Annotated in this window: 43 protein-coding genes and 3 pseudogenes (2 of these 46 only partly in view); 19 read left to right on the top strand and 27 right to left on the bottom strand. The window is 68.0% G+C overall.

Features of this window, described 5'->3' with window-relative positions; genetic code table 11:
- On the top strand, positions 1–584 hold the 3' end of the coding sequence (locus ASF53_RS15520) for a porin (RefSeq protein WP_056200060.1). 919 nt of this gene lie to the left of the window's left edge; 584 of the gene's 1503 nt are visible here — the last part of the coding sequence; its start codon lies beyond the left edge, outside the window; it ends in the stop codon at positions 582–584.
- 43 nt (positions 585–627) lie between these two features.
- Here the strand turns inward: ASF53_RS15520 and ASF53_RS26325 are convergent, their stop codons facing one another.
- Entirely contained in the window at positions 628–777 is a 150-nt protein-coding gene (locus ASF53_RS26325; protein WP_200943246.1) for a hypothetical protein, read from the bottom strand.
- 674 nt (positions 778–1451) lie between these two features.
- Between ASF53_RS26325 and rplJ the strand changes: the two genes are divergently transcribed.
- The 4 genes from rplJ (at position 1452) to rpoC (ending at position 11193) form a co-directional block, all read left to right on the top strand.
- Positions 1452–1970, top strand: a complete 519-nt coding sequence (gene rplJ / locus ASF53_RS15515; protein WP_003597538.1) for a 50S ribosomal protein L10 — start codon at positions 1452–1454, stop codon at positions 1968–1970.
- A 57-nt stretch (positions 1971–2027) separates the two neighbouring features.
- Positions 2028–2405: a 50S ribosomal protein L7/L12 gene (gene rplL, locus ASF53_RS15510; RefSeq protein ID WP_056200058.1), complete on the top strand. Its 378-nt coding sequence runs from the start codon at positions 2028–2030 to the stop codon at positions 2403–2405.
- 261 nt (positions 2406–2666) lie between these two features.
- The gene (gene rpoB, locus ASF53_RS15505; protein WP_056200055.1) at positions 2667–6797 is read left to right on the top strand and encodes a DNA-directed RNA polymerase subunit beta; all 4131 of its coding nucleotides are present in this window, start codon (positions 2667–2669) and stop codon (positions 6795–6797) included.
- Positions 6798–6975: 178 nt separating this feature from the next.
- Positions 6976–11193 (top strand): DNA-directed RNA polymerase subunit beta', encoded by a 4218-nt coding sequence (gene rpoC, locus ASF53_RS15500; RefSeq protein ID WP_056200051.1) that lies wholly within the window; start codon positions 6976–6978, stop codon positions 11191–11193.
- 190 nt (positions 11194–11383) lie between these two features.
- Here the strand turns inward: rpoC and ASF53_RS15495 are convergent, their stop codons facing one another.
- On the bottom strand, positions 11384–12487 hold the full coding sequence (locus ASF53_RS15495) for a polyamine ABC transporter substrate-binding protein (RefSeq protein ID WP_056200048.1): 1104 nt from the start codon (positions 12485–12487) through the stop codon (positions 11384–11386).
- Positions 12484–12843: a RidA family protein gene (locus ASF53_RS15490; protein WP_056200045.1), complete on the bottom strand. Its 360-nt coding sequence runs from the start codon at positions 12841–12843 to the stop codon at positions 12484–12486. Before ASF53_RS15490 ends, ASF53_RS15495 begins: the two co-directional genes overlap by 4 nt.
- Before the next feature lie 249 nt (positions 12844–13092).
- Between ASF53_RS15490 and ASF53_RS15485 the strand changes: the two genes are divergently transcribed.
- Positions 13093–13359, top strand: a complete 267-nt coding sequence (locus tag ASF53_RS15485; protein WP_056200211.1) for a GlsB/YeaQ/YmgE family stress response membrane protein — start codon at positions 13093–13095, stop codon at positions 13357–13359.
- A 126-nt stretch (positions 13360–13485) separates the two neighbouring features.
- Here the strand turns inward: ASF53_RS15485 and ASF53_RS15480 are convergent, their stop codons facing one another.
- The 5 genes from ASF53_RS15480 to rpsO all read right to left on the bottom strand — a co-directional run bounded on the left by ASF53_RS15480 (position 13486) and on the right by rpsO (position 19838).
- Positions 13486–13710: a YgaP-like transmembrane domain gene (locus ASF53_RS15480; protein ID WP_301288765.1), complete on the bottom strand. Its 225-nt coding sequence runs from the start codon at positions 13708–13710 to the stop codon at positions 13486–13488.
- A 90-nt stretch (positions 13711–13800) separates the two neighbouring features.
- Complete coding sequence (locus tag ASF53_RS15475) at positions 13801–14442, bottom strand: glutathione S-transferase family protein (RefSeq protein ID WP_056200039.1); 642 nt, start codon at positions 14440–14442, stop codon at positions 13801–13803.
- Positions 14443–14534: 92 nt separating this feature from the next.
- A complete protein-coding gene (locus ASF53_RS15470; protein ID WP_056200036.1) occupies positions 14535–16802 on the bottom strand; it encodes a TonB-dependent receptor in 2268 nt (755 codons plus the stop codon).
- A 258-nt stretch (positions 16803–17060) separates the two neighbouring features.
- The gene (gene pnp, locus ASF53_RS15465) at positions 17061–19307 is read right to left on the bottom strand and encodes a polyribonucleotide nucleotidyltransferase (protein ID WP_056200032.1); all 2247 of its coding nucleotides are present in this window, start codon (positions 19305–19307) and stop codon (positions 17061–17063) included.
- A 261-nt stretch (positions 19308–19568) separates the two neighbouring features.
- The gene (gene rpsO, locus ASF53_RS15460; protein WP_003597553.1) at positions 19569–19838 is read right to left on the bottom strand and encodes a 30S ribosomal protein S15; all 270 of its coding nucleotides are present in this window, start codon (positions 19836–19838) and stop codon (positions 19569–19571) included.
- A 301-nt stretch (positions 19839–20139) separates the two neighbouring features.
- Here rpsO and ASF53_RS15455 point away from each other — a divergent pair, with 301 nt between their 5' ends.
- Complete coding sequence (locus ASF53_RS15455; protein ID WP_056200028.1) at positions 20140–21549, top strand: amino acid permease; 1410 nt, start codon at positions 20140–20142, stop codon at positions 21547–21549.
- Positions 21550–21669: 120 nt separating this feature from the next.
- On the opposite strand, the gene ASF53_RS26785 is transcribed toward ASF53_RS15455, so the two are convergent.
- The 8 genes and pseudogenes from ASF53_RS26785 to ASF53_RS26770 all read right to left on the bottom strand — a co-directional run.
- Positions 21670–21798: a hypothetical protein gene (locus tag ASF53_RS26785; RefSeq protein ID WP_286134463.1), complete on the bottom strand. Its 129-nt coding sequence runs from the start codon at positions 21796–21798 to the stop codon at positions 21670–21672.
- A 54-nt stretch (positions 21799–21852) separates the two neighbouring features.
- A complete protein-coding gene (xth, locus tag ASF53_RS15450) occupies positions 21853–22662 on the bottom strand; it encodes an exodeoxyribonuclease III (protein WP_056200024.1) in 810 nt (269 codons plus the stop codon).
- Positions 22663–23068: 406 nt separating this feature from the next.
- The gene (locus tag ASF53_RS15445; RefSeq protein WP_056200022.1) at positions 23069–23515 is read right to left on the bottom strand and encodes a BLUF domain-containing protein; all 447 of its coding nucleotides are present in this window, start codon (positions 23513–23515) and stop codon (positions 23069–23071) included.
- A 17-nt stretch (positions 23516–23532) separates the two neighbouring features.
- On the bottom strand, positions 23533–25212 hold the full coding sequence (locus ASF53_RS15440) for a putative bifunctional diguanylate cyclase/phosphodiesterase (RefSeq protein ID WP_056200019.1): 1680 nt from the start codon (positions 25210–25212) through the stop codon (positions 23533–23535).
- A 217-nt stretch (positions 25213–25429) separates the two neighbouring features.
- Positions 25430–26383 (bottom strand): LolA family protein, encoded by a 954-nt coding sequence (locus tag ASF53_RS15435; protein ID WP_056200016.1) that lies wholly within the window; start codon positions 26381–26383, stop codon positions 25430–25432.
- 161 nt (positions 26384–26544) lie between these two features.
- A pseudogene (locus tag ASF53_RS26780) lies at positions 26545–26991 on the bottom strand (DNA translocase FtsK); the annotation flags it as partial.
- Positions 26992–27074: 83 nt separating this feature from the next.
- A pseudogene (locus tag ASF53_RS26775) lies at positions 27075–27421 on the bottom strand (FtsK/SpoIIIE domain-containing protein); the annotation flags it as partial.
- A gap of 1 nt (position 27422) precedes the next feature.
- Positions 27423–30091: pseudogene (locus tag ASF53_RS26770) on the bottom strand (DNA translocase FtsK); the annotation flags it as partial.
- Positions 30092–30538: 447 nt separating this feature from the next.
- On the opposite strand from ASF53_RS26770, the gene ASF53_RS15420 reads away from it, so the two are divergent.
- The gene (locus ASF53_RS15420; protein ID WP_056200007.1) at positions 30539–32611 is read left to right on the top strand and encodes an NAD(+) synthase; all 2073 of its coding nucleotides are present in this window, start codon (positions 30539–30541) and stop codon (positions 32609–32611) included.
- 174 nt (positions 32612–32785) lie between these two features.
- Here the strand turns inward: ASF53_RS15420 and ASF53_RS15415 are convergent, their stop codons facing one another.
- Both ASF53_RS15415 and ASF53_RS15410 read right to left on the bottom strand, forming a co-directional pair.
- Positions 32786–33250 (bottom strand): response regulator, encoded by a 465-nt coding sequence (locus ASF53_RS15415; protein ID WP_056200004.1) that lies wholly within the window; start codon positions 33248–33250, stop codon positions 32786–32788.
- A 133-nt stretch (positions 33251–33383) separates the two neighbouring features.
- A complete protein-coding gene (locus tag ASF53_RS15410; protein ID WP_056200001.1) occupies positions 33384–34484 on the bottom strand; it encodes a histidine kinase dimerization/phosphoacceptor domain -containing protein in 1101 nt (366 codons plus the stop codon).
- A gap of 390 nt (positions 34485–34874) precedes the next feature.
- Between ASF53_RS15410 and ASF53_RS15405 the strand changes: the two genes are divergently transcribed.
- On the top strand, positions 34875–36341 hold the full coding sequence (locus ASF53_RS15405; protein WP_056199997.1) for an AmpG family muropeptide MFS transporter: 1467 nt from the start codon (positions 34875–34877) through the stop codon (positions 36339–36341).
- The gene (locus ASF53_RS15400) at positions 36338–37264 is read left to right on the top strand and encodes an EcsC family protein (protein WP_056199994.1); all 927 of its coding nucleotides are present in this window, start codon (positions 36338–36340) and stop codon (positions 37262–37264) included. Before ASF53_RS15405 ends, ASF53_RS15400 begins: the two co-directional genes overlap by 4 nt.
- Positions 37265–37456: 192 nt before the next feature.
- Here ASF53_RS15400 and ASF53_RS15395 read toward each other — a convergent pair whose 3' ends face one another.
- Positions 37457–38665 carry a hypothetical protein gene (locus ASF53_RS15395; protein WP_056199990.1) on the bottom strand — a complete coding sequence of 403 codons (1209 nt, stop codon included), beginning with the start codon at positions 38663–38665 and terminating at the stop codon, positions 37457–37459.
- A 79-nt stretch (positions 38666–38744) separates the two neighbouring features.
- Between ASF53_RS15395 and ASF53_RS15390 the strand changes: the two genes are divergently transcribed.
- The 4 genes from ASF53_RS15390 to ASF53_RS15375 all read left to right on the top strand — a co-directional run bounded on the left by ASF53_RS15390 (position 38745) and on the right by ASF53_RS15375 (position 42686).
- Positions 38745–39350, top strand: a complete 606-nt coding sequence (locus ASF53_RS15390) for an NnrU family protein (RefSeq protein ID WP_056199987.1) — start codon at positions 38745–38747, stop codon at positions 39348–39350.
- A gap of 97 nt (positions 39351–39447) precedes the next feature.
- The gene (locus tag ASF53_RS15385) at positions 39448–40158 is read left to right on the top strand and encodes a tetratricopeptide repeat protein (RefSeq protein ID WP_056199983.1); all 711 of its coding nucleotides are present in this window, start codon (positions 39448–39450) and stop codon (positions 40156–40158) included.
- A gap of 86 nt (positions 40159–40244) precedes the next feature.
- A complete protein-coding gene (gene der / locus ASF53_RS15380) occupies positions 40245–41585 on the top strand; it encodes a ribosome biogenesis GTPase Der (RefSeq protein ID WP_056199980.1) in 1341 nt (446 codons plus the stop codon).
- 198 nt (positions 41586–41783) lie between these two features.
- Complete coding sequence (locus tag ASF53_RS15375) at positions 41784–42686, top strand: sulfite exporter TauE/SafE family protein (protein WP_056199977.1); 903 nt, start codon at positions 41784–41786, stop codon at positions 42684–42686.
- Between the two features lie 108 nt (positions 42687–42794).
- On the opposite strand, the gene ASF53_RS15370 is transcribed toward ASF53_RS15375, so the two are convergent.
- Complete coding sequence (locus ASF53_RS15370; protein ID WP_056199975.1) at positions 42795–43919, bottom strand: carboxylate-amine ligase; 1125 nt, start codon at positions 43917–43919, stop codon at positions 42795–42797.
- 239 nt (positions 43920–44158) lie between these two features.
- On the opposite strand from ASF53_RS15370, the gene mutM reads away from it, so the two are divergent.
- The 5 genes from mutM to ASF53_RS15345 all read left to right on the top strand — a co-directional run bounded on the left by mutM (position 44159) and on the right by ASF53_RS15345 (position 48802).
- Positions 44159–45058: a bifunctional DNA-formamidopyrimidine glycosylase/DNA-(apurinic or apyrimidinic site) lyase gene (gene mutM, locus ASF53_RS15365; RefSeq protein WP_056199970.1), complete on the top strand. Its 900-nt coding sequence runs from the start codon at positions 44159–44161 to the stop codon at positions 45056–45058.
- Between the two features lie 221 nt (positions 45059–45279).
- A complete protein-coding gene (locus ASF53_RS15360) occupies positions 45280–45495 on the top strand; it encodes a hypothetical protein (RefSeq protein ID WP_056199967.1) in 216 nt (71 codons plus the stop codon).
- Between the two features lie 144 nt (positions 45496–45639).
- The gene (locus ASF53_RS15355) at positions 45640–46104 is read left to right on the top strand and encodes an Rrf2 family transcriptional regulator (protein ID WP_056199964.1); all 465 of its coding nucleotides are present in this window, start codon (positions 45640–45642) and stop codon (positions 46102–46104) included.
- Complete coding sequence (locus ASF53_RS15350) at positions 46094–47002, top strand: NAD(P)/FAD-dependent oxidoreductase (protein WP_056199961.1); 909 nt, start codon at positions 46094–46096, stop codon at positions 47000–47002. Before ASF53_RS15355 ends, ASF53_RS15350 begins: the two co-directional genes overlap by 11 nt.
- Positions 47003–47242: 240 nt before the next feature.
- Positions 47243–48802, top strand: a complete 1560-nt coding sequence (locus tag ASF53_RS15345) for a serine hydrolase (RefSeq protein WP_056199957.1) — start codon at positions 47243–47245, stop codon at positions 48800–48802.
- A gap of 474 nt (positions 48803–49276) precedes the next feature.
- Here ASF53_RS15345 and ASF53_RS25790 read toward each other — a convergent pair whose 3' ends face one another.
- From ASF53_RS25790 to uvrB, 7 genes are all read right to left on the bottom strand, one after another.
- Positions 49277–49822: a hypothetical protein gene (locus ASF53_RS25790; protein ID WP_156635562.1), complete on the bottom strand. Its 546-nt coding sequence runs from the start codon at positions 49820–49822 to the stop codon at positions 49277–49279.
- Positions 49819–50943, bottom strand: coding sequence for a hypothetical protein (locus ASF53_RS25785; protein ID WP_156635559.1), 1125 nt, complete (start codon positions 50941–50943; stop codon positions 49819–49821). The genes ASF53_RS25790 and ASF53_RS25785 overlap by 4 nt, the downstream gene beginning before the upstream one ends.
- Before the next feature lie 141 nt (positions 50944–51084).
- Entirely contained in the window at positions 51085–53418 is a 2334-nt protein-coding gene (locus ASF53_RS15340) for a PAS domain-containing protein (protein ID WP_056200209.1), read from the bottom strand.
- A gap of 117 nt (positions 53419–53535) precedes the next feature.
- Complete coding sequence (locus tag ASF53_RS15335) at positions 53536–54264, bottom strand: glutathione S-transferase (protein ID WP_056199954.1); 729 nt, start codon at positions 54262–54264, stop codon at positions 53536–53538.
- 20 nt (positions 54265–54284) lie between these two features.
- Positions 54285–54962 carry a YidB family protein gene (locus ASF53_RS15330; RefSeq protein WP_056199951.1) on the bottom strand — a complete coding sequence of 226 codons (678 nt, stop codon included), beginning with the start codon at positions 54960–54962 and terminating at the stop codon, positions 54285–54287.
- An 89-nt stretch (positions 54963–55051) separates the two neighbouring features.
- Positions 55052–55378, bottom strand: a complete 327-nt coding sequence (locus ASF53_RS15325; RefSeq protein ID WP_056199947.1) for a hypothetical protein — start codon at positions 55376–55378, stop codon at positions 55052–55054.
- Positions 55379–55494: 116 nt separating this feature from the next.
- On the bottom strand, positions 55495–57671 hold the 3' portion of the coding sequence (gene uvrB, locus ASF53_RS15320; RefSeq protein WP_056199943.1) for an excinuclease ABC subunit UvrB. Its footprint extends 586 nt past the window's final position; only the last 2177 of its 2763 coding nucleotides appear in the window; its start codon lies beyond the right edge, outside the window; its stop codon occupies positions 55495–55497.

Here is a 57671-nt window from a genome sequence, read left to right as displayed (position 1 = left end):
CCATCAACCGGGTCGAGGGCAACAAGGACCTCATGACGGTCATGATGGCGACCTGGCCGTTCGAACTCGACGGCCTCGGCGACATCTTCAAGGGACAGGTGCTGGAGGTCGGCGGTTCGGCCTACCGCAACCGCTTCCGGCCCGAGGGCGCCGGCGCCGCCCTCGGCAACGGCTACGACGACGAGCGCGTCGGCCTCCACGCGATCCTGTACCCGCAGCCCTTCGGCCTCCAGGCGGAGTGGAACTGGGGCCGCGGCCCGGAATTCGATCCCATCGCCCGGGCGATCCAGACCAAGCCACTCCAGGGCGGCTACGTGCAGGCGATGTACAAGGTCGACCATTCCCTGGTCGGTCCGTTCATGCCCTATGCCCGCTGGCAGACCTACGACGGCGGCTGGAAGGTCGGCACGAACGCACCGCGGCTCGACACGGACGAGTTCGAGCTCGGTATCGAGTTCCAGCCGATCAAGTCGGTCGAGTTGACGCTCGCCTACGCCAATATGCGGCGCCGCGAGGCCAATGTCGGCCGCTTCGGCCGGGCCAACGGCGACCTGTTCCGCGGTCAGCTCCAGATCAACTACTGATCCGGAGCCGGTTCCGAGCGCGCCGTCGCGGGCGGTCCGAGGCTCAGGCCTCCGACCGCTTCGACAGGAGCGCGGCGCGGCTTGCGCCCTTGCCGCCCTCGGCGTCCGGATTGCGCAACTCGCGCATTCCGGGCAGGTGGCCGTCCACGAGGAACACGAACACCACCAGCGCCAACAACACTTTCGAGGCCATCGCCCGAGAGATCCCCTGCTCTTGTGCGCTGCGGTGTAGAGCCGCCGCGCCGGGGCCGGGGATGCGCTAGCACACATGGAGCCCGCGCCGCGGCGGATGCGGCGGGGGCAGAGTCAACGATCGGTTAAGGCGGGGGCGTGCCTCCGGCCGGGGTCAGGGCCGGCCCGCTCGCGCTCGGGCCCCTGCCTGCGACCTTGCCTGCGACGGAAAAGTCGCATTGCGGGACTTGGCAGGCCGCTTGCACGCCGCTATAGACCGCGCTCCACGATTTCAACCATTGAAAGGGATCGGCCAATCGGTCGGTTTCCATTCGAGATGCCGTTCGGGCAACCGGACGGTGATGGCCGGAATGGTCTTGGAGCTCCCGCTCCGAGCGCCGTTTCCGGCTATGTCCTGTCCGAGACTGCAGGCGCCGGGCGACCGGCTTAATCGGCGACAGCCTGCACAGACGGGGAAGACCGAATTTTTCTACGTCTTCCTCCGGGGCCGTCAGGCACCGGCGGGAGGCCTCGGTTTGAACCAATCTCACCCGCGAGGGGCCCCTGCGGCGCTTCAAAGGGACAGGGCCGTGAGACGTCGTCCGCGACGGGTCCGGCTTCTACGCCGAGATCCGTTCCGGGCGGCAAGTGCAACCGGCGGGCCTGTCTCAGGTTCCGCCAACCGGAGAGAGCACAGTGGACCGGACAGCTAAAGCTGATCTCGTCTCGACGCTCAACGGCGTGTTCAATGCGAACGCCGTGGTCGTCGTGGCCCACTACAAAGGCCTCACGGTCGCCGACATGCAGAAGCTGCGCTCGCAGATGAAGCAGGCCGGCGCCACCGTGAAGGTCGCCAAGAACCGGCTCGCCAGCATCGCTCTCGATGGCACGGACGTCGCCTCCATCAAGCCCCTCCTGAAGGGCCCGACCCTGCTCGCTTATTCCAGCGATCCGGTTGCGGCCGCCAAGGTTGCGGTGGACTTCGCCAAGACGAACGACAAGCTCGTGATTCTCGGTGGCGCCATGGGAACGACTGCCCTGAACCCGGACGGCGTGAAGGCGCTCGCCTCGCTCCCGTCCCTCGACGAACTGCGCGCCAAGCTCGTGGGCCTCATCCAGGCTCCCGCGACCAAGGTCGCCCAAGTCGTCAACGCGCCGGCGGCCAAGCTCGCCCGCGTGTTCGGGGCCTATGCCAAGAAGGACGAGGCGGCCTGAGCCGTTTCTCCCCCATAAACCGACCCGTTCAAACCGATACACCAAAGGAACACGCACATGGCTGATCTCGCCAAGATCGTCGAGGACCTCTCCTCGCTGACCGTTCTCGAGGCCGCCGAGCTCGCCAAGCTCCTCGAAGAGAAGTGGGGCGTCTCGGCTGCTGCCGCCGTCGCCGTCGCCGCTGGCCCGGCTGCCGGTGCTGGCGCTGCCGCCGTTGAAGAGCAGACCGAGTTCACGGTCGTTCTCGCCGGCGCCGGCGACAAGAAGATCGAGGTCATCAAGGAGGTCCGCGCGATCACCGGCCTCGGCCTCAAGGAAGCCAAGGATCTCGTCGAGGGCGCGCCCAAGCCCGTCAAGGAAGGCGCGACGAAGGACGAGGCCGAGAAGCTCAAGGCCCAGCTCGAGAAGGCCGGCGCCAAGGTCGAGCTCAAGTAATCCGTCGATGGGCCGATACCGGCCCATCGCATCCGGCGCACGCTCCTCGGAGCTGCGCCGGCCAGACGCCCGCGGGCTCCGGCTCGCGGGCTAACGCTGCTTCGGGCGGCCGTCGTTCCTGAAGGCAGGAATCGGCGGCGAACGGAGACAAATTCGGTTCGGGTGGGCTGATCGTCCGGCGGGACGGCCCTTCGGGCCCGGTGATGGGAGGCGGTCCGCCTTCCCCGGGCACCCTACGCTGAGGTGGTGGAGCGAGGTCTCATGGCCAATACGCTGGTCGGTCGCAAGCGCATTCGCAAGTTCTTCGGTAAGATCCGGGAAGTCGCCGAGATGCCGAACCTCATTGAGGTTCAAAAGGCGTCCTACGACCAGTTCCTGATGGTGGACGAGCCTGAGGGCGGGCGTGCCGACGAAGGCCTGCAGAGCGTCTTCAAGTCGGTCTTCCCGATCTCCGACTTCGCCTCGACGGCGCTGCTCGAGTTCGTGCGCTACACCTTCGAACAGCCGAAATACGACGTCGACGAGTGCCGTCAGCGCGGCATCACCTTCGCGGCTCCGCTCAAGGTGACGCTGCGCCTCATCGTGTTCGATGTGGACCCGGATACCGGCGCCAAGTCGGTCAAGGACATCAAGGAGCAGGATGTCTACATGGGCGACATGCCGCTCATGACGGATAACGGCACCTTCATCGTCAACGGCACCGAGCGCGTCATCGTCTCGCAGATGCACCGCTCGCCGGGCGTGTTCTTCGACCACGACAAGGGCAAGACGCACTCGTCCGGCAAGTTGCTGTTTGCCGCCCGCATCATCCCCTACCGGGGCTCCTGGCTCGACGTCGAATTCGACGCCAAGGACATCGTGCACGTGCGCATCGACCGCAAGCGCAAGCTGCCGGTCACCTCGCTGCTGTTCGCGCTCGGCCTCGACGGCGAAGAGATCCTTTCGACCTTCTACAACCGCGTCGCCTACCAGCGTGACGGGGCGGATTGGCGCGTGCCGTTCGACGCCGAGCGCCTCAAGGGCTTCAAGGCCTCGGTCGATCTCATCGACGCCGATTCCGGCGAGGTCGTGCTGGAGGCGGGCAAGAAGCTCAACGCCCGCAACGCGCGTCTGATCGGCGAGAAGGGCACCAAGTTCCTCCGCGCCGCGGACGAGGATCTGATCGGCCAGTACATCGCCGAAGACCTCGTCAACATGAAGACAGGCGAGATCTGGGCCGAGGCCGGCGACGAGATTTCCGAGAAGCTCCTCAAGAGCCTTGACGATGTCGGCGTCACCGAGTTGCCCGTGCTCGACATCGACCACGTCAATGTCGGCCCCTACATCCGCAACACGCTGGCGGTGGACAAAAACTCGGCCCGCGAGGGTGCGCTGTTCGACATCTACCGGGTCATGCGTCCCGGCGAGCCGCCGACGCTCGACACCGCCGAGGCGATGTTCCACTCGCTGTTCTTCGATTCCGAGCGCTACGACCTCTCGGCGGTCGGCCGCGTGAAGATGAACATGCGCCTGGACCTCGACGCCGCCGACACGGTGCGGACCCTGCGCCGCGAGGACATGCTCGCGGTCGTCAAGGCGCTGGTCGACCTGCGCGACGGCAAGGGCGAGATCGACGACATCGACCACCTCGGCAACCGCCGCGTCCGCTCGGTCGGCGAGCTGATGGAGAACCAGTACCGTCTGGGCCTCCTGCGGATGGAGCGCGCCATCAAGGAGCGCATGTCCTCGGTCGATATCGACACGGTGATGCCGCAGGATCTCATCAACGCGAAGCCCGCGGCAGCCGCGGTGCGCGAGTTCTTCGGCTCGTCGCAGCTCTCGCAGTTCATGGACCAGACCAACCCGCTCTCGGAAGTGACGCATAAGCGCCGCCTCTCGGCGCTTGGCCCGGGCGGTCTGACCCGCGAGCGCGCCGGCTTCGAGGTGCGCGACGTGCACCCGACCCATTACGGCCGCATCTGCCCGATCGAGACGCCCGAAGGCCCGAATATCGGCCTCATCAACTCGCTGGCGACCTTCGCCCGCGTGAACAAATACGGCTTCATCGAGACGCCGTTCCGCCGGGTGAAGGACGGCGTGGTGACCGACGAAGTCGCCTACCTCTCCGCCATGGAAGAGGCGAAGTACTACGTCGCCCAGGCCAATGCCGGCATGGACGAGGGCCGCAAGCTGACGGACGACCTCGTGGTCTGCCGCCGCGCGGGTGAGGTCATCGTGGTCGCCCCCGACCGCGTCGATCTCATGGACGTCTCGCCGAAGCAGCTCGTCTCGGTCGCCGCGGCGCTGATCCCGTTCCTCGAGAACGACGACGCCAACCGCGCGCTGATGGGCTCGAACATGCAGCGCCAGGCGGTGCCGCTGGTTCGCGCCGACGCGCCTTTCGTCGGCACCGGCATGGAAGCCGTGGTCGCCCGCGACTCCGGCGCCGCCATCGCCGCCCGCCGCTCCGGCATCGTCGATCAGGTGGACGCCACCCGTATCGTCATCCGCGCGACGGAAGAGACCGACCCGACCAAGCCCGGCGTCGACATCTACCGCCTGCAGAAGTTCCAGCGCTCCAACCAGTCGACCTGCATCACGCAGAAGCCGCTGGTGCGCGTCGGCGAGCCGGTGAAGAAGGGCGAGATCATCGCCGACGGTCCCTCGACCGAGTTCGGTGAGCTCGCGCTCGGCCGCAACGTGCTCGTCGCGTTCATGCCGTGGAACGGCTACAACTTCGAGGACTCGATCCTGCTCTCCGAGCGGATCGTGAAGGATGACGTGTTCACCTCGATCCACATCGAGGAATTCGAGGTGATGGCCCGCGACACCAAGCTGGGTCCGGAGGAAATCACCCGCGACATCCCGAACGTCTCGGAAGAGGCGCTCAAGAACCTCGACGAAGCCGGCATCGTCTATATCGGCGCCGAGGTGCATGCCGGCGACATCCTCGTCGGCAAGATCACGCCGAAGGGCGAGAGCCCGATGACGCCGGAGGAGAAGCTCCTGCGCGCCATCTTCGGTGAGAAGGCCTCGGACGTGCGCGACACCTCGCTCCGGGTTCCCCCGGGCGTGACCGGCACGATCGTCGAGGTGCGGGTGTTCAACCGCCACGGCGTCGACAAGGACGAGCGCGCCCAGGCGATCGAGCGCGAGGAGATCGAGCGTCTCGCCAAGGACCGCGACGACGAACAGACCATCCTCGACCGCAACACCTATGCCCGCTTGGCCGAGGTGCTGATCGGTCAGTCGCCGATCGCTGGTCCGAAGGGCTTCCGCAAGGACACCACGCTGACCCGCGAGATCATCAGCGAGTATCCCCGCTCGCAATGGTGGCAGTTCGCCGTCGTCGACGACCGTATGATGACGGAAATCGAGGCGATGCAGAAGCAGTACGACGAGTCGAAGAAGCGCCTCGAGCAGCGCTTCCTCGACAAGGTCGAGAAGCTGCAGCGCGGCGACGAGCTTCCGCCCGGCGTCATGAAGATGGTCAAGGTCTTCGTGGCGGTGAAGCGCAAGATCCAGCCCGGCGACAAGATGGCCGGCCGCCACGGCAACAAGGGTGTCGTGTCGCGCATCGTGCCGATCGAGGACATGCCGTTCCTCGAAGACGGCACGCATGCCGACATCGTGCTCAACCCGCTCGGCGTGCCCTCGCGCATGAATGTCGGCCAGATCCTGGAAACCCATCTGGGCTGGGCGGCTGCGGGCTTGGGTCGCAAGGTCTCCAAGGCGGTCGATGCCTATCTGAAGAACCAGGACATCGCGCCGCTGCGGGCTGAGATGGAAGCGATCTACTCGCCGTCCGAAATCGAGGGGCTGTCCGACGAGGCTCTGGCCGAGGCGGGCAACAACGTGCGCCGCGGCGTGCCGATGGCCACCCCGGTGTTCAACGGCGCCAAGGAAGCCGACATCGAGACGATGCTGGAGATGGCCGGGCTCGACCGCTCGGCGCAGTCGACCCTCTACGACGGTCGCACCGGCGAGCCCTTCGACCGCAAGGTCACCATGGGCTACATCTACATGCTGAAGCTGCACCACCTCGTGGACGACAAGATCCACGCGCGTTCGATCGGCCCGTACTCGCTCGTCACCCAGCAGCCGCTGGGCGGTAAGGCGCAGTTCGGCGGTCAGCGCTTCGGTGAGATGGAGGTCTGGGCGCTGGAGGCCTACGGCGCGGCCTACACGCTGCAGGAGATGCTCACGGTGAAGTCGGACGACGTGGCCGGCCGCACCAAGGTCTACGAGGCGATCGTCCGCGGCGACGACACGTTCGAGGCCGGCATCCCCGAATCCTTCAACGTGCTCGTCAAGGAGATGCGCTCGCTCGGACTCAACGTCGAGCTCACCTCCTCCAAGCAGCAGCAGGCGGCCAACGACCAGATCGAGCCGCCGGCCGACGCCGCCGAGTAACGACAGCCATCACCTCCCGCGGCGGGGCCTTTTCCGAGGCTCCGCCGCGGTCGAGCAGGAAGGGGCGGGGCCTTCCCAAGCATGACGACGGCCAGCGGCGCTCCGGACGAGCGCGGCGCCATGAGGATCAAGCCGTGACTGCCCAGGCGCGGGGCAGCCGGCGAGCAAGGAGCGGATCATGAACCAAGAGGTCATGAACCTTTTCAATCAGCAGGCCCAGCCGCAGAGCTTCGACCAGATCAAGATCTCGATCTCGTCGCCCGAGAAAATTCTGTCCTGGTCCTACGGCGAGATCAAGAAGCCCGAGACGATCAACTACCGTACCTTCAAGCCCGAGCGCGACGGCCTGTTCTGCGCGCGCATCTTCGGGCCAATCAAGGATTACGAGTGCTTGTGCGGCAAGTACAAGCGCATGAAGTACAAGGGCGTCATCTGCGAGAAGTGCGGCGTCGAAGTCACCCTCGCGCGCGTCCGTCGCGACCGCATGGGCCATATCGAGCTGGCCGCGCCCGTCGCCCATATCTGGTTCCTGAAGTCGCTGCCGAGCCGCATCGGCCTGCTGCTCGACATGGCGCTCAAGGACCTTGAGCGGATCCTGTATTTCGAGTCCTACGTCGTCATCGAGCCGGGCCTCACCCCTCTCAAGGAGCGTCAGCTCCTGTCGGAGGAAGAGTACCTGCGCGCGCAGGAGGAGTACGGCGAGGATTCGTTCACGGCGATGATCGGCGCCGAGGCCATCCGGCGCATCCTGATGGAACTCGACCTCGAGGGCATCGCGACGTCGCTCAAGGAGGAGATCGCCACGACGACCTCCGAGTTGAAGCCCAAGAAGCTGATGAAGCGCCTCAAGATCATCGAGGCGTTCCAGCTCTCCGGCAACAAGCCCGAGTGGATGATCCTGACGGTCGTGCCCGTCATCCCGCCGGACCTGCGCCCGCTGGTTCCGCTGGACGGCGGCCGCTTCGCCACGTCCGACCTCAACGACCTCTACCGCCGCGTCATCAACCGCAACAACCGCCTCAAGCGGCTGATCGAGCTGCGCGCGCCGGACATCATCATCCGCAACGAGAAGCGCATGCTTCAGGAAGCGGTCGATGCGCTGTTCGACAACGGTCGCCGCGGCCGCGTCATCACGGGTGCCAACAAGCGCCCGTTGAAGTCGCTCGCCGACATGCTGAAGGGCAAGCAGGGCCGCTTCCGCCAGAACCTGCTCGGCAAGCGCGTCGATTACTCCGGCCGTTCGGTCATCGTGGTCGGCCCCGAGCTGAAGCTGCACCAGTGCGGCCTGCCGAAGAAGATGGCGCTCGAGCTGTTCAAGCCGTTCATCTACGCGCGTCTCGACGCCAAGGGGTTCTCCGCCACCGTCAAGCAGGCGAAGAAGCTCGTCGAGAAGGAGAAGCCCGAGGTTTGGGATATCCTTGATGAGGTCATCCGCGAGCATCCCGTCATGCTCAACCGCGCGCCGACGCTGCACCGCCTCGGCATCCAGGCGTTCGAGCCGAAGCTGATCGAGGGCAAGGCGATCCAGCTTCACCCGCTGGTCTGCGCCGCGTTCAACGCCGACTTCGACGGCGACCAGATGGCCGTGCACGTCCCCCTGAGCCTCGAGGCTCAGTTGGAAGCGCGCGTCCTGATGATGTCGACCAACAACATCCTGCACCCGGCCAACGGTCAGCCGATCATCGTGCCGTCGCAGGACATCGTGCTGGGCCTCTACTACCTCTCGATCGTGGCCGACGGCTCGGTCGGCGAGCACAAGCCCGACGACAAGAACAACCCGATGCAGGGCGTGTTCGGCGATATCGGTCAGCTCGAGCACGCGCTCGCGGCCAAGTCCGTGTCGCTGCACTCGAAGATCAAGTGGCGCTGGCGCGGCCTCGGCCCCGACGGCGAGCCCGTGTCCCGGATCTACGACACCACGCCAGGCCGCGTGATCCTGTCCGGCGTGCTGCCGATGCACCCGAAGGTGCCCTTCGACGTCGTCAACAAGCTGATGACGAAGAAGGAGATCTCCGCGATGATCGACACCGTCTACCGCCACTGCGGTCAGAAGGAGTCGGTGATCTTCTGCGACCGCATCATGGCGCTCGGCTTCAGCCACGCGTTCAAGGCCGGCATCTCGTTCGGCAAGGACGACATGGTCGTGCCGGAGAACAAGTGGTCGATCGTCGAGGACACCCGCACGCTCGTGAAGGATTACGAGCAGCAGTACAACGACGGCCTGATCACTCAGGGCGAGAAGTACAACAAGGTCGTCGATGCCTGGGCCAAGTGCTCGGATAAGCTCGCCGCCGAGATGATGGGCCGGATCTCCGCCGTCCAGAAGGACGAGAACGGGGCCGACAAGCAGGTCAACTCGATCTACATGATGAGCCACTCGGGCGCCCGTGGTTCGCCCGCGCAGATGAAGCAGCTCGCGGCGATGCGCGGCCTCATGGCCAAGCCGTCGGGTGAGATCATCGAGACGCCGATCATCTCGAACTTCAAGGAAGGCCTCGACGTTCTCGAGTACTTCAACTCCACCCACGGCGCCCGTAAGGGCCTCGCGGACACGGCGTTGAAGACCGCGAACTCGGGCTACCTGACCCGTCGTCTCGTCGACGTGGCGCAGGACGCGGTCATCCGCGAGGTCGATTGCGGCACGACCAACGGCATCAAGATGCGCGCCATCATCGATGCCGGCCAGGTCGTCGCCCCGCTCTCCATCCGTATCCTGGGCCGCGCCACGGCCGAGGATCTGGTGGCGCAGGACGGCACCGTCATCGTCAAGACGAACGAGACGATCGAGGAGCGTCACCTGCCGGCGATCAACGCCGCCGGCATCCAGGAGGTGAAGATCCGCTCGGTGCTGGTCTGCCAGACCAAGAGCGGCGTCTGCGCCACCTGCTACGGGCGCGATCTGGCCCGCGGCACGCCCGTCAACATGGGCGAGGCCGTCGGCGTCATCGCGGCGCAGTCGATCGGCGAGCCGGGCACCCAGCTCACCATGCGTACCTTCCACATCGGCGGTGCGGCGCAGATCGCGGATTCGTCCTTCGTCGAGTCGAGCTTCGAGGGCACGATCAAGATCCGCAACCGGTCGCTGGCCAAGAACTCCGACGGTGACCTCATCGCCACCGGCCGTTCGGTCGCGGTGGTGATCGTCGGGCCGGACGGCGCCGAGCGGGCGGTCCACCGTCTGCAATACGGTGCGCGTGTGCGCGTCGACGAAGGCGACACGATCAAGCGCGGGCAGCGGATCGCCGAATGGGATCCCTACACCCGTCCAATCGTCGCCGAAGTGGACGGCATCGTCGGCTACGAGGATCTCTATGATGGCCAGTCCATCACCGAGACCACCGACGAATCGACCGGTATCGCCAAGCGCGTCGTCATCGATTGGCGCGGATCGTCCCGCACCTCCGACCTGAAGCCGGCCATGCTCGTGCTGGATCAGGACGGCAAGCCGGTGAAGCTGGCCCGTGGTTCGGACGCCCGCTACTACCTGCCGGTCGATGCCATCATTGGTCTCGATCCGGGCGCCAAGGTGCGCGCCGGCGACGTGCTCGCCCGTGTCTCGACGGACTCGGCCAAGACCCGCGACATCACCGGCGGTCTGCCGCGGGTGGCGGAGCTGTTCGAGGCGCGTCGTCCGAAGGATGCGGCGATCATCGCCGAGAAGTCGGGCTCGATCGCCTTCGGCCGCGACTACAAGAACAAGCGTCGTCTGACGCTGACGCCGCACGACGGCTCCGACGCCGTCGAGTATCTGATCCCGAAGGGCAAGCACATCCACTTGCAGGACGGGGACGTGGTGGAACTCGGCGACTACATCGTCGACGGCAACCCGGCGCCGCACGACATCCTGGCGATCAAGGGCGTGGAGGAGCTTGCTGCCTACCTCGTCAACGAGATCCAGGAGGTCTACCGACTCCAGGGCGTGTCGATCAACGACAAGCACATCGAGGTGATCGTCCGGCAGATGCTGCAGAAGGTGGAAATCACCGACGGCGGCGACTCCGACATCCTCACGGGCGATCAGATCGACCGGACCGAACTGGCCGACTTCAACGAGAAGCTCCTCGCCGAGGGCAAGAAGCCGATCCAGGGCGTGCCCGTCCTGCTCGGCATCACCAAGGCGTCGCTGCAGACGAAGTCGTTCATCTCGGCGGCCTCGTTCCAGGAGACCACCCGCGTCCTCACCGAGGCGGCGGTCAACGGCAAGGTCGATACCTTGGACGGCCTGAAGGAGAACGTCATCGTCGGCTCGCTCATCCCGGCCGGCACCGGTTCGCTCGCGGCGGATATCCGCTCCATCGCGCGCCGCCGTGACAACCTGATCCTTCAGCAGCGCTCCGCCGAGAACGCGGCCAACGCCGCCGAACTCAGCGAGCTGCCCCCGGCCGCGGCCGAGTAATCGGCCGCTCTTTTCCGGAACCCGACATGAGAAAGGCCCCGGCTCGCAAGAGCCGGGGCCTTTCTCGTTTGGCCGGGGCGCTGCCCCGGCACCCCCGCCAAAGGGATGATCCCTTTGGGATCCCGAACTTAAGGCTCCGAGCAATACGGTCTCCGCCTGATCGAAGCGGGGACCGTATCGCTCAGCCCGCTCAGCGGCCGGTGCGCACCCGCGTCCAGGCCCGGGTGACGAAGCGCTGGGTCGAGTCGTTCCAGGCGGTGTTGACCGAGAGCCGCTGCATCGTCGTCTCGTCGGGGTAGATGCCGGGATTGTTGAGCAATTCCGGCTTCACGAGCTTGCGCGCGGCGAGGTTGCCGTTGGCGAAGGAGACGAAGTTGGTGTTGGCCGCCGCCACTTCGGGGCGCATCATGTAGTCGATGAAGGCGTGCGCCTCGGCCGGGTGGGCGGCATCCTTCGGGATCGCGAAGGCATCGAACCACATCAGCGCGCCTTCCTTTGGGATGAAGTAGGCGACTTCGATGCCGTTCTTCGATTCCTCGGCGCGCTTCTTGGCCTGCATCACGTCGCCGGAATAGCCGACCGCGAGGCAGACATCGCCGTTGGCGAGGCCGTTGACGTATTCCGAGGAGTGGAACTTCCGCACCGCGCCGCGGACCTTGTAGAGCGCGTCGGTCACGGTGGTGATGTCGTCCCAGCGCTTCGAATCCGACTTGAAGCCGTAGAAGGGCAGGATCGAGGGAATCAGATCTTCGGAAGAATCGAGGAGCATTACCCCGCAATCCTTCAGCTTCGTGATCGAGCCGGGATTGAGCACGAGGCTCCAGCTATTGAGGGGGGCGTTGGCGCCGAGCCGCTCGCGCACGGCGGTCACGTTCACGCCGATGCCGGTGGTGCCCCACATGTAATCGACGGCGAAGGCATTGCCCGGATCATAGGCCTGGAGCCGGTTGCTGATTTCGGGCCAGGCGTGTTTGAGGTTCGGGATCTTCGCCTTGTCGAGCGGCAGGAACACGCCGGCCTTGATCAGGCGCTGAAGGAAGGGGCCGGAGGGGACGACGATGTCGTAGCCGGACTTGCCGGCCAGGAGCTTCGTCTCAAGGATCTCGTTGTTGTCGTAGGTGTCGTAGACGACCTTGATGCCCGTCTCCTTGGTGAAGTCGTCGAGCACCTTCGGGTCGATGTAGTCGGACCAGTTGTAGATGTTGACGACCCGCTCCTCGGCCCGCACCCCGCCGGCCGCCGAGAGGAGGAGGGGGAGGGCGGCGAGCCCTCCCAGCAGGAGCCGCCGGATCACGATTTGCCCCGGACAGCCGTGACCACGATCTCGACGAGGTATTCCGGCCCGGCGAGCCGTGCCTCGACGGTGGCGCGGGCGGGCGGGTTCCCCTTGTCGACCCAGGCGTCCCAGGCGGCGTTCATCTCGGCAAAGCTCCCCATATCGGCGAGATAGACGGTCGCCGAGAGGATGCGGGCCTTGTCGCTGCCCGTCGCCATCAGCAGCCGGTCGATCTGTTCGAGGATCTGCTGCGTCTGCGCGGTGACGCCGGTGCCGACCACGTCGGCGGCCACCTGACCCGCCAGGAACACGAGGTCGCCATGGGCGACCGCCTGGGACATGCGCGGGCCGGTCTCGTAGCGTTCGATGCTCATTGTAGGGTCGCCGGTCTCGATCGGTGAAGGAAGCGCCCCCTTCTGCCGCCCGGAGCGGTTCCCCGTAAAGGGGGCCGAGCCGTTCGCCGGGCGTCGGCGGAGGGGCCGATCGCCCAGACCCGGATTTTTTGGGCAGAGCCGCCTTTCGCAAGGCAACCGGCGCCGTCGCTCGCGCGTTTGTCATCCGAATACGGCCAAGTCTTCCGGCCGGACCTTCAGATCGACGACGACTTTCGGGATTGGGACCACATGGAAATTCTCTGGACCATCATCATCGGCTTCGTGGCCGGCGTCATCGCCAAGCTGATCATGCCCGGTAACAAGGAGCCGTCCGGCTTCATCCTGACGACGATCCTCGGCATCGTCGGCGCCTTCGTCGCGACCTTCATCGGTCAGGCGATCGGCTGGTACGGCCCCAACGAGGGGGCCCGCTTCATCGGCTCGATCGTCGGCGCCTGCGTCGTCCTCGGGATCTACGGCTTCATCGCCGGCCGGACCAGCAGCCGCTCGCTCTGACGAGACGGCAGGCCTCCTAAGACGAAAGAAGGGGCGCTCCGCGAGGGGCGCCCCTTTTTCTTTGGGCTCGGCCCCTCGGCGATCATCCGGGATCACCGAGGGGTCCGGTTCCTTTTCGAGAGACGATCAGGCGGTGAGGTCGCGTCCCCCGCCCGCCACCGCCTTGACGGCGCAGTGACCGGTGGCGCCGCGCACGGCGAGGCCGACGCCCACCACCAGCGCCGCGAGGCTCAGGAACTTGTTTGGTCGGGGCTGGGCCGCCGCGGCGGCGATGCCGAGCCCCAGCGCGACGGAGACCGCGCGCTCGGTCATGCTCAGGTTCGGTTCGCCGGAGAAAATGTCCTCGATCATCTCGTTCACGGAAATGGCTCCTTCTCGCCGCCCCTTGCGGCTTCGCGGGGCGAACGCGGGGCGGGCGGGGCCGTTCCGCCCCGCCCCGCCTCACGGCGCTTTCTGCGCCTCGGCGAGAAGCCCGTCGTCGATTTCGCGGGCGCGCAAAGACGCCGCGCGGGCCAGATGGCGCCCGGCATAGGCTTCGAAGGCAGGGCGCTTCGGGATCGTGCCGAACTGCATGCCCCAGCCAAGATGCGCGGCGACGTAGAGGTCGGCAGCGCTGAACCGGCCGCCCGCCACGAACTCCACTCCCGAGACGGCGCCTTCCAGCGTGTCGAGGGCCGTCTCCAGGCTGCCGTAGCCGACCATGCCCTGCATCCGCGGGTCGTCGGGGATGCTCACCTTGAGCACGCCGTTCGTCACCGCCGCCTCGAGCGGGCCGGCGCAGAAGAACAGCCAGCGGTAATAGGGGCCGCGGTCGCGGTGATCCGGCGCAGGGGCAAGCCCGGCCTGCGGGAAGGCATCGGCGAGATAAGCGAGGATCGCGGCGACTTCCGTCACCACCGTCGCGCCGTGGCGCAGGGCAGGGACCTTCCCCATCGGATTGATCGCCCGGTAGGCCGGCGCCTTCATGGAGGTGCCGTAGCCGAGGATCTCGGTTTGGTAGGGGGCGCCGACCTCTTCCAGCATCCAGCGGACGATCCGGCCGCGGGACATCGGGTTGGTGTAGAAAACGAGATCGTCGGACATAGGGGCTCCGGGGCGAGGCACCCGCGCGGCGGGCGTCGCCCCGGTGTTAGGGGAGGGCGCGCGGGCGAGGAAGCCTCGGGCGCCCCCGCAGGTCAGAACCGCGCGATGAGCTGGAAGCGCACGGTGCGGGGCGCGCCGGGCAGGATGTTGTTGTTGTTGTGCGCGGAGATGACGTAGCGCCGGTCGAACAGGTTCTCGATGTTGATCTGAGCGCGCATGCTCTCGCTGAACGCGTAGAACACCCCGGCATCGAAGCGCGAGAAGCTCGGCAGGCGCACCGCGTTGTCCGACGATGCGAAGCTGGCGTCCTGGTAGAGGTAGCCGACGCCGACGGAGAATCGATCGCCGATGTCGAATTTGTTCCACAGGCTGAAGGTGTTGAGCGGAACGCCGCCGACGAGGTTGCCGGCCTGGATCACGTCGCCGTCGTCATCGATATCGGCGACGATGCGCGGCTCGGTATAGGCGTAGCCGCCGGAGATCTGCCACCAATCGGTCGCGTAACCGGCGATGCCGATCTCGGCGCCCCGAGTGTTCGTCTTGCCCGGGCCGGCGGAGAAGCCCGCTTCGGTGGATGAGGGGATCGGCTGGTTGTCGCGATCGAGGTTGAACAGCGCGGCGGTGAGGATCAAGGCCGGCGTGATCTCGTATTTCATGCCGATTTCCGTGTTCTCGAACCGCTCGGGTGCGGACAAAGCGGTCGTCGGGTCCAGCACGCGGAACTGATCGCCCGCGCTTGGCAGGAACGACACCGAATAGCTGCTGTAGAAGGCGAGATTCGGCAGCGGTTTCACGACGACGCCGACCCGTGGCGAGACGAGATTGTCGATGCGGCTGTTCGGTTGGGCGGGGAGGCCGGTCGCGGCGTCGAGACGGCGGTCGCGCGATTGAAAGTCGAAGCGGTCGAAGCGCGCGCCGACGATGAACTGCAGATGCTCGTCGATCTCGATCTGGTCCTGGGCGAAGGCGGAGAACACGCCGAGGCGATAGGTGTTGTTTCGACCGGAGGCGAGATTCCGCAGCGTGGCACCCTCGGTCGTGGTCGGCGCGAAGGGATTGACGACGAGGTTGCGGGTGCCGGTCGAGTTCCAGATGAAGTCGCGCCGGAAGTCGATCCCCTCCTGAAAACCGAGTTCCAGGCCGGCCACGACGGTATGGGCGAGGGGGCCGGTGTTGAACTTGTAGGTGAAGTCCGTCTGGTTGAAATAGTTCGTGCGGTCGGTCTGGCTGCCGTAGCCGCGCATCACGAACGAGGTCTCGTCGGCACTGACCGGACTGTTGGGGTAGGCGTTCTGATGGTACTTCGCGTAGTCGGCGATCCGCGTCTGGCTGCGCATCACGACGCCGCTCTCGAAGACGTGGTCCAACTGTGCGGTGCCGATATGGGCATCGACGGAGCCGTTCGAGATGAAGGGCGCGCCGAACAGCGTGCTGGTGTTCTCGCGATAGCGCCAGGGGCGCCCGAACTGCGAGGGAATGCCGCGGTCCGCGATGCGGTTGTCGGAGAAGAACTCGTAGGAGAGGCGCAGCGTCGTCTGCGGCCCGAGCAGGAAGGTCATCGTCGGGTTCACGCCGTAGCGGCGGACGTCGATGAAGTCGCGGTAGGTGCCGGTATCCTCGAACACGCCGTTGAGGCGGAAGAAGGCGGTGTCGGAGACGCGGTCGCCGAGATCGAGCGCCATGCGCTTGTTCGCGAACTGGCCGCCCTGCACCAGAACCTCGCGGATCGGCACGCCGTCGGCTTCCTTGAGCACGCGGTTGACCACGCCGCCGCCGCCGCCGCGGCCGAAGATCATCGCGTTGGGGCCTTTCAACACCTCAATGCGCTGGGTGTTGTAGAGGTCGCGGAAGTAGCGCGCGTCGTCGCGGATGCCGTTGACGAAGAAGTCGGCCGTCGTGCGCTGGCCGCGGATCAGAATCTCGTCGCGGTGGCCCTCGCCCTGGGCGATGGCGACGCCGGGGACGTAGCGCAACGCCTCGCCGATGCTCTGGACGTTCTGGTCGCGGATCTGCGCTTCCGTCACCACCGAGATCGCCTGCGGCGTGTCGATCAGCGGCGTGTCGGTCTTGGTCGAGGAGCGCAGGCGCTTGGCGAGGTAGCCGACCTGCGAGCCTGAGCTGTCGACGACGAGGCCGCGCCCGACCCCGGAACCGGCGACGCTGATCATGTCGAGGGTGACGCCGCCGACCGCGGGGGACGCGGCGAGCGGATGGACCGCCTGAGCGGTCGGCAGGCCGGTGTTGATCTCCGTGATCTGCGCCTGGGCCGGGTGGATGAAAGCCGCAGCGATGCTTGTACAGGCAACGGAGCCAAGCAGCATCGGCCGCAGCAGAAGGCGGCCCTGGCGAGCGTTTCTCATAAACTTCCCCCTTATTTTATTAGAATAGACGGGGAAGTCTTGGTCGTAATCCGTCTCAGCTTAGAGAAGTTTGAATTATTCCAGATTGCCCGATTTCATATGGAAACTAGGCAATCGATACTGTGCTTTTGCGCAATGCGGACGAGGCGTTTTCGGCGCCGCCGCGTCTCGTTCGCGGTGTCCGAGCCATAAGCAAAGAGCGCGGCCCCCGGAGGGACCGCGCTCTTCAAACGTCCGATAGGGCGTGTGGGACGGGGCTTACTCGCCCGACGATTCCCGGCGGCGCTCGCCACGGTCGCGGCGGGGGCCGCGATCGCCACGGTCGCCCCGATCACCGCGGTCGCTGCGCTCTTCGCGCTCCGGCTCGCCGCGCTCAGCCCGCTCGGCCTTGAGCTTCTCGGTGAGGTCCTCGCCGCTCTCCTGATCGACGACCTTCATCGAGAGGCGGATCTTGCCGCGCTCGTCGGCACCGAGGAACTTCACCTTGACCTTCTGGCCCTCCTTCACGACGTCGCCGACCTTGGCGACGCGCTGGGCGGCCAGCTCCGAGATGTGAACGAGGCCGTCCTTGGCGCCGAAGAAGTTCACGAAGGCGCCGAACTCCATGATCTTGACGATCGTGCCGTCGTAGATCGTGCCGGCCTCGGGCTCGGCGACGATGGAGCGGATCCAGTTATAGGCCGCCTTGATCGCCTTGCCGTCGGAGGAGGCGATCTTGACGATGCCGGTATCCTCGATGTTGATCTTGGCGCCGGTCTTCTCGACGATCTCGCGGATGATCTTGCCGCCGGTGCCGATCACGTCACGGATCTTGTCGGTGGGGATCTGCATCGTCTCGATGCGCGGCGCGTACTCGCCGAGCTCGGGACGGGCCGCGGTCAGGGCCTTGGACATCTCACCCAGGATGTGGGCGCGGCCGTCCTTGGCCTGGGCGAGGGCGATCTTCATGATCTCCTCGGTGATGCCGGCGATCTTGATGTCCATCTGGAGGGAGGTGATGCCCTCCTCCGAGCCGGCCACCTTGAAGTCCATGTCGCCGAGGTGATCCTCGTCGCCGAGGATGTCGGACAGCACGGCGAAGCGCTCACCCTCAAGGATGAGGCCCATGGCGATGCCGGCGACCGGACGGCGCAGGGGCACGCCCGCATCCATCAGCGACAGCGAGCCGCCGCAGACCGAGGCCATCGAGGAGGAGCCGTTCGACTCGGTGATCTCGGAGACCACGCGGATCGTGTACGGGAACTCGTGGGCCGGCGGCAGAACGGGCCGGATCGCGCGCCAGGCGAGCTTGCCGTGGCCGATCTCGCGGCGGCCGGGCGAACCCATACGGCCGGTCTCGCCGACGGAATAGGGAGGGAAGTTGTAGTGGAGCAGGAAGCGCTCCTTGTAGGTCCCCTCCAGCGCGTCGATGAACTGCTCGTCCTCGCCGGTGCCGAGCGTGGCCACGACCAGCGCCTGGGTCTCGCCGCGGGTGAACAGCGACGAACCGTGGGCGCGGGGCAGCACGCCGACTTCGGAGACGATCGAGCGGACCGTCTTCACGTCACGGCCGTCGATGCGGCTTCCGGTGTCGAGGATGTTCCAGCGGACCACCTTCGACTGCGCTTCCTTGAAGGCCGCCTTGACCTTCTCCGGCGCGAACTTCTGCTCGCCCTCGGCCGGGCAGAGCGCGGCGACCACCTTCGCCTTCACGGCGTCGACGGCGGCGTAGCGCTCCTGCTTGACCGTCTTCTTGTAGGCCTCGCGCAGCTCGGTCTCGGCGACCGCGAGAACGGCGGCCTCGACGTCGGCGTTCTCCGGCGGGGTGAAATCGCGCGGCTCCTTGGCGGCTTTCTCGGCCAGACGGATGATCGCCTCGATCACCGGCTGGAAGTGCTTGTGGCCGAACATCACGGCCCCGAGCATCACGTCCTCGGAGAGTTCCTTGGCCTCGGACTCGACCATCAGCACCGCGTCCTGCGTGCCGGCGACGACGAGGTCGAGGGTCGATTCGGCGACTTCCGTCACTAGCGGGTTCAGCTTGTAGCCGCCGTTGAGGTAGCCGACGCGGGCTGCGCCGATCGGGCCCATGAAGGGCACGCCCGACAGGGTGAGGGCGGCCGAGGCCGCGACCATCGCGACGATGTCGGGATCGTTCTCGAGATCGTGGGAGAGAACGGTGACGACGACCTGGGTGTCGTTGCGCCAGCCCTCGACGAAGAGCGGACGGATCGGGCGGTCGATCAGGCGGGAGACCAGCGTCTCCTTCTCGGAGGGACGGCCTTCGCGCTTGAAGTAGCCGCCGGGGATGCGGCCGGCGGCGTAGGCGCGCTCCTGGTAGTTCACGGTGAGCGGCAGGAAGTCGATGCCGGCCTTGGGCTCCTTGCCCGCGACCACGGTGGCCAGCACGGTGGTCTCGCCGTAGGTGGCGACCACGGAGCCGTCCGCCTGGCGGGCGGTCTTGCCGGTCTCGAGAACGAGCTTGCGGTCGCCCCAGATCAGCTCTTCACGTTGTACGTCGAACATATGTCTCTCGCCTTCAAACATGCGGTGGGCTGAGCCCGGCGCCGCCAGAGGCAAGACGGCGAGACGCTTCGTTTTGAGAGAAGCGTCTCGCGATCCTGCCCTGGCGCCCTGCGCCTTCAAGCCGCCCGGATCGGACCGGCCGGGCCCCATGCCCGAGCGGTCCTTCTTGGTGTGCCGCACTCTCTGACGCCGAACCGGGGTCCAGTTCGTGAGAAGCGCGGCTTCGTGAAAACGCGGCCCCGAAGGACCGCGCGGTTGGCCTTAGCGACGGATGCCGAGGCGCTCGATGAGGGTGCGGTAGCGCGCCTCTTCCTTGCGCTTCAGGTAGTCGAGCAGCGAGCGGCGCTGCGAGACCAGCTTCAGGAGGCCGCGGCGGGAATGGTTGTCCTTGCCGTGGGTCTTGAAGTGGGCGGTCAGGTTGGTGATCCGCTCGGTGAGGATGGCGATCTGGACCTCCGGCGAGCCGGTGTCCTTGTTGCCCTTGGCGTAGTCCTTGATGAGCGCGGTCTTGCGCTCTGCCGTAATCGACATCGCAGGCCTTTCAGATGGAGGTTTGGTCGGAAGATGCCGCCCATGGAAGGGCAAGGGCACCTTTGAAAAACTCGCGGTCGGGCCGGTGCCGGGATGTCGTCCAGCACGGTCAGCCGCAAGCGGCACAAGCCCCGCCCGGTAACCGGGTCGAGGCGGCGCGGACCATACACGAAATCGCGGGATGTGCCAGAGGCGCCATCCGCCGGGGCGAAATCCGCCGCATACTGCGCCCCGATCCCACCCCGCATCCGGCCCGGCTTTCGCTTCGCCGGATGCCTTCCGGTCAGGTACGCGAGACCCTATGCCCCGTTCCGCCCTCGGCGCCCGAAAGCCCATCGCCGCCCTCGTCGCGGACGTGTCCGATTCGGACGGTCCGGCGCTGGCCCGAAACCTCTCCGCCTTCAGCCTCGTCTGCATCGGCGTCGGCGCGACGGTCGGGGCGGGGATCTTCGTGCTCACCGGCACGGCGGCGGCGAACTATGCCGGGCCGGGGCTGATGCTCTCCTTCGTGCTCGGCGCGGTCGCGAGCGGGCTGGTGGCGCTTTGCTACGCGGAACTCGCCGCGATGATCCCCGTGGCGGGATCCACCTATTCCTACACCTACGTCACGCTCGGCGCCCTGCCGGCCTGGATCATCGGCTGGGATCTGGTTCTCGAATTTGCCATGGCCGCGGCGACCATCGCCGTCGGCTGGTCGGGCTATGCGCAGAGCCTGCTCGCCGATGCCGGCCTGAGGCTGCCGGCATGGCTGGCCGCGGGGCCGGGGGAGGGCGGGATCGTGAACGGGCCGGCAGCGCTCGTCGTGCTGGTGCTCACCGCCCTGCTGATGCGCGACAACCGGGAGGCGGCCCGCACCAACACCGTGCTGGTGATGCTGAAGGTCGCGATCATCCTCGCCTTCCTCGGCCTCGGCGTAGGGCATCTGCGGCCCGAACTCTGGCAGCCGCTGGTGCCGGCGAACGAGGGCACGTTCGGCGCCTTCGGCTGGAGTGGCATCCTTCGCGGGGCCGGGGTCGTGTTCTTCGCCTATGTCGGCTTCGAGACCATCTCGACCGCCGCCGGCGAGACCCGCAACCCGCAGCGGGACGCGCCGGTGGGTCTGATCGGCTCGCTCCTCGTCACCGCGGCGCTCTACGTGGCGGTGGCCGCCATGCTCACCGGCCTCGTGCCCTATCGCGACCTCGACGTGGCCGACCCGATCGCGCGGGCCATGGCGGTGACGGGGCTGGCCGGCTTCTCCGCGGCGATCAAGGCCGGCGCCTTGATCGGGCTCACCACGGCGGCCCTCACCGCCCTCTATGGTCAGGCCCGGATCTGCTACGCCATGGCCTGCGACCGCATGCTGCCGGATCTGTTCGCGCGGATCGGGGTGCGGACCCGGACGCCGTTCGTCGCGCAAGGGGTGATCGGTCTCGCCACGGCCGTGGTGTCGGCTTTGGTGCCGATCGACATTCTCGGCGAACTCGTCAGCATCGGCACGCTGTTCGCGTTCATCCTCGTCTGCGCCAGCGTGCTGATCCTGCGCCGCATGGAGCCGGAGCGGGCGCGGCCCTTCCGCGTACCCGGCGGCGCCCTCGTGCCGGTGCTGGGCATCCTCGCCTGCCTCGCCCTGATGGCGAGCCTGCCCGGCGATACCTGGCTGCGCCTGCTGGTCTGGCTCGGTCTCGGGCTGGCGATCTGGTTCGGCTACGGCCGCCGACGCGTCGCCTGACCATCGGGATTCCAAAGGGATCAATCCCTTTGGCGGGGCGCCGGGGCAGTGCCCCGGCTTCCCTCAACCAGGGCTCTGCCCTGGACCCGCGAAAGGACTCGTCCTTTCGAAACCCGGACTTCAGTACGAGCGGTGCGAACCCGCTGCCCGTCCGCCGCCGAAGCGGCGACGCAGGTAGCTGATGGCCTTCGGCAGCAGGAAGACGACGACGATCTGGCGCAGGATCGAGCGCATGCGGTGGGACTCCATTTCGAAAGCTCAGATTGGAGACCCAATGCCTGGACGGGCGTCCGCGTTCCCGGCTCAGAGCTCCAACATCAAAGTCACCGGGACGTGATCGGATGGCTTCTCCCAGCCGCGCGCCTCGCGGAACACCGCGACCTTGCGCACCGTGCCGGCCAGATCGGGCGAGACCCAGGCATGGTCGAGGCGCCGGCCCTTGTTGGCCAGCTCCCAGTTCGGCGAGCGGTAGCTCCACCACGTGTAGATCTTTTCCGGCTCCGGGGTGAGGAGCCGCGCCGCGTCGATCCAGCCGGCCTCGCCCCGCAGCGTCTCGAGCGCCTCGGTCTCGACGGGGGTGTGACTCACCACGTCGAGGAGCTGCTTGTGCGACCAGACGTCGTGCTCCAGGGGCGCGACGTTGAGGTCGCCCACGAGGATCGCCGGCCCGGAAACGCGCCGCCCGCCCCAGGCCCGCAACTCGGACAGGAAGTCGAGCTTGTGCGCGAATTTCGGGTTGAGGTCGCGGTGGGGCATATCGCCGCCCGCGGGCACGTAGAAATCGTGCAGCACGATCCCAGCCGCCAGTCCCGCCTCGGCCCCGAGCACCGCCGAGATGTGGCGCGCATCGGGCCGGTCGCAGAAGCTCATCACGTCGCGGGTCAGCAGCGGAAAGCGCGAGATGATCGCGACGCCGTTATAGCCCTTCTGCCCGGCGAAGACGATGTTCTCGTAGCCCGATCCCTTGAACGCCTTGAGCGGGAACAGGTCGTCGGGGCACTTGGTCTCCTGCAGGCACAGCACGTCCGGCTGGGCCTCGCGGAGGAAGCGCAGCACGGACTCGATGCGCAGGCGCACCGAGTTGATGTTCCAGGTCGTGACGGTGAGGCGCACGGGGATTGCCTGAGAAGCGTGGCGAGGGATGCCGCCCCGTTAGCCCAACCCGCGCGCCTCGCAAACCAGCCTCAGAGCCTGCCTGCCTGCGCTGTTTGGCAAGCCCCCTTGTTCCTCATGCTGAGGTGCCGAGCGACAGCTCGGCCTCGAAGCACGCCTGAACGGTTGATCCCAAAGCATTGGCCCATGGGGCAGTGGGCCGGGAGCGGCGTCGCGGCGTGCTTCGAGGCTGCTGACGCAGCACCTCAGCATAAGGATCGTTCTGGGTGCCAAAACAGGTCGGCCAGAGCATCGTCCCGAAAGGTGGTTGCCGGCTTTCGCAAAAAAGATGATGCAAAAACAAGAGCCTAGAGCACCGCCCTGAATCCGATATCCAGGACGGTGCTCTAGGCAGGCGCTCGGCTTGTCACGCCGCAGCCGTCTCCTCCTCCAGGGCGAGACTGTGCAGGACGGCGCAGAGCCGGTCGCCCGTCATCCGCGAGAGGTCGAAGCCGCTCTCGCCCGCCACATCGCCGTAGCGGGCCGCGTCGGCCTGCGAGGCCCCGACATAGGCCATCGACCAATCGGTGAAGAGGCGCGTCTCCACCGCCTCGAAGGCGAGCAGCGAGACCTCGCCGTGGCGCTCGTCCTGCTGGATGCGCTCGAAGGTGGTCTCGACCGCGTCTTCCGGCCCCTCCAGCACCTGAGCGAAGCAGCCGGCATTGAACATCAGCGCCCCGGTGACGTCGATGCGGGCGTTGTTGGTCCGGCTCGCGGCCAGGATGCCGCGGATCGTCTCGTCCATCGCCGCGGGGGCGCCGGCGACCCGGTTGCGGCTGTAATAGACGAGACGACGCAGGTCTTTTGGGTTCATCCGGGCGGGCTCCTGAATCAGGCGGGCAAGGTGGCGGGCGGAGTGCTCGGAGGCACCGACAGCAGGGCGGCGGCCTGGGCGGCCGGCATCGGGCGCCCGGTCAGGTAGCCCTGGACCTCGGTGCAGCCCTCGGCGCGGATGGCGTCGAGCTGCGTCGCCGTCTCGACGCCCTCGGCGGTGGTGCGCATGCCGAGGCTGGCGCCGAGCCGGGCGATGGCCCGCACGATCGCCCCGCACTCGGCATTGCCCTCCATGCCGCGGACGAAGGACTGGTCGATCTTGATCTTGTCGAAGGGGAATTTCTGCAGGTAGCTCAGGGACGAGTAGCCGGTGCCGAAATCGTCCATCGAGATCTTCACGCCCAGCGCGCGCAGGCCGTTCAGCACGTCGAGCACGCTGTCGGTGTTCTCGAGGAGCGCGCCTTCGGTGATCTCCAGTTCCAGCCGGGCCGGGTCGAGGCCGGTCTGGGCCAGCACGTTCATCACCGTCTCGACCAGCCGGCCGCCGCGGAACTGCACGGGGGAGAGGTTCACGGCGATCGAGGCGGCTTGCGGCCAGCGCGCCGCTTCGCGGCAGGCGGTGCGCAACACCCACTCGCCGATGCCGACGATGATGCCGATCTCCTCGGCCAAGGGGATGAACAGGGCCGGCGAGACCGATCCGCGCTCGGGGTGGTTCCAGCGCAGCAGCGCCTCGAACCCCGTCACCTCCCCGCTCTCCAGCCGGATCTGCGGCTGGAAGGCGAGGTCGAACTGCTTGAGGGCCATCGCCCGGCGCAGGTCGATCTCCAGGCCGCGGCGCGCCTGCATCTGCGCGTTCATCGCCGGCTCGAAGAAGCGGTAGGTGCCCCGGCCCGCGGCCTTGGCCCGGTAGAGCGCGAGGTCGGCGTGTTTCAGCAGGTCGTCGGCGTTCTGGCCGTCGGTGGGGGCGATGGCGACGCCGACGCTGACGCCGACATTGAGCATATGGCCCTCGACGACGTAGGTGCGCCCGACGAGATCGACGAGGCGGCGTGCCAGCGCCTCGGCCGCGTGCGGTTGCTCGACGCCGGCATGCGGGTTGACTTGGAGGATGGCGAACTCGTCGCCGCCGAGCCGCGCGACCACATCCCCGCTGCGGGTGGCTCGGCGCAGGCGCTCGGCGACCTTGCGCAGGAGCGCGTCGCCGACCGGATGCCCGAGGGTGTCGTTGACCGTCTTGAACCGATCGAGGTCGAGCATCAGCACCGCGAGCGGCACCCCCGTCCCCGCCGCCTCGGTCAGTGCGGCGTCGAGGCGGTCATGCAGGCCGACGCGGTTGCAAAGGCCGGTGAGCGGCTCCTGCCGGGCCAGGGCCGCGCCGCGGAGTTGCTCGGTCACGTCCTCGAAGGTGAGGGCGAAGCCGCCGGCCGAGAGCGGCACCAGCGCCGCCTCGACGCGGCGGTCGCCGCCGAGGGTGAGCCGCGCCCGGACGGGGCGGGCGGCGCGCACGGCCTCCAGAATGGGGTCAACCTCCGGCTCCGCGGCGTCGAAGGGGGCCAGCAGGGCGGGGAGGGGAAGGCCGACCGGTTCGGCGCAGGCGAGCAGGGCCGCCGCGCGGGCATTGGCGAAGACGACGCTGCCGCCCGCATCGAGCAGCAGAACGGGCGCGGCCATCTCGGCAAGCGCCGCCTCGAACGGCAGGGCGATCGACAGCGACGGAGCGGCGAGGGCGGACATACGGCCGGACAGCGTCCCATGGGGGGCCGCCCCCCATGGACGGCCCGCCTATAGGCCCGCATTCCTCTCAACGGATGCTTAAAACCGGGATGCGCCTCAGCGTATCCCAGCCGTTATCCAAAGAGTTTCAGCGATCTCAAAAGGCGGTGTGACAACACATCTTGGTGATGCGGAGGGGAAAGCAATCCATGTTGTTGCTGCCCTCATCGCCCTCGACTCAGGGGTTTCGCCCCTCGATCTGCTGCTGCATCGCCTTGTCCTCGGACCGGCCGTAATTGATGAAGAACAGCGACCCATCGACCGCCTTGCCCTTCTGCAGGTTCGAAAGCTGCACGGTGGTGAGGTAGCCCTGCGGGTCGGTGATCCGCCACTGCGACAGGGTCTTCATCTCGGCATCGAAGAAGAGCTGGATCTTCGAGGTGCCGCCCAGCGTCGAGCGGTCCTCCAGCGCGATGCGCACGCCGCCCGGATCGTTGGTCACCTCGCTCACCGTCAGGTCGCGGGCGAGGTCGATCTTGTCCCGCAGCAGGAATTTCAGCGGCGTCTGCGAGATGAAGTAGAGATCCTGGGTGCCGAGCTTGCGGTCGCGCACCGCGACCGAGGTGCCGTCGGCCACCACTTCGAGCGGGGAGGGCTGGTCGTACTCGAAGCGCAGGCGCCCCGGCTTGGCGAGCGTGAGCTTGCCGCCGATGCGCCGCCCGTCGGCGCCGATCTGGATGAAGCCGCCGGTGAGGGTCTGGAAGCCGTTAAAATAGCTGTTGGCCGCCGCCACGACGGTGGCCGGGTCGGCATCCTGCAACGAGGCGCCGAGAGTCGGCGCGCCCACCGCCGCGACCCGCGTACCGGGGCTCGCGGCCGGCGCCGCTGACGCAGGCGCGCCGGGCTTGGCTGCGGCCTTGATGCTGCCGGTCTTCTCGGCGGGCTTGTCCGAAGACTTCTCCGCCGCCTTGTCCGCGCCTTTGCCGGGCTTGGCGGCCGCCTTCTTGGCCGGGGCCGGCGTCGGGGCTGCCTCCGGCTCGGGCGCCCGGGCCGGCGGGGTCGGCGGCTCTTCCTTGCGGCCGAACAGGCCGTCGAGGAAGGAGGAGACCTGGGCTTCCACGGGCTGCGGCTGGAGCGCCAGCGCGGCGACGAGCAGCGGACCGGCAGCGAGGGAGAGGCGTCGGCCAGTCATCGTGTGGGCATCTCCGAAAGCTTGCGGGTGCGCGGGGCTCGAACTGTCCCGGCTGCGGACGCGCGCGATGGCGGCGCGTCCGGATGTCGTGTTCGCGGGTAGACCCGGCCCCTGTGGCGAATATGCGACGGGGGCCGGATTTGCGCGGTGGTGAGCGGTACTCAGTCGTCGTCGTAGCCGCTGGACGGTGCGCTCGTGAGGCCCTCGACCAGGATCTCGCGCTTGCCCGCATGGTTGGCCGGCCCGACGATCCCCTCGATCTCCATCCGCTCCATGATCGAGGCGGCGCGGTTGTAGCCGATCTGGAGACGGCGCTGGATGTAGCTCGTCGAGGCCTTGCGGTCGCGCAGCACCACGGCGATGGCCTGCTCGTAGAGTTCGCCACCCTCGGCGCCCGCGGTCGCCGCGAAGGCTCCGATATCGAAGACCGGAGCGTCGGATTCCTCCGCCTCGGCGAAGTCGTCCTTCTCGGCCTTGGCCGCGGCCCGCCCGCCCTTGGCCGGCTTCTCCGGCTGCTCGGAGGAGCCGTCATCGGCGGTGACCGCTTCGAGGTAGGACGGCCGGCCCTGGCGCTTGAGGTGGGCGACGACCGTCTCGACTTCCGAGTCCGAACAGAACGGCCCGTGCACGCGCGTCGTGCGCCCGCCGCCGGCCATGAACAGCATGTCGCCCTGGCCCAGCAACTGCTCCNGTCTCGACTTCCGAGTCCGAACAGAACGGCCCGTGCACGCGCGTCGTGCGCCCGCCGCCGGCCATGAACAGCATGTCGCCCTGGCCCAGCAACTGCTCCGCGCCCATCTCGCCCAGGATCGTGCGGCTATCGATCTTGCTCGTCACCTGGAAGGAGATGCGGGTCGGGAAGTTCGCCTTGATCGTGCCGGTGATGACATCGACCGAGGGGCGCTGCGTCGCCATGATGAGGTGGATGCCSGCCGCACGCGCCATCTGCGCCAGCCGCTGGATCGCGCCCTCGATGTCCTTGCCCGCCACCATCATCAGGTCGGCCATCTCGTCGACCACGATCACGATGTAGGGCAGNCGTCACCTGGAAGGAGATGCGGGTCGGGAAGTTCGCCTTGATCGTGCCGGTGATGACATCGACCGAGGGGCGCTGCGTCGCCATGATGAGGTGGATGCCCGCCGCACGCGCCATCTGCGCCAGCCGCTGGATCGCGCCCTCGATGTCCTTGCCCGCCACCATCATCAGGTCGGCCATCTCGTCGACCACGATCACGATGTAGGGCAGGGCCGAGAGGTCCATCTCCTGCTCTTCGAACACCGCCTCGCCGGTGGTGCGGTCGAAGCCGGTCTGGACCGTGCGGGTGATGGTCTCGCCGCGTTCGCGCGCCTCCTTCATCCGGGCATTGTACCCGTCGATGTTGCGCACGCTGATCTTGGACATCTTCTTGTAGCGCTCCTCCATCTCGCGCACGGCCCATTTGAGGGCGATGACTAGACCGACAGTTCCAGCATCTTGGGATCGACCATGATGAGGCGGCACTCTTCCGGCTTCAGCCGGTAGAGCAGCGACAGGATCATGGTGTTGATGGCCACCGACTTGCCCGAACCGGTGGTGCCGGCGACGAGCAGGTGCGGCATCCGGGCGAGGTCGGCGATGATCGGCTCGCCGCCGATGTTCTTGCCGAGGCACAGCGCGAGCTTGTGCTTGGTCTCGACGAAATCGACCGAAGCCAGCAATTCGCGCAGGTACACGGTCTCGCGCACCGGGTTCGGCAGCTCGATGCCGATCACGTTGCGGCCGGGGACGACGGCGACGCGGGCGGAGACGGCGGACATCGAGCGGGCGATGTCGTCCGACAGGCCGATGACGCGGCTCGACTTGGTGCCCGGCGCCGGCTCCAGTTCGTAGAGGGTGACGACGGGGCCGGGGCGCACGGCGAGGATGTCGCCGCGCACGCCGAAATCCTGCACGGTCTGCTGGAGGTTGAGCGCGTTCTGCTCCAACTCGTCCGCATCGACCTCCTCGCCGTCGTTCAGCGGCGGCTCGGCGAGCAGTTCCAGATCGGGCAGTTCGTAATACGCATTGCCGACGAACGACGCCTCCAGGTGGCGGCCGGCGGGGATCAGCATCGGGCGCTCGGGCAGGATCGCCCGCGGACGGTTTTCGGGTTCGGGCTCGACGGCGGCCACCGGCGCGGCGGCTTGCGCCTCGAACGTGTCGGCGGTGTCGAAGGCGGCTTCCTGGCTCGTCTCGGCAACCCGCTCTTCGGCCAGATCCTCGGCCGGATTTTCGGTCGGCTCGGCTTCGGCTCCGGGCTTGGTGCGCAGCAGGACCGGCCGGGCCGGAATGGTCAGCGGCGCCATCGCCGGCGTCATCCCCTGGGGGGCAGGGGAGGGGGCCTGCGGCGCGGGCTGGACCGGGGCGGGGGGCGGAGCCGCATAGGCCGTGAACGGCTGCGCGGCGACGGGCGCCGGCACCACGGCGGCGACCGGGGCCGGGGCGGGCGCCACGGCGTGCGGTGCGACGTCGAATGCGGGCTGCGGCGCGGCCTCGGCGAAGGCCGAACGGGCCGGGCGGATCGCGGCGCGGGCGGCCATGGCGTTCAGCACCGGGCGGGCGGCCGCGACCGGCTCGGCGACCTCGACCACCGATTCGGACGGGCCGAACCAGCCGTGCAGGGCCGACCAGTCCGGTACATCCGACCAATCGGACGGCTCGGCCGGGACCGGGGGGATGAAGGGCGCGTAGAATCCCGCGAAGAGGGTCGCGGCCTCCGGCGCCTCCGCCGGGGCGGGCAGGGGCTCGGCGGGTAGGGGCTCGGCGGCGACGGCCTCGAAGCGCAGCGCGTCGAACTGGATCTCCTCGATCGTCATCGCGGGCTGCGGGGCGAACGCGCCCTGCGAGACGAACTCGGCCTGCGGCATGCTTTCAGCCTGTGGCACGACCTCAGCCTGCGGCACCTGGACAACCGACTTCTGCCGACGGTCGGGGGTGCGGAAGAAGCTCACGCCGGGCGGCGGCACGAACGGGCGGCGCCAGCTCGGCACCTCGGAGGCGGCCTGCTCGGCGCGCAGCCGGGCGGCCTCGTCGCTCTCGGCGCTGCGCTGTGCCGCGCGCTCGGCGGCTTCACGCTCCGCCGCCTCGCGGGCCCGCTGCGCTTCCAGCGCCGCGGCCTCGGCGGCGGCCTGGGCATCGAGCAGGGCCTGGGCCCGGAGCTGGGCCTCACGCTCGGCCTCCAGCGCCTGGCGGCGGCGTTCCATCAGAACGGTGTCGGGGGTGCGGGTGAAGCGCACGGCCTCGGGTAGGGCAGCCTGCGGCACGCTGTAGGATCCATCCTGTGAGGCGGGCAGGGGGTGAGAAGCCGGGATCACGCCGGCCTCCGGCGCGATCGCCGCCGGGCGGCGCGGCGTGCGCACCAGAACGCCGGGACCGGAGGCACGGGGATCGATGCGGCTCTCGAACGGCATCTCGGGCTGAGCGCCATAGGGCAGGGCAGGCGCGGGCATCTCGAACAGCCCCTCCTCCGGTTCGGATGCCCAGGGCTGCGAACCCCAATCCTCCGGCGCGGCCGGCGCGCGGCCGAGCATCGCCCCCGGCGGCACCAGCCAGCTCGGCACGTTGCCCGCGTCGAACCCGTCCGTGCCCGGCTGCGGCAGCGCCGGATGCGGCAAGGCGTGCGGGAGCGCCCGCGGCGGGGCCGGCGGCGCCCCGGCGATCCGCCGGGCGAGGTTGGAGCGCAGGCTCATCAGCCGATGGGCGATACCGCCGATCGACCGGTCCAGGCGGTCGCCGCCGCGGCTCGGCCGCGATGGATCACGATGGGAATGGGGAGGCCGTCCCGATGCGCGCATGATCTGTGAGATGACTCGAAACAAGGTCCGGCTCCTGCGGAGCGGTTCGAGCCCCAAGGTAGGCGGATCGTCGTTAACGAACGCTTGCCTCGACCTTGCTTCGACCTTTCCCACCCTCGTCCCGCACCCGCCCTCCCCTCTTCCGGGGCGCCCCGGACCCACCGGTGCAAGCGTGGCATGAACCGGATATCATCGAGCGCAGTTGGCTCTTTGCGGTGATGTTTCGAGGCTCGGTGACGGAGGACGGCCCGGTCGCGGGCATCCCCTGAATCAGGCTCAAAATCGTGCTCTGAGAGGCGCTTGGCAGGGTTTCCTGCCGTATCAGGTGAGCTGCGAGATCCGGTGACGAATCCGAGCCAAGAGACCTTGAGTCCGAAAAACTTCCGCTCCCTCTACCGGCACGGCTTTGCCCGTGTGGCGGCCTGCACCGGCCGCAGCCATCCGGGCGACCCGGCGGCCAATGTCGCCGACATCCTGGGGCTTGCGCGGCAGGCGCACGGGGCCGGGGCGGCGCTCGCGGTCTTCCCCGAACTCTGCGTGTCCTCCTACGCCATCGAGGATCTGCTGTTGCAGGCCACCCTCCTCGACGCGGTCGAGGCGGGTGTCGCGCGACTGGTCGAAGAGAGCGCCGGACTCACGCCCCTGCTCGTCGTCGGCGCGCCCCTGCGCTGGCGCAACCGGCTCTACAATTGCGCCGTGGCGATCCGGGGCGGGCGGCTGCTCGGCGTCGTGCCGAAGAGCTACCTGCCGAACTACCGGGAGTTCTACGAGAAGCGCCACTTCGCCTCCGGCGCCGGCATCACGGGCGGGACGATCCGCCTCGGCGGGCTGGAAGCGCCGTTCGGCACCGACCTGATCTTCGCCGCCGACGACCTGCCGGGCTTTCGCCTCGCCATCGAGGTCTGCGAAGACCTCTGGGTGCCGCAGACGCCGGGCATGGACGCGGTGCTGGCCGGCGCCACGGTGATCGCCAACCCCTCGGGCAGCCCGATCACCGTGGGCCGGGCTGATTCCCGCGCCCTGCTGACCCGCGCCGCCTCGATGCGTGGCCTGTGCGCCTATGTCTACGCGGCGGCCGGCACCGGCGAATCCACCACCGACCTGTCCTGGGACGGGCAGACCAGCATCGACGAGAACGGCGTGCGGCTGGCCGAGGGGCAGCGCTTCCCTCAAGCGCCAGTGGTGACGCTGGCCGATATCGACCTCGACCTGATCGCGCAGGAGCGGCTTCAGGCCGGCAGCCTCGACGACAATGCCCGCCACCACGGCACCCCACCCTGGCGGACGGTCCCCTTCCGGCTCGATCCGCCGACGAGCGATCTGGGACTGGAACGCCGGGTCGAGCGCTTCCCCTTCGTTCCGGCCGACCCCGCCCGCCTCGCGCAGGATTGCTACGAGGCCTACAACATCCAGGTCGCCGGCCTCGCCCAGCGGCTGGCCGCAACCGGCACGAAGCGGGCGGTGATCGGCGTCTCCGGCGGCCTCGACTCGACCCATGCGCTGATCGTGGTCGCGAAGGCCTTCGATCGGCTCGGCCTGCCGCGCAAGGACATCCTGGCCTACACCCTGCCGGGCTTTGCCACCTCCGACGAGACCAAGACCAACGCTCACGCCCTGATGCGGGCGCTCGGTACCACCTCGGAGGAGATCGACATCCGCCCGGCCGCCCGGCAGATGCTGAGCGATATGGGCCACCCGTTCGGGCGCGGGGAGGCGGTCTACGACGTCACCTTCGAGAACGTGCAGGCGGGCCTGCGCACCGATTACCTGTTCCGGCTGGCCAACCAGCATGGCGGCATCGTGATCGGCACCGGGGATCTCTCGGAACTGGCGCTCGGCTGGAGCACCTACGGCGTCGGCGACCAGATGAGCCATTACGGCGTCAATGCCGGCGTGCCCAAGACCCTGATCCAGCACCTGATCCGCTGGGTGATCGCGTCCGGGCAGTTCGGCGCGGAGGAGAACCGCACGCTCCGGGCGGTGCTCGACACCGAGATTTCCCCCGAACTGGTGCCGGCCTCGGAAGGCGAGGGGCCGCAGAGCACGGAGGCCAAGATCGGCCCCTACGCCCTGCAGGACTTCAATCTCTGGTTCACCCTGCGCCACGGCTTCCGCCCGTCCAAGATCGCCTTCCTCGCGCTCCACGCCTGGGGGGACGCGGCGGCCCGCGACTGGCCGCCGGATTTCCCGCAAGCCAAGCGCGTCGCCTACGACTTGGCCGAGATCCGGCGCTGGCTCGGCGTCTTCCTCGATCGCTTCTTCCGCTTCAGCCAGTTCAAGCGCTCGGCGCTCCCCAACGGCCCGAAGGTCTCGGCCGGCGGCTCGCTCTCGCCCCGCGGCGACTGGCGCGCCCCGTCGGATGCCAGTGCCCGGGCGTGGCTCGACGAGCTGGAGCGCAACGTGCCGAAGGCGTGAGGGGGGCTCACCTCCGCTCAGAGCGTGTTTGACCAGCCTGTGCTGGCACCTCAGCATGAGGAGCGATGGCCCTGCCTATAAACCTCGCTTAAACAGGCCCTTGGGTCATCGCGGCGTGGCGCGTGATCTTTCCCCGTCACCAGGGTTTTGAGGCGAGGCCAATGTCGCCGCCGGTTACGCGGCTCCGCCGTTCCACTCCCCGCCGCCCGCGGCGGGGGCGAGGTGGAAGCCGTCGAGGGTGTCGGCGGAGGGCGGATGGCCGGCACGGCGCTGGGCGACGTAATCGAGGGCACCCGCCACGGCACGCTCGGAATAGGGCTTGGCGATCACCCCGAGCGCGCCCGCGAAATCCGGCGGGATGCGCTTGGCGTTGGCGGTCATGAACACCACGGTGACCCGCGGGTCGCGGCTCAACTGGCGCGCCACCTCCACCCCGGTCGGCCCGTCGATGAGGTGGATATCCACGAGCGCCACATCCGGCAGGGCGGTGCGGCCGAGCGCGATGGCATCCGCCGAGCAGCCCGCGACGCCGACGCTGACATGACCGAGGTCTTCCAGCAGGCATTCCAGTTCGAGGGCGATCAGCACCTCGTCCTCGACGACGAGGATGCGCAGGGGCACCTCCCTCACCTCGGACATGGCGGTTCTCCCGGCGTCGTTTGTCCCCCCGCCCCGAAGGGATCCGTCGGATTCTCGGCCGAGGGAACGGGCGCGGCCCGTCCCGCGACGGGTTTCCGGTGGAAACGGGCCGGGATGCGGAGGCGCATGTTCGTCACAATGCGTCGGTCCCGACCAGCGGGATCGTGATCACGATCCGGGTGCCGGGCCCGGCATCCGCCCATTCGAGGGTGCCGCGCAACTGGCGCACCACCATCTCGACCAGGGTGCGGCCAAAGCCGGCGGGATTGGGCGGCACCGAGGCCATGCCGATGCCGTCGTCCTGAATGACGAGGCGCATCCCCGCCTCGTAACGGTGTGCCTCGATCGCGACCCGGCCGCGGCGCGCCTCCGGGAAGGCGTGGTGCAGGGCGTTCGTCGTCAATTCGTGGATCAGCAGCGCCAGCGGGGCGGCCATGGCGGCGGAGAGCGCCAGCGCCTCGATCTCCGTCTCGATCCGGGTGCGGTCCCCGTCGAGGCCGGCGGCGAGGTCGGCGATCAGGTCGGCGGTGAACTCCCGGAAGTCGAAACGGGTGACATCGCCCTCCGAGTACAGCATCCGGTGCGCCGTCGAGAGGGCGCCGATCCGGTCGGCCATGGCCTGGAGCGCGTTGCGGGCATCGCCCTCCGGCGTGCGGCGGGCCTTCAGCAGCATCAGCGAGGAGATGACCTGGAGGTTGTTCTTGACCCGGTGATCGACTTCGTGGAGCAGGGCGGTCTTCTGTTCCAGGGCCGAGCGCAGGTCGGCGGTTCGCTCGCTCACCTCGCGCTCCAGCGCGTCGTTGGCGTCGCGCATCGCCAGTTCCAGGCGGTGCTTGTCGGTCATGTCGGCCTGGGCCGAGAAGAAGAACAGGACCTTGCCCGCCTCGTCGCAGACGGGGTTGATCGTCATGCCGTTCCAGAACGACGTGCCGTCCTTGCGGTAATTGAGCAGCTCGCCCTCGAACGGCCGGCCGGTGGCGAGCGCCGACCGCATCGTCTGAAGCACCGCCGCATCGGTGAGGGGGCCTTGCAGCATGCGGCAATTGTGGCCGTAGATCTCCTCGCGGTCATAGCCGGTGAGCCCGAGAAACGCGCCGTTGGCCCAGACGACCGGGTTGTCGCCCCGCCGTGGATCGGTGACCACCATCGGTGTCGGGCTGGCCTCGAAGGCTGCCGCGAAGACCTCCACCGTGACACCCGAGGGCAGGCTCGCTCCTTTGGGAAAACCCGTCATCTCTACGCCAACACAAGCATGCCGCTTTCGAGCGCGGCACGCGAAAAGGTGTCACCTGACGCATTCCGTAGCGTCCGGCCCCGCGACTCCAACGAGCCGGCCCCTCCCCCGTTCCGTGCGGCGAAGCACGCAGCGCCCTGCGGACCTGTCATCGTGCGGGGCCTCTGATTACGGTTCTGTCAACCATGTTCGCTCTATACGGGGCGCAAGATTCCGAACTTGCGCGGGACTCGCAAGAGAGCTGACGGGGCTGAAGTGCCGCAAGTCCGTCATGTTTTCTGCGGAGTCGGCATCGAAGATGCGCGTATGTCCGGGCGCCCGGCTCCGCGCGGCGTCCTCTGATCCATGCAACCCCGCCCGCCGGGCGAGGGCTCCAGGGAGTTTTACGCGATGGCGGATGCGGCGAACTCCAAGACGCTTCCCAAGGACAAGACGCTTCCCGGTGGCACGCCCCCGAAAGCGCCGCCGCGCAAGCTGCGCCTGCGCGACATCACCGAGGACAAGCGCGTCGCGCAGATGCTGGCGCTCGGCTTCTCCTCCGGCCTGCCGCTCCTGCTCGTGCTCGGCACCTTCACCCTGCGGCTTGCCGATTCCGGCATCGACATCAAGACGATCGGCCTGTTCAGCTACGTCGCGCTGCCCTACTCGCTGAAGTTCCTCTGGGCCCCCTCGATCGACCGGGTCGACGTGCCGTTCCTGGCCCAGCGCCTCGGCCGCAAGCGCGCCTGGATGATCGTGACGCAGATCGCCACCGCCCTGGCGCTCGTCCTGATGGCCTTCGCCGACCCGAAGGACCATCTCGCGCTCATCGGCCTCGGCGCCTTCCTCGTCGCCTTCTGCGCCGCCACCCAGGACGTGGTGATCGACGGCTGGCGCATCGAGGCGGCGGGCACCGACCTGCAGGGCATCATGGCCGCCACCTCGAACCTCGGCTACCGGTTCGGGCTGATCCTGGCCGGCGCCGGCGCGCTCTATGTCGCGGCCTATGGCGGCTGGACGCTCGCCTATCTCTGCATGGCCGCGCTGATGGGCGTCGGCCTGATCGCGGCCCTGCTCGCCACGCCCTATGACCGGCCGCGCGAGGCGGCGACGGGCAAGCGCGACCTGCCGGCCGCCGTGCGCCGCGCCGTGCTGGAGCCGCTGACGGAACTCCACGCCCGGATGGGCAACGCCCTGTTCGCGGTGCTGGCGCTGGTCGCGCTCTACCGGATGCCGGACTTCGTCTCCGGCGTGATGGCCAACCCGCTCTACATCACGCTCGGCTACGGCAAGGCGGAGATCGCCACCATCGTCAAGCTGTTCGGCATCTGGGTCGGGATCGCCGGGGGCTTTGCGGGCGGCTGGTCGATCGCCCGGCTCGGCATGTTCCCCACCCTGGTGATCGGCGCCTTCATCGCCGCCGCCTCGCACCTGTCGCTGGCTTGGCTGGCGCTGGGCGAGCCGGAGCAGTGGCGTCTCGCCATCGCGGTCTCGATCGAGAGCCTGTGCGGCTCCTTCGCCGGCATCGCGCTGATCGCTTACATGTCGAGCCTGACCACGCCGGGCTTTGCGGCCACGCAATACGCCCTGTTCTCCTCGCTCTACGCCCTGCCGGGCAAGCTGGTCGCCGGCACCTCCGGCTTCGTGGTGGCGGCCTACGGCTTCCCGACCTTCTTCGCGATGACCGCGGCGGTCGGCATCCCCGTCGTCGCCCTGTGCTTTGCCGTGGGCCGCATCCCGCAGCGCACGACGCCCGCGGAAAGCCCGGAAGAGGCCGCGCTCGAGACCGTCCAGGGGAACCCAACCGGCCCCGTCGGTCTTGCCTCAGCCGAAGCGGGCCCCGAGATCCCGCCCAAAGTCGCGAGGGCGCAGACGTGAACGACCTTGCCATTGCCGGTGAAACCCTGCTGGTCCCGATCGACCCGCCGGCCGGAAAGCCCCTGTCGGAGGCCGACCGCGCCGTCCTGCGGCGCGCCGTGACCGTGCTGGAGAAGCCGGGGCTCGCCTCCCGGCTCTCGTCGGCGGCCGGCGCGCCCCTCGACATGATCGGCCGGGCGCTGCCGGCACCCATCACCGAGACGGTGGCCAGCGCCACGGAAGGCGCGATGCGCACGGCCCTGCGGGTCGCCCTCGCGACCCTGCCGGACAAGGACGTGAAACCCGCCGGCACGGCGCTGGAGCGCATCGAGACCGAGGCCGGCGGGCGCCTGAGCCGCCTGCTCGGATCGAGCGACACCCGCCACAAGGCGCTCGCCGCGGTGACGGGCGCCGTCGGCGGCGTGCTCGGCCTCGCGACGCTGGCCGTCGAACTGCCGGTTTCCACGACGCTCATGCTGCGCTCCATCGCCGAGATCGCCCGGGAGGAGGGCGAGGATCTCGCCGATCCCGAGAGTGCACTCGCCTGCGTGCAGGTCTTCGCGCTTGGCGGACGGGCCGGCGCCGAGACGACGGTCGCCGATAGCGGCTATTTCGCGGTGCGCGCCGCACTCGCCAAGACCATGTCGGAAGCCGCCCGCTACGCCGCCCACCGCTCGCTGCTCGATGCCGGCGCGCCGCCGCTGGTGCGGCTCACCGCGCAGATCGCGGCCCGGTTCGGCCTCGTCGTCTCGCAGAAGGTCGCGGCCCAGGCCGTGCCGGTGATCGGGGCGCTCGGCGGTGCGGCCGTCAACGCCGCCTTCATGGACCACTTCCAGTCCATGGCCCGCGCCCACTTCACCGTGCGCCGGCTGGAGCGCGCCTACGGCAAGGATGCCGTGCACGCGGCCTATCTCGAGGAGAAGGCGGCGCTCGGCCTCGGGTGAGGGCGCTGCCATTCTGTCGGCCCTCCGCAGGACGGCTGATCCCATCCTCGCCCTCATCCTGAGGAAGGCGGCGCGAAGCGTCGCCCTCGAAGGATCGTCCTGTTCTCGCACGGCATCGGGAGGATCCTTCGAGGCCCGCTGACGCGGGCGCCTCAGGATGAGGAGGGTAGGAGAGCCGGAGGCTTCACGGCCTTACGGCCAGACCTTGATCGATACCGGCCGCCGCACGAGGTCGCGGTCGGCGGTGATGGTGCAACCCTCCAGGCGAAGTGTTGCGAAGGTCAGGAGCGCGCCCTCGCCGACATCGTCGAAGTTGCGGCCCTTCGCCCCCGGATCGAGCAGGGACGGGTAGGCGATCAGCCGTCCTTTGGCCTGGCACGGATCGTCGTAGAGCGTGGCCCCAGCGAGCAGCAGCCTCGGCACGTCCCAGGTCAGCAGGTCGCGCGACGTGCTCCAGTAGAAGCCTGATTCTGCAAAAACGCCGCCCTTGGCCGCCATGAACACGGCGATCCAGGCCCCCGTGCCGCGGTGGCGCACCACCGCCCCGACGGGGGCGGGGAACGGCCCGACCGGCCGGCAGGTATCGGCGATCTTGAACGTCTTGCGATAGGGGTCGGGGAAGGCGGCGGTGAAGCCGGTGCCGGTCCAGGCGCGCCAGCTCGTGGGATCCTCCGGCCGCTCCGTGCGGAACAGACAGACGCCCGCCGCCTGATCGCTGCCGGGCCGGTCCCAGCCCGTGGTCGAGGCGAAGAAGTAGCGGGCTCGCCCCTCACCGAAGATGTTGGAGGGGTTGAAGAAGCCCCGGTGCCGGCCCTGGCCCTCCTCCTGCCGGAACGGCGCCCCCGCCACCACCGCGGGCGGTGCCGCGCGGGTAAAGCTCAGGCCCCCGTCGCGGGAAAAGGCCGCCGTGACCGTGTTGTACCAGCACTCCATGTACACCTTGGAGCGGCAGCGGCCCTCATGCTCGTTGGCCTGATACTCATGGTGGAGGAGGGCGGCGACGTTGCTTCCGTCCTCGGTCCAGGTGGCGGTGATCCACGAGCGGTCGTCGTAGAGCGCCGGGTCGGGCTTCTCGCCGGAATCGAGCACGACGCGGCAATCGATCTTGAGACGGTCGAGATCGGGGCCGCGCAGGGCCCGGTTGCGGTAGTGCAGGCCGAAGACCGCGATCTGCCCCGATGCGTCGCGGAAGGCGCGGGCGGGCGCATCGGGCACGTCGGCGCCGTCGCAGGCGTCGCGGGTGGCGGAGAACAGCGTCCGCTCCGGCCCGGTCAGGGTCAGCACCGAGAGCGGCGGCTCCGCGGCGGCGCGGGCCGGCGGCACAGGGCCGCACGAGAGCGCGAGCGTCACGGCGAGGGAGCGGCCAAGGGGGCGAGCAAGCGGGCGGGACGATCTGGACATCCCGTCAGGATTGCGTTTTGAACCGTTACAGGGAGCTTGTCCGCATCCGCCGGAGCGAGCGCCGTCCACAGGCTGCCCCATGCTGGTTCTCATCCTCGGCCTCGTGCTGTTCCTCGGCACGCATGCCTTCTCCATGGCCAGGGCCAAGCGCGGGGAGGTGATCGGCCGGATCGGCGAGGGCCGGTTCAAGCTCGGCTACACCCTGCTCTCGGCGCTCGGCCTGATCCTGACCGTCTACGGCTACGGCCTCTACCGCCAGGAGGGCATGATCGCGGTCTGGTCGCCGCCGCTCTGGACCCGGCATCTCGCGGTGCTCTTGACGCTCTTCGCCTTCATCAGCCTCGCGGCGGCCTACCTGCCCGGCCATCTCCGCGCGCGGCTCAAGCACCCGATGCTGCTGGCCGTGAAGATCTGGGCGACCGCCCACCTCCTGGCCAACGGCGATCTCGGCTCGATCCTGCTGTTCGGCTCGTTCCTCGCCTGGGCGGTGGTCGCCCGCATCAGCGCCAAGCGCCGCGCGCTCACGGCCGGGCAGGTGGCCCAGCAGCATGGCGGGCAGGCCGCGCCCGCCGGCTGGCGCAACGACGCCATCGCCGTGGTCGTCGGCGTCGTGGCGTGGTTCGTGTTCGGCAAGTACCTGCACCCGCTGCTTATCGGCGTCGCCGCCTGGCCGGGGCAGGCCTAAGCCCCCCCATTCGCCAAAGCGGGGGCGCTGTGCTAGGCGCCCTCGATACGACGACGAGCGAGGCGAGCGCGCTCCGCGAGGAGCGCCCGGATTTGTCATGGCCGAGAACAACGAGTTCATCCGCGAGGTCGACGAGGATTACCGCCGCGACCAGATCGCCAACATCTGGAAGCGCTACAACGCGCTGATCATCACCCTGGCGGTTCTCCTCGTGGCCGGCGTCGGCGGCTACAATTACTGGCGCCATGCCGAGCGCACCCGCGCCGAGGCGGCCTCTCAGCAGTTCGACAAGGCCAACCGCCTCGCCAAGGACGGCAAGGCGGAGGAGGCCGACCGCGACTTCGCCGCGATCCAGGCCGACGGGCCGGGGGGCTACGCCCTGCTCGCCCGCTTCCGCCTCGCCGCCGAGGCGGCCAAGCGTGACACGGCGGCCGGTGCGGCCGCCTATGACAAGCTCGCCGCCGATACCGGCATCGGCGATGGCCTGCGCGACCTCGCCCGCCTGCGCGCGGCGCTGCTGCGCCTCGACGGCACCGATCCGAACGCGGCGCTGACCAGCCTCCAGGGGCTGGCCGCCCCGACCAACGCCTTCCGCCACACCGCCCGCGAGATGCTCGGCCTGACCGCTCTGAAGCGCGGCGACATCGAGGGCGCCGGCCGCTGGTTCGACCAGATCAGCGCCGATGGCGAGACGCCCCAGGGCCTGCGTCAACGGGTCGAGATCTACCAAGCGCTTGTGGCCGGTGGCGCCGTCACCGTCACGGAAGCCAAGCCCGAGAATGCCGCGCCGCCGCCGATCACCCGCTGACGGCGCGGCCGGAACCGCCTATCTTCACACTAGATGCTGCGCGTCGGGCTCCCTGGCCCGCGCGCCTGACGAGACTGTTCTTTCCCATGGATCTGCCGACCGTCGCGATCGTCGGACGCCCGAATGTCGGCAAGTCGACCCTGTTCAACCGGCTGGTCGGGCGCAAGCTCGCCCTGGTGGATGACCGCCCCGGCGTGACCCGAGACCGCCGCGAGGGCGAGGGCTTCATCGGCGACGTCGCCTTCCGCGTCATCGACACCGCGGGCCTCGAAGAGGCGGACGCCGATTCGCTGCTCGGCCGCATGCGGGCCCAGACCGAGGCCGCGATTCTTGAGGCCGACGCGGTGCTGTTCGTCATCGACGCCCGCGCCGGCGTCCTGCCGTCCGACCGGCCCTTCGCCGAACTGGTGCGCCGCTCCGGCTGCCCCGTCATCCTCATCGCCAACAAGGCCGAGGGCGGCGCCGGGATGGCCGGCGCCTACGACGCGTTCTCGCTGGGGCTCGGCGACCCGATCCCCTTCTCTGCCGAGCACGGCGAGGGCCTGGGCTCGCTGCAGGATGCGCTGCGCGAGGTACTGCCCGAACCCGACGAGGAGGACGAGGACGGGGAGGGCGGCAAGGGCCTGCGCGTCGCCATCGTCGGGCGCCCGAACGCCGGCAAGTCCACCCTCATCAACCGGATGATCGGCGAGGACCGCCTGCTGGTCGGCCCCGAAGCCGGCATCACCCGCGACTCGATCTCCCTCGATTGGGAGTGGCGCGGGCGCCGGATCAAGCTCCACGACACCGCCGGCATGCGCCGCCGGGCGCGCATCGACGACAAGCTGGAAAAGCTCGCGGTCTCGGACGGCCTGCGCGCCGTGCGCTTCGCCGAGGTCGTGGTCGTGCTCCTCGATGCGACGATCCCGTTCGAGAAGCAGGATCTCACCATCGTCGATCTCGTCGAGAGCGAGGGCCGCGCCGTGGTGATCGGCCTCAACAAGTGGGATCTCGTCGCCGACCAGCCGGGCCTGCTCAAGACCCTCCGGGAAGACTGCACCCGCCTGCTGCCGCAGGTGCGCGGCGTCTCGGTGGTGTCGCTCTCGGGCTTGGCCGGCGACGGCATCGACAAGCTGATGCAGGCCGTGGTCGATGCCTCCGAGGTGTGGAGCCGGCGCGTCTCGACGGCGCGGATCAATGCGTGGCTCACCGACGCGCTCCAGCGCAACCCGCCGCCCGCGGTCTCCGGCCGGCGCATCAAGATCCGCTACGCGACCCAGGTGAAGAGCCGCCCGCCGCACTTCGCCCTGTTCGGCAACCAGCTCGACGCCCTGCCGAAATCCTACACCCGCTACCTCGTCAACGGCCTGCGCGAGGCCTTCGAACTGCCCGGCACGCCGATCCGGCTGTCCCTGCGCACCACGAAGAACCCGTTCGAGAAGGGCTGAGACGGTCGATCGATCCGGGACAGCGCGATTCCTGCGGGAAGGACATTCTCCCGCAGAGAGCAAGGGAGAGTTTCGGCCCGGCGCGCGTTGAAGAGCTTGGTACGTTGAAGAACTTGGTGCGTTGAACTCGGGAACTCCGCTCCCTCGCTCGCCCGAGTCCTCAGCCCGCCGGCTCCTTCTCGCATGGATCGTTTCCCGATGACCGGATCGTCCTCCGCCGCGGCGCGGCCGACGAAGCGCGTTGAGCCGCGCACGCTTGCCCTGTTCGGGCTCGCGGGCCTTGCCGTGCTCGCTGCTGCCGCCCTGTTCGCGACATGGGCCGATGCCGGCACCGTCCAGACGGTCCGAGAGGGCTTGAGCAGTCGCGGCTTCTGGACCGCGGCGGCGGTCGGGCTCGCGGCGCAGACCGTCGATGGCGCGCTCGGCATGGCCTACGGCATCACCTCGACGACGTTCCTGCTCTCCACCGGGGTCCCGCCGGCGGCGGCCTCGGCCTCCGTGCATGTCGCCGAGATCTTCACCACCGCCTTCTCCGGCCTCTCGCACTGGCGGCTCGGCAATGTGGACGGGGCACTGTTCCGGCGCCTGCTGATCCCCGGCGTGATCGGCGCGGTGGCGGGCGCGACCCTTCTCACTTCGGTCGATGGCGAGACGATCAAGCCGTTCGTCTCGGTCTATCTGCTGGGGATGGGGCTCTACGTCCTGTCCAAGGCGTTCCGCACCCTGAAGACCAACCGCGAGCCGCCGCGGGCCGTGGTGCCGTTGGCGCTTGGCGGCGGCTTCGTCGATGCGGTCGGCGGCGGCGGGTGGGGGCCGGTGGTGACGACGACGCTGGTCGGCGGCGGTCAGGATCCGCGCACCTCGATCGGCACCGTCAACGCGGCGGAGTTCTTCGTCGCCGTGGCGAGCGGGTTGTCCTTCACCCTGCTCGGCGGGCTGACCCACTGGACCACCATCGCCGGCCTCGTCGTCGGCGGGCTGTTTGCGGCCCCCGTCGCCGCCCTGCTGGTGCGGGTGATCCCGGCGCGGGCGCTGATGATCGTGGTGGGACTTCTGATCGCGGGTCTCAGCCTCGTGAGCCTCGCGGAGCTGTTCGGTTAGCGCATCGTCCCGGACGGTGGTCGCCGGCTTTCGGGAAAAGACGATGCAAAGGCAAGAGGTTAGGGCATCGTCCCGGATGCGATATCCGGGGCGATGCGCTTACGTCGTTCACCCCGCCCGCGTGGTCTCGGCGAGCCAGTCCACCACCGCGTCGAGGGCTTGGCGGTTGCTGGTGTCGCCGCCGCGGGTGCCGTCGAACGCCGCGATCTGCCGGTCGGCGCTGGTGCCCTCGCGCAGGATGCGGCGGGCGTCGGCCACCTCTTCGGTGCAGCCCAGCGCCTCGGCATCCTCCGCGATCAGCGAGAGCAGCGTGTCGAGGGCGGCGTCGAAGGGGAACGCCTGCTCGGACGCCTCGTCGATCAGCTCGGCCTCGATCCCGCTGCGCTGGGCCCGCCACAGATTCTCCCCCGCGATCGCCCGCGAGACGCCGGTGAGCCCCGCATTGATGTCAGGCCGGCGCTCGACCAGCCGCACGAGGCAGCGGAACAGGGCCGCCACCACGATGGCGTCGGCGAGCCGGGTGCAGGAATCGGCGATGCGCAGTTCGAGCGTCGGGAACTTGATCGAGGGGCGCAGGGACCACCACAGGAAGCTCGCATCCTGGATCGAGCCGGCTTGGGTCATGATGCGCACGTAGCGCGCATAGGCCTCCGCATCGCCCATCAGGTCGGGCAGGCCGGTGCGCGGCAGCTCGCCGAAGGCGCTGAGGCGGTAGGCGGCGAGCCCCGTCGGCTTGCCCTGCCAGAACGGCGAGGAGGCGGAAAGGGCAAACAGCAGGGGCTGGAACGGCAGCAGCCGGTCCATCAGCGCGACGCGCTGGTCGGGGTCGGTGACCTCGACATGGACATGCATGCCGCAGATCAAGCTGCGCCGCCCGGCCAGGCCGACATCGCGCAGGATGCCGCGGTAGCGGTCGCCCTTGGTCGGCAATTGCCGCGCCCAGTCGGCGATGGGGTGGGTGCCGGCGGCAAAGACCAGAAGCCCGTGCTCGCGGCCCAGGTCCGCCAGCGCCTGCCGTTGCTCGCGCAGCGCGGCGTGGGCCGCCGGGAACGCGATGGAGGGCGGGGTGCAGACCTCGACCTGGCATTGCAGCAGCTCGCGCCCGATCTCCGGCAGCCGCTCCCCGGCCGCCTGATGGAACGGCTTGACCGAGCGGCGCGGCGTGCCGCGGGTCTCGGCATCGGCGAGGAAATACTCTTCCTCGATCCCGAACCGGTAGGGGTGGGCGCTCATGCCGTGCTGACTCCGACGACCGGCTGACGCGCTCTCAACCGGAAGGCCGGCCGGTCCGGCCAGAGAGGCGCACCGAAAGGACCTTGGCCGGGAGCAAGCCGTGAGCCCTGGCAACGGTTCCCGGGGCGGCCCGGCGGCACGCGCGACACCGTGGCCGCCCGGCACGGGTCGGCGGGGCTCGCGCCGGGGCCGGGGAGGGCGCTACAGCTCTCTTTTTCCGCAGCTAATCCCTCGCGACCATGCCCGAACTGCCCGAAGTCGAGACCGTGCGCCGGGGGCTCGCCCCCGCGATGGTCGGCGCCCGCGTCGCCCGCGTCACCCTGCGCCGGCCGAACCTGCGCTTCCCCTTCCCCGAGCGCTTCGCCGAGCGGCTGGAGGGCACCACGGTGCTGGATCTGGCGCGCCGGGCCAAGTACCTCACGGCGCATCTCGATTCGGGCGAGAGCCTGATCCTGCATCTCGGCATGAGCGGGCGCTTCGACGTGCGGCTGCCCGACGGCTCGAACCTTTCGCCGGGCGACTTCTACCTCGAAGGGGCGCTCGGCACGCCGAAGCACGACCACGTGGTGATGGCCTTCGCCAACGGCGCCACCGTCACCTATAACGACGCCCGCCGCTTCGGCTTCATGGACCTCGTGGCGACCCGCGACCTCGAGACCTGCCGCCACTTCGCCAGCATGGGCGTCGAGCCGCTCTCTGATGCCCTCGACGCGCCCCTGCTCGCGCGCCTGTTCGCCCGGAAAATCACGCCGTTGAAGGCGGCGCTCCTCGACCAGCGCCTGATCGCAGGCCTGGGCAACATCTATGTCTGCGAGGCACTGCACCGCTCGGGCCTCCACCCGGCCCTGCCGGCGGGGGCGCTCGCCAAGCCCGACGCTTCGCCGACACCCAAGGCGAAAAGGCTCGTCAAGGAGATCAAGGCGGTGCTGACCGAGGCCGTGGCGGCCGGCGGCTCGACCTTGCGCGACTACGCCCGGCCGGACGGGGAGCGCGGCGCGTTCCAGCACGGCTTTCGCGTCTACGACCGGGTGGGCCATGCCTGCCCGACCAAGGGCTGCACGGGCCGCGTCGGCCGGATCGTGCAGGGCGGCCGCTCGACCTTCTTCTGCGAAACCTGCCAGGTCTTGCCGGTCCGGTAAGGTCCGGACGCCTGGGCCGCCGGTTTCATCCCGCTTATCTTTTTCAGAAATTCGGCGCTCATCCGCCGTTCTTCAGGTCATCACCCCCGCGAAGGGTGAACGGTTTGGGGCCGAAGTGCGTTCTCAGCTTTGCCACAGCACGGCAAAGCCCGTTTCCGCTCTTCCGCTGCGCCGGCCGTTCGCGGCGGCGCTTCGGGGGGCTCAACGACACGGAGGAACACATGCGCGCCATCAAGCTGATCCCGGTTCTCGGCCTGCTCGCCCTCGGCCTCGCAGCCTGCAAGGACGAGAAGAAGGACACCACGGGCACGACTACGCCTCCGGCCAGCACCACGACGACATCCCCCGCGACGCCGCCCGCAACTCCGCCGGCCGCCGGCCAGACCACGGCACCGACCAACCCGCCCGCGACCAACAAGCCCGCCGGGCAGCCGTAGTTTCAGGGGATTTTCGACATCGCCCGGTCGGTGACCGGGCGGCATGAAAGGAGGAAGGCCCGCCGGGAGGCGGGCCTTCTTGCGTTCGGGGCCTGTCGCATCGCGCGCTTGACAGGGCTCATCTCATGAAACATTTAAAGTTACATGAGGCGAGACGGCAAGCTTTCGGGCGTCCTCCACGTGCTCCTGCACATGGCCGAGATCGAGGGGCCGGTGACCTCCGAGTTCCTGGCCGGCGTGATGCAGACCAACCCCGTCGTGGTCCGGCGCATCATGGCGGGCCTGCGCGACCGGGGTTACGTCCGCTCGGAGAAGGGCCATGGCGGAGGCTGGCGGATCGCCTGCGATTTCGCGGCCGTCACCCTGCGCGACATCTACGACGCGCTCGGCGCGCCCGAGATCTTCGCCATGGGCAACCGGAGCGAGGCGCCCGGCTGCCTCGTCGAACAGGCGGTCAATGCCGCGATGGACGAGAGCTTCCGCGAGGCGGAGGCGCTTCTGCTGGCGCAGCTCGGCCGGATCACCCTCGCCGCGCTCAGTGCCGACTTCCATGCCCGCCTCGCGGCGCGCGGCGGCGACTTCAACCCGGAGACGGCCCATGCGGTATGATGCGATCATCGTCGGCGGCAGCTTCGCCGGCCTCTCCGCGGCGCTCTACATCGCCCGAGGGCGCCGGAGGGTCTGCGTCATCGATGCCGGCGCGCCCCGCAACCGCTTTGCCGCCGCCTCGCACGGCTTCTTCGCGCAGGACGGCGAGAATCCGCTGGCGATGATCGCGACCGCCCGCGCGCAGCTCGCCGGCTACCCGAACGCGACCTTCGTCACGGGGGAGGCGGTGTCGGCGCGCGCCGCAGGCGACGGCTTCGCCATCGCGCTGGCCGGGGGGCAACGCCTCACGGCGTCCAAGCTCGTCCTCGCCTTCGGCATCAACGATCTCCTGCCCGATCTTCCGGGGTTGGCGGAGCGCTGGGGCGCGAGCGTGCTGCACTGCCCCTACTGCCACGGCTTCGAGTTTTCCGGGCGCGTCCTCGGCGTGCTGTCGGCCGGCGCCCTATCGGTCCATCAGGCTGAACTGGTCGCGGAATGGGGGCCGACCACGCTGTTCCTGAACGGGGGCCCGGCGCCCGATGCGGAGGCCTGCGCGCGGCTCGCCGCCCGCAACGTCGGAATCGAACTTGGCCCGATCCGTACGCTCGCGGGCGAGGGGCGGGCCCTCTCGGCACTCGTGATGGCGGATGGCCGGACGCTCCCGCTGGATGCCCTCTTCGTCGGCCCCCGTTCTCGCCTGAACAGCGGGCTTGCCGAACAACTCGGCTGCGCCGTGGATGAGGGCATGCTAGGGCCGGTGATCCGCACCGACGCGATGAAGGAGACGACGGTTCCGGGTGTCTACGCGGCCGGGGACGCGGCACGGTCTCGGCACAGCGTGGCCTGGGCGTCCGCCGACGGCGTGACCGCCGGCGTGGCCCTGCACCAGACGCTGGTGTTTCCGCGTCTGGCGGCGTGAGGGGGGGGGGGGGGGCCGGGCCTCGGGACCGGCAACCGCGATGTCCCTCCCGGCCCCATCGCGACGCGCCCTCGCCTTGCGGGCAAGCGCCGAAACTGAGACGGCCCAAGTCCCGTGTGGTCCCCCGTCCATCCCAACGACTGATTTCGCCTTGTCAGCGATGGTCGCGGCGATCAGCTTGGGGGTGGCCTCGGCGCGATTCTCTTTGCCCGAGCCGCTCTCGATGGGATCGACGATCAGATGCAGCGGCTTCGATCCCACCGGCGCATCGCGCGGGTCTGTCTTGCGCTCGGCGTCATCGCGGGCGGTTCCGGAACCGCGTTCGGCCAAGCCCTCACCCGTGCGCAGGTCGAGGCGCGATTGCCGGCCCTCGAAGCGCTGGCGCAACAGGCGATCGATGCGGGCGAAGTGCCGGGCCTCGCGATCGCCATCGTCTACGGCGACGAGACGCTGTTCCTGAAAGGTTTTGGCCGCCGGCAAGTCGGAAAGCCCGATTTGGTCGGGCCGGACACGGTGTTTCAGATCGCGTCCCTGTCCAAGCCCATCACCGCGACCGTGGTGGCCGCCCTCGTGGGCGAGGGGGGCGTCGGCTGGGATTCGCGCGTCGCCGATCTCGACCCCGGCTTCCGGCTTCACGAGCCCTATCCGGCCGCGCAGGTCACGGTGCGCGATGTCCTCAACCACCGCAGCGGCTTGCCGGGCAGCGCCGGGGATGACCTCGAAGGGATCGGATACGGCCGCGACGACATCCTTCGCAGGTTGCGCCTTGTGCCACCCTCCTCCAGCTTCCGGGCGGGTTACGCTTACAGCAATTTCGGTTTCACCGCGGGAGCCGTGGCCGCCGCCGGGCCGACCGGCCAGCCGTGGGAGGTCGTGGCGCAAGAAAAGCTCTTCGGCCCGCTGGGGATGAGTGCCACGAGCACGCGGCATGACGCCTTCCTGACGCGCCTCGACCGGGCCGCACTCCATGTCCGACGCGACGGCGTCTGGAGGGCGGGGACCGAACGCGATCCCGACGCGCAGGCGCCGGCCGGCGGCGTCAGCTCGACTGTCCGCGACCTTGCCCGCTGGGTGCGGCTCGAAATCGGGAACGGCCAGTTCGAGGGCAGGCAACGCATTGCCGGCGCGGCCCTCGCGCAGACCCATGTGCCGCTCACCGCACGCGGCACCAATCCCGTGACGGGAGGCGTCTCCTTCTACGGGCTGGGCTGGAACATCGAGTATGGCCGCCACGGTCTCGTCTGGGGCCATGCCGGCGCCTTCAGCGTCGGCGCGCAGACCCTCGTCTCGATCCATCCGGAGGCGAAGCTCGGCATCGTCCTGCTGACGAACGCCTTTCCTTCCGGCGTCCCGGAGGGCTTGGCCGACAGCTTCGCGGACCTCGTCTTCGACGGCCGGATCCGCAAGGATTGGCTGAAGGTGTGGGGCGAAACCTACACCGGCATGTTCGGCCCGAGCGCCTCGGCGAACCGCGCCGTCTACAGCCAGCCCCCGGCGAACGCCTCGGCGTCGCTTCCCCTGTCGGCCTATACGGGGCGTTACGCCAACACTTACGTCGGCAATGCCGAGGTCGCGCAGAGCGAGGGTCGCCTGACCCTGACGGTCGGGCCCGGCGGGGCGCGGACCTATCCGCTGCGCCACTTCGATCGCGATCTCTTCCTCTGCTTTCCGGATGCGGAGGCGCCGGACAACCCGTCGGCGATCCGTTTCGCGATCGGGAGCGGCGGAACAGCCACCGCAGTCACGCTCGACGCGCTGAACGCGAACGGTCTGGGCACCCTCGATCGGTCGAGCGAATGAGCGCCGAGGCGCGCGGCTGCGCCAGCGGCGAGGCGCGGTCCGCTTCGATATAGCCTTTTGGGAAGGAGCGCCGCGTGATCGAGCATTTTACCGGAGGGTGGACGCCGGCCTTCGATACAGGACAATGCTCTTGGGTTAGCTATCAGTATGCCGCCCTACTGTCCGCCGGGCAAACCACGGCGCCGACCAACCCGCCCGCTGGGCAGCCGTAGTTTTTGAATTCGTTTTGTACTCGCTCGAATAGACGTCGGTGGCGCACTAAATTTTGTGCACTCTCCTCAGCTTCTCACGAACGTTCATTGTGCTGAATAATTCCCTTGTTTCTGGAGGGACTGGATCGGGTGGATATAGGTGGCATGGAAAATTGCTGCCGCACTCTTTTACTGGGAGAATTAATTCAGTCTAATTGCCAGAAACTGATCCCAATGACACAGCAAAACTAAATATCTATTTTATAAAATCATATATAAGGCATTATTTGCTGCGCGAAACCAAGTTATCGCTGAATCGGATGCCGCTCAGCGATGCAATTCTGTTAACCAAGCGTAATGAAGCGGGGATGAAAGAACGAATTTCAGCCAGTGCTTTCAGAGCGCTATCTGGAGAATTGATGAGTTCGATTTTCGATCTCACCGCATCCAGCTTCTCTTGAAAATCTACCAATATACTTAGGCTTTTCTCATCGTCTAGGACGGCGCTGATTTCAATCGCCTTCCATTGGAGTTCAGCCACTAGACGTGTTGCTTTGTCGATATTCTCTTCAATATTCTGATTCTTATTGTATATTCGCCTATTGACGATGGAAATTTCAGAGAGCATTTCCTGTGTCTTGGAATTAATCGAATCTAGGCTCCGAATAACGTATTCAGTCTTTATTTTTTGATTTTCCAGTTTTTGATTTAGAAGAGGGGTAATTACGTAGGCCCCAACCGCACCTCCTAAAATCCCAACTATAGTCACCCATAGTGGAACGTTTGATTCGAGGAGAAGATTTTTGAGATATAAAAGGGCATTTTTCATTTGACTGTGGACCTGGGGCGCACGCGGAGCTTTCTATTCCCGTTTTTGCCCTTCTTTTTCATTTTTTTGATCCTATCCTCTCCCAAGCTATTCATCAAAAAATTTATTTTTTTCTCCGTATCTTTTTCGACTGCACTAGTTTTAGTCGTATTCTCGCTATTGGTGATGGATATGCCGTTCTTCAAATCATTTGCGGCGTATCTCGAGATTGATACGCTAACGCCTGCGCCGACAAATGCAGCTAGTGATGCGGCGGCTGCCATTAGTGCCAAGTGTCCCGGAGACCGGAATACCTGCTCATATGATAAGACTAGTTCTTCATTGTAATATTTATCGATTGCATCATCCCATTCGAGATTTGCAAAATCTACAATTTCTCCCCTATCGATTGCTTCGTATGCTGCGATCAGGTAGCTTACGAGTTGGTTGATATCCTCTGTGCCGCGCGGATCCTTGCCTGAGTATCCTGGTGCGTCAAATAACTGGAATGATAAGTCGCGCAGAACATAAGACTCGTAAGCAAATCCATACAATCTTTCTGTGCTAAGATCCCTAGGGACTCTTGATATTGCAGGGGGTTTCTGAAAGTATTTTTGCAAATCATGAGGAATGCTAGCACGCATAGCATCAGCGCGTGTCCAAGCAACGCGTCTACCTTGCACTTTTCGCTCGCTTTTACGTGATTTAGCTCGAATAAGTAGGTTCGGATCGAAAGGTTCTGCAACTTCTCCGAATAGTATAGAGTCAAATGGCCCGCCTGGGACCATTATAAGATCGCCAACTTCCAAATCAAAAAACATCCTCCGTATATTAGAAGCTTTCACTCTCGAAGAATGTTCGCTAAAGGGCTCGTTTGAGTAATCCTTTAAGTGCCCTGACGGAGGATTTTCCGAAAAATTACTTCTCTCATATTGATCGAAGGCATTAGACATCCGAACATGCTGTCTAACAATTGCCTTGTCGCCAGGGTCCGACCGACTAAGTCTCAGCTCGGGATAATCTAGAAATACTACATTATCACGATAAAATTGATCGTAATATTGCCTACGAGTTCCCGAATATATAACCCATAATTTTTGTTTGCTGGATATGATTTTGGTTTTGATATCGACTTCGATCAAGGGAAATATCCGAGATGGTTATACCTCAGGTTGATGATATGAGAAAAATTGCCTGACCTGCAATAGGACGACATGATCGAAACGGCATAATCATGCGCGCCGAGTGCGAGAATGCCGCCGAATGTATCAGTTTCCGATCGTTTACGTGCCCTTACGGCCCGCCATCTCCCGCAGCACCCGTCCCAACTCCGCCGCGGAGTAGGGCTTGCGCAACAGCTCGAACCCGTGCGCGTCGTCCTGCGCCAGGACGTGGCTGTAGCCGGAGGTGAGGACCACCGGCAGATCGGGGCAGCGCTCCCGCAGGATGCGGGCGAGCGCGATGCCGCCCATGCCGGGCATCACGACATCGGAAAACACCGCCTCGAACGGCGTTTCGGTGCGGTTTAGCTCGACCAGGGCTGCCTCGGCGTTCTCGGCCCAGACCGGCTGGTGGCCGAGTTCCTCCAGGATCTGGGTGCAGAAGCGGCCGACTTCGAGGTTGTCCTCGACCACGAGGATCCGCAGATGCGCCTCGGCATCCGCATCCGGCCGCGGCCGGGCGGGGGCGGGGGCTTCGAGGGGGGCGGCGACCTCGGGCAGGTAGAGGGTGAAGGTGGTGCCCTCGCTCGCGCGGCTCCACACGTCCACGTCCCCGCCCGATTGCTTGGCAAAGCCGATCACCTGGGAGAGGCCGAGCCCCGTGCCCCGGCCGACCTCCTTGGTGGTGAAGAACGGCTCGAAGATGCGGCCCAAATCGGCGCTGGCGATCCCGGTGCCGGTATCGACCACCGAGACCGCGACGAAGGGCCCGATCGCGCCGGCATGGCCGCGGATCGGCGGCATCGGCACGGCGCCGTCCAGGCGCAGGGTCAGGCGGCCCTCGCCGTCCATGGCGTCGCGGGCGTTGACCGCCATGTTGACCAGAGCCGTCTCGAACTGGCTCGCATCGGCGCGCACGAAGCAGGGGGCGCCGGGCAGGTCGGTGACCACGCGGATGCGCGCGCCGGTCACCGAATCGAGCATCTCCGAGATGCTGCGCAGCCGCTCGCCGACATCGAAGGTCTCGGGCTTGAGCGCCTGCCGCCGGGCGAAGGCGAGGAGCTGGCCCGTCAGCTTGGCCGCCCGGTCCACCGTGTCGGAGACCGCGTCGAGGTAGCGGCGCTTGCGCTCGGGCGCGAGGTCGGGCCGGCGCAGGAACTCGACCGAGGAGCGGATGATGGTGAGCAGGTTGTTGAAGTCGTGGGCCACGCCCCCGGTGAGCTGGCCCACCGCCTCCAGCTTCTGCGACTGGCGCAGGGCCTCCTCCGCGTGGCGCTGCTCGGTGATGTCGCGGCCGAAGCCGTAGAGCAGGCCGTCGGCCGGCACGATGGTCCACAGCACCCGGCAGGTGCCGCCATCCTTGGTCAGGCAGGTCAGTTCGAGATCGGTCGAGGCGCCGGCCGCGAGCCGTTCCAGGGCCGCTTCGGCCGCCGCGCGCTCCTCGGGGGCGAAGAAATCGGGGACGTGCCGGCCCACCGTCTCGGCCGGTGACCAGCCCAAAGTCCGGCTCCACGAAGGGTTCACCGCCTCGATCCGCCCGTCGGGGGTGGCCACGACCTTGAGGACCGGCGAGAGCGTCCAGACGCGGTCGCGGTCGCGCCGTTGCGCCACCACCTCCGCCTCCAGGTCGGCGGCCTTGGAATGGAGCAGGTGCTCCACGCGCCGCCGGGCCGTGATGTCCTGGAACAGCACCGCGACCTGCCGGCGCGACGGCGGCTCGATGCGGAAGGCGGCGAGTTCGAGGTAGCGCCCCGTGGCGACCAGCTCGCGCTGGAAGCGGATCGGCCGGCCGGTGCGCAGGACGTCGCCGTAGAGCGCGACCCAGCCGTCGGCCTCGTCGCCGACGATCTCGCGCAGGCGCTTGCCGGACACCTCTTCGATACCCGAATGCTGCGCATAGGCGCGGTTGGCGGTGACGTGGACGTAGTCGCTCAGGGGGCCGTGCGGGCCGTCGATGAACTCGATGACGCAGTAGCCCTCGTCCATCTGCTCGAACAACGTGCGGTAATGCTGCTCGCTCTCGGTGAGCGCCGTGCGCTGGGTCCGCTGTTCGGTCACGTCCCGCACCACGCCCGCGAGCCGCAGGGCCGCGCCGTCCGCATCGCGCTCGATCTCGAGGGTGCGGGCGATCCAGCGCGATGCCCCGGTCCGGAGATCGCGGACGCGGTAGACCGCCTCCTCGGACGACGCCCCCGAGGGGATCGCCGTATCCTCCGCGGGGAACCGCTCCGCGAACGCGGCGAGGGGGTATCGCTCGCACACCTCCAGGCCGTGCAGGCGGCAGAAGGCGGGGCTCGGATGCAGCACGCCCTCGCGCAGGTCGAGGGTGAAGACGCCGATCCCGGCGGCATCCTGCACGCGGGCGAGCTGGTCCTGCGCCGCCCGCAACGGCTCCAAGATCCGAAAGCGCGCCGATTCGGCGTCTGATGGCACGGGAGAGGGAAGACTTTCAGTCATGTTCACGAGCGCACATGTAGCACGCCGGCGGCGGGCACAAGCGCGACTGTTTGGCCAAAACAGCCGTCATCGCTCTGCCCCCGTGCCGTGACCGGCACCGGCATGCGCGCGGGCAGGTTAGCCGACATCGAGTTCCGGATAGTGCCGGAAGATACCCTCTTCGTTGAAGGGGAGGCAGCGCTCGCTGGCGCGGTAGGCCGCGATGCGCGGCAGCCGCCCGATTCGCTCCGCGTGGGCAACCACATGCGGTGTCTGCGCCAGCGCCCGGGCCGTGGCGCGGGGAAAGGCGTAGCGCAGGCCGTTCACGAGCTGGAACAGCGAGGTGTCGGCGTAGCTCAACGCGCCGCCCACCAGATGCTCCCGCCCCGCCGGGTTGCGGGCGAGCACGCGCTCGAACCAGTCCAGGAATTTCGGGATGCGGTTCGTGCAAAAATCCTCGGCGCGGCGGCGCGCCTCCGGCCGCTGGTCCTCGTAATAGAGGCCGACGCCGACCGGGTGATGGGTGTCGTGCGCCTCCGCCACCATGTCGGCGATCGTGAGCTGGATCTGGTGCGTCCAGATCCGGTCGGCCTCGTCCGCCCCGACGAGGCCGAGGCGCGGCCCGAGATAGAGCAGGATCGCCGCGGTCTGGCCGATCACGCGGTCGCCGTCCTTGAGGAAGGGCGGGGCGAAGGGCGGGCGGATCGGCGCGTCCTCCAGGCGGTCCATCATCGCCGCGATGCCGCCGCCCTCCGCCTCGGGCCGGCGGGCGACATCGACGTAATCCGCCCCGGCCGCTTCGAGGGCGAGCCGCACGAACTCGCCGCGGCCGGGGATCATCGGCCAGTAATGCAGCTCGTAGGCCATGGCGGATTCGTTCCTTAGGCTCACCAGCCGCCGCGCTCGTCGCGGCTCGGCGCCCGGCCCTGGGGCGTCAGCGCGTCGATCACGCCGGGCAGGGCCTGCGCCAGCTGCGTGAGCAGATCCTCCCGCGGAAGGCCGGTCTCGCGGCTCAGGCTGTCGAGGGTGCCCGGGCCCAGCGCCTCGGCGAGGCGGTTCGGCGCGATCTCGCGGTTGGGGCCATGGCCGATCCACGAGCCGATCACGTCGCCGAGCCCGCTCCGCTCGAAGCCCTGGATCAAGCCGTCGAGCCCGTGGGAGGCAGCGCCGCTGCCGTCCTCCGGCTCACGGTCGAGCCCGGCATAGGGGCCTCCGCCGGGCGAACGGGTGCCGGACGCACCCTCGCCGGGGCCGTCGAGCATGCCGGCGAGGTCGCCGAAATCGCCGCCGAGGTCGTTGCCGGCCTCGTGTCCCTGAGCCGGCGGCCCGCTGCGGCGGCCCTGGTTGAACCCGCCGAGATCGCCGTCGTCGGCGTCCGGGCCGGGGTGGGATCGGCCGCCGGATTCAGGCGATCCGCGGCCGAGGATGTCGCCGAGGCCGCCCCCGCCCTTGGCGAGCAGCAGCATGAGGAGGGCCTTCACCACCGGCGAGGCCAGCGCCCCGCCGCGTCCGCCCCCCAAAACCTGTCCGACGACTCCGCCGATGACCTGATCGAGCAGCCCCATGCGTTTCCTCCCGCCGGTTCACGCCGCCCGTCACGTCCCGTGCGGCGGCCGTGCCGGTCCAACGGCGAAGGCGGGGATGGGGTTGCGGATCAGTTCTCGTGGTTCGAGCGGAATGGCTTCGAGAGATGATCGGACGGGTTGGTGCGCACGGTCTTGCTGCTCTTGCCCTCCGGCACCACCGCGGTCGAGGAACGGATCGCGCTCGGGGGCGAGACCTCGCCGGTCGGCCGCTCGGCGGAGCGATCCTTGCCGCGCAAAGTATCGGTACCGGAGGGCAGGGTGCCGGCGGTGGGCTGATCGTTGGGATTGGCCGCGCTCTGGGCCAGCGCCGGCGCGGACAGGATCAGGCTGCCGAGGAGGGCGCCAAGAACGGCCCCGTTGAGAGCTGCCCGGTTGAGAGGAGAGGCGGATCGCATCGGTCGGCTCCATCACGCTTGGCGCCGCCGAGCGGGCTCGCAGCGGAGCCGCCCGGCAGTGGCAGGATCTGAAGAGCCAATCGCAGGCGACGGCCGAGGTTCCGCGTGCGGGCGCCTCAGCCCCGCTTGCGTCCGCCGCCGCCCTTGTAGCGGGGCTTCTGGCCCCCGAGCCCCTGCGTCGAGCGCGCCTTGGGCCGCTCCTGCCAGGGCACGGCGTCGGCCGGCAACTCGCGGTCGGTGCCCGGGCCCATATTGTCGAGGGTCGGCTTCGAGATGCGGCTGCCCTTCTGCCCGTAGCGGCCGGCCTCGCGCTCGATGTCGCCCTGCCGGGCCATGGGATCGTCGGAGACCATGAGTTCGGTCGCTTGGAGGCGCTTGAGCTCGTCGCGCAGCCGGGCCGCCTCCTCGAAATCGAGATCGGCGGCGGCCGCGCGCATCCGCTTTTCGAGATCGGCCATGACGGCCTTGAGGTTGTGGCCGACGGTGATCGCGTCCTTAGCCAGCCCCGTATCGACCCGGACGTGGTCGCGCTCGTACACGCTCTCGAGGATGTCGCTGATGCCGCGCTTGACCGATTGCGGCGTGATGCCGTGCTCCTCGTTGTAGGCGAGCTGCTTCTGGCGCCGCCGCTCGGTCTCGGCCATCGCCCGCTCCATCGAGCCGGTGATGTTGTCCGCGTAGAGGATGCAGCGGGCATCCGCGTTGCGGGCCGCGCGGCCGATGGTCTGGATCAGAGACGTTTCGGAACGCAAAAACCCTTCCTTGTCGGCGTCGAGGATGGCCACCAGCGCGCATTCGGGGATGTCGAGACCCTCGCGCAGCAGGTTGATGCCGATCAGCACGTCGAAGGCGCCCAGCCGTAGGTCGCGGATGATCTCGATGCGCTCCAGTGTGTCGATGTCGGAGTGCATGTAGCGCACCCGCACGGAGTTCTCGTGCAGGTACTCGGTGAGATCCTCGGCCATGCGCTTGGTCAGCGTCGTCACCAGGGTGCGGTAGCCGGCCTGGGCGACTTCGCGGACTTCGCCCAGCAGATCGTCGACCTGGGAGCGGGCCGGGCGGATCTCGATCACCGGATCGACGAGGCCGGTGGGGCGGATCACCTGCTCGGCGAAGACGCCGGCCGTGCGCTCCATCTCCCACTTGGCCGGGGTCGCCGAGACGTGGACCGATTGCGGGCGCATCGCGTCCCATTCCTCGAACCGCAGCGGGCGGTTGTCGAGGCAGGAGGGCAGGCGGAAGCCGTACTCGGCCAGCGTCGCCTTGCGGCGGAAGTCGCCCTTGTACATGCCGCCGATCTGCGGAACCGTGACGTGGCTCTCGTCGGTGAAGACGAGGGCGTTGTCGGGCAGATATTCGAACAGGGTCGGCGGCGGCTCGCCGGGCTTTCGGCCGGTGAGATAGCGCGAATAGTTCTCGATGCCGTTGCAGGCGCCGGTCGCCTCGATCATCTCGATGTCGAAGGTGCAGCGCTGCTCCAGCCGTTGCGCCTCGATGAGGCGGCCCATCCGCGTCAGTTCCTCGACGCGCTGCTTCAGTTCCGTCTTGATGCCCTTGATCGCCTGCTGGAGGGTGGGGCGCGGCGTGACGTAGTGCGAGTTCGCGTAGACCTTGATGAACTTCAGCTCGTTGAGCTTCTTGCCGGTCAGCGGATCGAACTCGACGATGGATTCGATCTCGTCGCCGAACAGGCCGATGCGCCAGCCGCGATCCTCCAAGTGGGCCGGCCACAGCTCGATCACGTCGCCGCGCACCCGGAAGGTGCCGCGGGCGAAGTCCGACTGGATGCGCTTGTACTGGAGCGCCACGAGATCGGCGATGAGCTGGCGCTGCTCGATCCGCTCGCCGAGGGTCACGGTGAACGACATCGCCGTGTAGGTCTCGACCGAGCCGATACCGTAGATGCACGAGACCGAGGCGACGATGATGACGTCGTCCCGCTCCAACAGGGCGCGGGTGGCCGAGTGGCGCATCCGGTCGATCTGCTCGTTGATCGAGCTTTCCTTCTCGATGAAGGTGTCGGACCGCGGCACGTAGGCCTCGGGCTGGTAATAGTCGTAATACGAGACGAAGTACTCGACCGCGTTGTCGGGGAAGAAGCTCTTGAACTCGCCGTAGAGCTGTGCCGCCAGGGTCTTGTTCGGCGCCAGGATCAGGGCCGGGCGCTGCGTCTCCTCGATGACCTTGGCCATCGTGAAGGTCTTGCCCGAGCCGGTGACGCCGAGCAGCACCTGATCGCGCTCGGCGGTTCTGACGCCCTCGACCAGGGCGGCGATGGCGGTGGGCTGGTCGC

Source organism: Methylobacterium sp. Leaf123, assembly GCF_001423405.1.
Lineage (GTDB): Bacteria > Pseudomonadota > Alphaproteobacteria > Rhizobiales > Beijerinckiaceae > Methylobacterium.
This window is presented reverse-complemented; position numbering and strand designations above follow the sequence as displayed.

Coding starts and splice junctions, on each gene's coding strand:
- ASF53_RS26325 (WP_200943246.1), bottom strand. CDS start 777: ATGGCCTCGAAAGTGTTGTTGGCGCTGGTGGTGTTCGTGTTCCTCGTG.
- rplL (WP_056200058.1), top strand. CDS start 2,028: ATGGCTGATCTCGCCAAGATCGTCGAGGACCTCTCCTCGCTGACCGTT.
- rpoB (WP_056200055.1), top strand. CDS start 2,667: ATGGCCAATACGCTGGTCGGTCGCAAGCGCATTCGCAAGTTCTTCGGT.
- rpoC (WP_056200051.1), top strand. CDS start 6,976: ATGAACCAAGAGGTCATGAACCTTTTCAATCAGCAGGCCCAGCCGCAG.
- ASF53_RS15490 (WP_056200045.1), bottom strand. CDS start 12,843: ATGAGCATCGAACGCTACGAGACCGGCCCGCGCATGTCCCAGGCGGTC.
- ASF53_RS15485 (WP_056200211.1), top strand. CDS start 13,093: ATGGAAATTCTCTGGACCATCATCATCGGCTTCGTGGCCGGCGTCATC.
- ASF53_RS15480 (WP_301288765.1), bottom strand. CDS start 13,710: ATGATCGAGGACATTTTCTCCGGCGAACCGAACCTGAGCATGACCGAG.
- ASF53_RS15475 (WP_056200039.1), bottom strand. CDS start 14,442: ATGTCCGACGATCTCGTTTTCTACACCAACCCGATGTCCCGCGGCCGG.
- ASF53_RS15470 (WP_056200036.1), bottom strand. CDS start 16,802: ATGAGAAACGCTCGCCAGGGCCGCCTTCTGCTGCGGCCGATGCTGCTT.
- pnp (WP_056200032.1), bottom strand. CDS start 19,307: ATGTTCGACGTACAACGTGAAGAGCTGATCTGGGGCGACCGCAAGCTC.
- rpsO (WP_003597553.1), bottom strand. CDS start 19,838: ATGTCGATTACGGCAGAGCGCAAGACCGCGCTCATCAAGGACTACGCC.
- ASF53_RS15455 (WP_056200028.1), top strand. CDS start 20,140: ATGCCCCGTTCCGCCCTCGGCGCCCGAAAGCCCATCGCCGCCCTCGTC.
- ASF53_RS26785 (WP_286134463.1), bottom strand. CDS start 21,798: ATGGAGTCCCACCGCATGCGCTCGATCCTGCGCCAGATCGTCGTCGTC.
- ASF53_RS15445 (WP_056200022.1), bottom strand. CDS start 23,515: ATGAACCCAAAAGACCTGCGTCGTCTCGTCTATTACAGCCGCAACCGG.
- ASF53_RS15440 (WP_056200019.1), bottom strand. CDS start 25,212: ATGTCCGCCCTCGCCGCTCCGTCGCTGTCGATCGCCCTGCCGTTCGAG.
- ASF53_RS15435 (WP_056200016.1), bottom strand. CDS start 26,383: ATGACTGGCCGACGCCTCTCCCTCGCTGCCGGTCCGCTGCTCGTCGCC.
- ASF53_RS15415 (WP_056200004.1), bottom strand. CDS start 33,250: ATGTCCGAGGTGAGGGAGGTGCCCCTGCGCATCCTCGTCGTCGAGGAC.
- ASF53_RS15410 (WP_056200001.1), bottom strand. CDS start 34,484: ATGACGGGTTTTCCCAAAGGAGCGAGCCTGCCCTCGGGTGTCACGGTG.
- ASF53_RS15405 (WP_056199997.1), top strand. CDS start 34,875: ATGGCGGATGCGGCGAACTCCAAGACGCTTCCCAAGGACAAGACGCTT.
- ASF53_RS15395 (WP_056199990.1), bottom strand. CDS start 38,665: ATGTCCAGATCGTCCCGCCCGCTTGCTCGCCCCCTTGGCCGCTCCCTC.
- ASF53_RS15390 (WP_056199987.1), top strand. CDS start 38,745: ATGCTGGTTCTCATCCTCGGCCTCGTGCTGTTCCTCGGCACGCATGCC.
- ASF53_RS15385 (WP_056199983.1), top strand. CDS start 39,448: ATGGCCGAGAACAACGAGTTCATCCGCGAGGTCGACGAGGATTACCGC.
- der (WP_056199980.1), top strand. CDS start 40,245: ATGGATCTGCCGACCGTCGCGATCGTCGGACGCCCGAATGTCGGCAAG.
- ASF53_RS15375 (WP_056199977.1), top strand. CDS start 41,784: ATGACCGGATCGTCCTCCGCCGCGGCGCGGCCGACGAAGCGCGTTGAG.
- ASF53_RS15370 (WP_056199975.1), bottom strand. CDS start 43,919: ATGAGCGCCCACCCCTACCGGTTCGGGATCGAGGAAGAGTATTTCCTC.
- mutM (WP_056199970.1), top strand. CDS start 44,159: ATGCCCGAACTGCCCGAAGTCGAGACCGTGCGCCGGGGGCTCGCCCCC.
- ASF53_RS15360 (WP_056199967.1), top strand. CDS start 45,280: ATGCGCGCCATCAAGCTGATCCCGGTTCTCGGCCTGCTCGCCCTCGGC.
- ASF53_RS15355 (WP_056199964.1), top strand. CDS start 45,640: ATGAGGCGAGACGGCAAGCTTTCGGGCGTCCTCCACGTGCTCCTGCAC.
- ASF53_RS15350 (WP_056199961.1), top strand. CDS start 46,094: ATGCGGTATGATGCGATCATCGTCGGCGGCAGCTTCGCCGGCCTCTCC.
- ASF53_RS15345 (WP_056199957.1), top strand. CDS start 47,243: ATGCAGCGGCTTCGATCCCACCGGCGCATCGCGCGGGTCTGTCTTGCG.
- ASF53_RS25790 (WP_156635562.1), bottom strand. CDS start 49,822: ATGAAAAATGCCCTTTTATATCTCAAAAATCTTCTCCTCGAATCAAAC.
- ASF53_RS15340 (WP_056200209.1), bottom strand. CDS start 53,418: ATGACTGAAAGTCTTCCCTCTCCCGTGCCATCAGACGCCGAATCGGCG.
- ASF53_RS15335 (WP_056199954.1), bottom strand. CDS start 54,264: ATGGCCTACGAGCTGCATTACTGGCCGATGATCCCCGGCCGCGGCGAG.
- ASF53_RS15330 (WP_056199951.1), bottom strand. CDS start 54,962: ATGGGGCTGCTCGATCAGGTCATCGGCGGAGTCGTCGGACAGGTTTTG.
- ASF53_RS15325 (WP_056199947.1), bottom strand. CDS start 55,378: ATGCGATCCGCCTCTCCTCTCAACCGGGCAGCTCTCAACGGGGCCGTT.